At 65.2% G+C, this 55253-nt stretch carries 54 protein-coding genes and 2 riboswitches (2 of these 56 running past the window's edge); of the genes, 17 read left to right on the forward strand and 37 right to left on the reverse strand.

Annotation, left to right across the window (positions count from 1 at the left end):
* Positions 1-2783: the 3' portion of an efflux RND transporter permease subunit gene (locus tag F6X59_RS09710; protein WP_152956051.1), read on the forward strand. Its footprint begins 355 nt before the window's first position; the window shows 2783 of its 3138 coding nt (coding positions 356-3138); the start codon falls outside the window, past its left edge; the stop codon is at positions 2781-2783.
* Positions 2784-2816: 33 nt separating this feature from the next.
* Here F6X59_RS09710 and F6X59_RS09715 read toward each other — a convergent pair whose 3' ends face one another.
* Both F6X59_RS09715 and F6X59_RS09720 read right to left on the reverse strand, forming a co-directional pair.
* Positions 2817-4151 carry an MFS transporter gene (locus F6X59_RS09715; RefSeq protein WP_152956052.1) on the reverse strand — a complete coding sequence of 445 codons (1335 nt, stop codon included), beginning with the start codon at positions 4149-4151 and terminating at the stop codon, positions 2817-2819.
* 155 nt (positions 4152-4306) lie between these two features.
* A complete protein-coding gene (locus tag F6X59_RS09720) occupies positions 4307-4996 on the reverse strand; it encodes a FadR/GntR family transcriptional regulator (RefSeq protein WP_152956053.1) in 690 nt (229 codons plus the stop codon).
* Between the two features lie 277 nt (positions 4997-5273).
* On the opposite strand from F6X59_RS09720, the gene F6X59_RS09725 reads away from it, so the two are divergent.
* From F6X59_RS09725 to F6X59_RS09740, 4 genes are read left to right on the forward strand one after another with little or no spacing between them, the layout of a single operon-like run.
* On the forward strand, positions 5274-6059 hold the full coding sequence (locus F6X59_RS09725; protein WP_152956054.1) for a transporter substrate-binding domain-containing protein: 786 nt from the start codon (positions 5274-5276) through the stop codon (positions 6057-6059).
* Positions 6060-6081: 22 nt separating this feature from the next.
* Positions 6082-6747, forward strand: a complete 666-nt coding sequence (locus F6X59_RS09730) for an amino acid ABC transporter permease (RefSeq protein WP_152956055.1) — start codon at positions 6082-6084, stop codon at positions 6745-6747.
* The gene (locus tag F6X59_RS09735) at positions 6744-7394 is read left to right on the forward strand and encodes an amino acid ABC transporter permease (protein ID WP_178120065.1); all 651 of its coding nucleotides are present in this window, start codon (positions 6744-6746) and stop codon (positions 7392-7394) included. Before F6X59_RS09730 ends, F6X59_RS09735 begins: the two co-directional genes overlap by 4 nt.
* Entirely contained in the window at positions 7381-8115 is a 735-nt protein-coding gene (locus F6X59_RS09740; protein WP_054886390.1) for an amino acid ABC transporter ATP-binding protein, read from the forward strand. The genes F6X59_RS09735 and F6X59_RS09740 overlap by 14 nt, the downstream gene beginning before the upstream one ends.
* Before the next feature lie 28 nt (positions 8116-8143).
* Here F6X59_RS09740 and F6X59_RS09745 read toward each other — a convergent pair whose 3' ends face one another.
* From F6X59_RS09745 to lpxO, 13 genes are all read right to left on the reverse strand, one after another.
* Complete coding sequence (locus F6X59_RS09745; protein ID WP_152956057.1) at positions 8144-10294, reverse strand: TonB-dependent siderophore receptor; 2151 nt, start codon at positions 10292-10294, stop codon at positions 8144-8146.
* Between the two features lie 68 nt (positions 10295-10362).
* Positions 10363-10773, reverse strand: coding sequence for a DUF2946 domain-containing protein (locus F6X59_RS09750; protein ID WP_152956058.1), 411 nt, complete (start codon positions 10771-10773; stop codon positions 10363-10365).
* A 64-nt stretch (positions 10774-10837) separates the two neighbouring features.
* On the reverse strand, positions 10838-11614 hold the full coding sequence (locus F6X59_RS09755) for a ParA family protein (RefSeq protein ID WP_152956059.1): 777 nt from the start codon (positions 11612-11614) through the stop codon (positions 10838-10840).
* Positions 11615-11763: 149 nt separating this feature from the next.
* Entirely contained in the window at positions 11764-12243 is a 480-nt protein-coding gene (locus F6X59_RS09760; RefSeq protein WP_152956060.1) for a hypothetical protein, read from the reverse strand.
* A 139-nt stretch (positions 12244-12382) separates the two neighbouring features.
* Positions 12383-13732: an OprD family porin gene (locus F6X59_RS09765; protein ID WP_152956061.1), complete on the reverse strand. Its 1350-nt coding sequence runs from the start codon at positions 13730-13732 to the stop codon at positions 12383-12385.
* Positions 13733-13749: 17 nt separating this feature from the next.
* Entirely contained in the window at positions 13750-14538 is a 789-nt protein-coding gene (locus tag F6X59_RS09770; protein WP_152956062.1) for an ABC transporter ATP-binding protein, read from the reverse strand.
* Positions 14535-15548 (reverse strand): iron ABC transporter permease, encoded by a 1014-nt coding sequence (locus tag F6X59_RS09775; protein WP_152956063.1) that lies wholly within the window; start codon positions 15546-15548, stop codon positions 14535-14537. Before F6X59_RS09775 ends, F6X59_RS09770 begins: the two co-directional genes overlap by 4 nt.
* Positions 15548-16558 (reverse strand): ABC transporter substrate-binding protein, encoded by a 1011-nt coding sequence (locus tag F6X59_RS09780; protein WP_152956064.1) that lies wholly within the window; start codon positions 16556-16558, stop codon positions 15548-15550. Before F6X59_RS09780 ends, F6X59_RS09775 begins: the two co-directional genes overlap by 1 nt.
* A 108-nt stretch (positions 16559-16666) precedes the next feature.
* A riboswitch (cobalamin riboswitch) is annotated at positions 16667-16864 on the reverse strand.
* 28 nt (positions 16865-16892) lie between these two features.
* Entirely contained in the window at positions 16893-18059 is a 1167-nt protein-coding gene (locus F6X59_RS09785; protein ID WP_152956065.1) for a DUF1624 domain-containing protein, read from the reverse strand.
* A 134-nt stretch (positions 18060-18193) separates the two neighbouring features.
* Positions 18194-20311, reverse strand: coding sequence for a TonB-dependent siderophore receptor (locus F6X59_RS09790; protein ID WP_152956066.1), 2118 nt, complete (start codon positions 20309-20311; stop codon positions 18194-18196).
* A 106-nt stretch (positions 20312-20417) separates the two neighbouring features.
* A riboswitch (cobalamin riboswitch) is annotated at positions 20418-20624 on the reverse strand.
* 34 nt (positions 20625-20658) lie between these two features.
* The gene (locus F6X59_RS09795) at positions 20659-21228 is read right to left on the reverse strand and encodes a GNAT family N-acetyltransferase (RefSeq protein WP_152956067.1); all 570 of its coding nucleotides are present in this window, start codon (positions 21226-21228) and stop codon (positions 20659-20661) included.
* 78 nt (positions 21229-21306) lie between these two features.
* The gene (locus F6X59_RS09800; RefSeq protein ID WP_027919898.1) at positions 21307-21651 is read right to left on the reverse strand and encodes a carboxymuconolactone decarboxylase family protein; all 345 of its coding nucleotides are present in this window, start codon (positions 21649-21651) and stop codon (positions 21307-21309) included.
* Positions 21652-21744: 93 nt separating this feature from the next.
* Positions 21745-22644, reverse strand: a complete 900-nt coding sequence (gene lpxO, locus F6X59_RS09805; protein ID WP_152956068.1) for a lipid A hydroxylase LpxO — start codon at positions 22642-22644, stop codon at positions 21745-21747.
* A 156-nt stretch (positions 22645-22800) separates the two neighbouring features.
* On the opposite strand from lpxO, the gene thpR reads away from it, so the two are divergent.
* A complete protein-coding gene (thpR, locus tag F6X59_RS09810) occupies positions 22801-23346 on the forward strand; it encodes an RNA 2',3'-cyclic phosphodiesterase (protein WP_152956069.1) in 546 nt (181 codons plus the stop codon).
* A 6-nt stretch (positions 23347-23352) separates the two neighbouring features.
* On the opposite strand, the gene F6X59_RS09815 is transcribed toward thpR, so the two are convergent.
* Positions 23353-23952, reverse strand: coding sequence for an NAD(P)H-dependent oxidoreductase (locus F6X59_RS09815; RefSeq protein ID WP_152956070.1), 600 nt, complete (start codon positions 23950-23952; stop codon positions 23353-23355).
* Between the two features lie 93 nt (positions 23953-24045).
* On the opposite strand from F6X59_RS09815, the gene F6X59_RS09820 reads away from it, so the two are divergent.
* Positions 24046-24642 carry a TetR/AcrR family transcriptional regulator gene (locus F6X59_RS09820; protein WP_152956071.1) on the forward strand — a complete coding sequence of 199 codons (597 nt, stop codon included), beginning with the start codon at positions 24046-24048 and terminating at the stop codon, positions 24640-24642.
* Between the two features lie 12 nt (positions 24643-24654).
* On the opposite strand, the gene F6X59_RS09825 is transcribed toward F6X59_RS09820, so the two are convergent.
* Positions 24655-25560: an AraC family transcriptional regulator gene (locus F6X59_RS09825; RefSeq protein WP_152956072.1), complete on the reverse strand. Its 906-nt coding sequence runs from the start codon at positions 25558-25560 to the stop codon at positions 24655-24657.
* Between the two features lie 180 nt (positions 25561-25740).
* On the opposite strand from F6X59_RS09825, the gene calA reads away from it, so the two are divergent.
* Together calA and F6X59_RS09835 are read left to right on the forward strand one after the other, a co-directional pair.
* The gene (gene calA / locus F6X59_RS09830) at positions 25741-26793 is read left to right on the forward strand and encodes a vanillin reductase (protein ID WP_152956073.1); all 1053 of its coding nucleotides are present in this window, start codon (positions 25741-25743) and stop codon (positions 26791-26793) included.
* Positions 26794-26991: 198 nt separating this feature from the next.
* Complete coding sequence (locus tag F6X59_RS09835; protein ID WP_152956074.1) at positions 26992-28191, forward strand: sugar transporter; 1200 nt, start codon at positions 26992-26994, stop codon at positions 28189-28191.
* Between the two features lie 62 nt (positions 28192-28253).
* Here the strand turns inward: F6X59_RS09835 and F6X59_RS09840 are convergent, their stop codons facing one another.
* From F6X59_RS09840 to F6X59_RS09850, 3 genes are read right to left on the reverse strand one after another with little or no spacing between them, the layout of a single operon-like run.
* Complete coding sequence (locus F6X59_RS09840) at positions 28254-28838, reverse strand: LysE family translocator (RefSeq protein WP_152956075.1); 585 nt, start codon at positions 28836-28838, stop codon at positions 28254-28256.
* 49 nt (positions 28839-28887) lie between these two features.
* Positions 28888-29718, reverse strand: a complete 831-nt coding sequence (locus F6X59_RS09845) for an AraC family transcriptional regulator (RefSeq protein WP_152956076.1) — start codon at positions 29716-29718, stop codon at positions 28888-28890.
* A gap of 57 nt (positions 29719-29775) precedes the next feature.
* Entirely contained in the window at positions 29776-30675 is a 900-nt protein-coding gene (locus F6X59_RS09850; protein WP_152956077.1) for a LysR family transcriptional regulator, read from the reverse strand.
* Between the two features lie 104 nt (positions 30676-30779).
* On the opposite strand from F6X59_RS09850, the gene nfsB reads away from it, so the two are divergent.
* Positions 30780-31433, forward strand: coding sequence for an oxygen-insensitive NAD(P)H nitroreductase (nfsB, locus tag F6X59_RS09855; protein WP_152956078.1), 654 nt, complete (start codon positions 30780-30782; stop codon positions 31431-31433).
* 53 nt (positions 31434-31486) lie between these two features.
* Here the strand turns inward: nfsB and F6X59_RS09860 are convergent, their stop codons facing one another.
* Positions 31487-32641 carry a cysteine desulfurase family protein gene (locus F6X59_RS09860; protein ID WP_152956079.1) on the reverse strand — a complete coding sequence of 385 codons (1155 nt, stop codon included), beginning with the start codon at positions 32639-32641 and terminating at the stop codon, positions 31487-31489.
* A gap of 192 nt (positions 32642-32833) precedes the next feature.
* The gene (locus F6X59_RS09865; RefSeq protein ID WP_152956080.1) at positions 32834-33760 is read right to left on the reverse strand and encodes a LysR family transcriptional regulator; all 927 of its coding nucleotides are present in this window, start codon (positions 33758-33760) and stop codon (positions 32834-32836) included.
* 138 nt (positions 33761-33898) lie between these two features.
* Between F6X59_RS09865 and F6X59_RS09870 the strand changes: the two genes are divergently transcribed.
* Positions 33899-35128 (forward strand): acyl-CoA dehydrogenase, encoded by a 1230-nt coding sequence (locus tag F6X59_RS09870; RefSeq protein ID WP_152956081.1) that lies wholly within the window; start codon positions 33899-33901, stop codon positions 35126-35128.
* Between the two features lie 61 nt (positions 35129-35189).
* Here the strand turns inward: F6X59_RS09870 and F6X59_RS09875 are convergent, their stop codons facing one another.
* The 7 genes from F6X59_RS09875 to ribBA form a co-directional block, all read right to left on the reverse strand.
* Positions 35190-36233 (reverse strand): TerC family protein, encoded by a 1044-nt coding sequence (locus F6X59_RS09875; RefSeq protein ID WP_152956082.1) that lies wholly within the window; start codon positions 36231-36233, stop codon positions 35190-35192.
* Positions 36234-36391: 158 nt separating this feature from the next.
* On the reverse strand, positions 36392-37699 hold the full coding sequence (locus F6X59_RS09880; RefSeq protein WP_152956083.1) for a substrate-binding domain-containing protein: 1308 nt from the start codon (positions 37697-37699) through the stop codon (positions 36392-36394).
* A gap of 89 nt (positions 37700-37788) precedes the next feature.
* Positions 37789-38937 carry an ABC transporter ATP-binding protein gene (locus F6X59_RS09885; RefSeq protein ID WP_152956084.1) on the reverse strand — a complete coding sequence of 383 codons (1149 nt, stop codon included), beginning with the start codon at positions 38935-38937 and terminating at the stop codon, positions 37789-37791.
* A 19-nt stretch (positions 38938-38956) separates the two neighbouring features.
* Positions 38957-39766, reverse strand: coding sequence for an ABC transporter permease (locus F6X59_RS09890; protein WP_152956085.1), 810 nt, complete (start codon positions 39764-39766; stop codon positions 38957-38959).
* A 6-nt stretch (positions 39767-39772) separates the two neighbouring features.
* Positions 39773-40690, reverse strand: a complete 918-nt coding sequence (locus F6X59_RS09895) for an ABC transporter permease (protein ID WP_152956086.1) — start codon at positions 40688-40690, stop codon at positions 39773-39775.
* Complete coding sequence (locus F6X59_RS09900) at positions 40687-41712, reverse strand: polyamine ABC transporter substrate-binding protein (protein ID WP_152956087.1); 1026 nt, start codon at positions 41710-41712, stop codon at positions 40687-40689. Before F6X59_RS09900 ends, F6X59_RS09895 begins: the two co-directional genes overlap by 4 nt.
* A 289-nt stretch (positions 41713-42001) precedes the next feature.
* On the reverse strand, positions 42002-43123 hold the full coding sequence (ribBA, locus tag F6X59_RS09905; RefSeq protein WP_152956088.1) for a bifunctional 3,4-dihydroxy-2-butanone-4-phosphate synthase/GTP cyclohydrolase II: 1122 nt from the start codon (positions 43121-43123) through the stop codon (positions 42002-42004).
* A gap of 79 nt (positions 43124-43202) precedes the next feature.
* On the opposite strand from ribBA, the gene F6X59_RS09910 reads away from it, so the two are divergent.
* On the forward strand, positions 43203-43496 hold the full coding sequence (locus tag F6X59_RS09910) for a DUF1330 domain-containing protein (protein ID WP_152956089.1): 294 nt from the start codon (positions 43203-43205) through the stop codon (positions 43494-43496).
* 77 nt (positions 43497-43573) lie between these two features.
* Here the strand turns inward: F6X59_RS09910 and F6X59_RS09915 are convergent, their stop codons facing one another.
* Together F6X59_RS09915 and F6X59_RS09920 are read right to left on the reverse strand one after the other, a co-directional pair.
* Positions 43574-44296 carry a pirin family protein gene (locus F6X59_RS09915; protein WP_152956090.1) on the reverse strand — a complete coding sequence of 241 codons (723 nt, stop codon included), beginning with the start codon at positions 44294-44296 and terminating at the stop codon, positions 43574-43576.
* A 266-nt stretch (positions 44297-44562) separates the two neighbouring features.
* Positions 44563-45582: an alpha/beta hydrolase gene (locus tag F6X59_RS09920; RefSeq protein WP_152956091.1), complete on the reverse strand. Its 1020-nt coding sequence runs from the start codon at positions 45580-45582 to the stop codon at positions 44563-44565.
* Between the two features lie 146 nt (positions 45583-45728).
* Between F6X59_RS09920 and F6X59_RS09925 the strand changes: the two genes are divergently transcribed.
* Entirely contained in the window at positions 45729-46613 is an 885-nt protein-coding gene (locus tag F6X59_RS09925; RefSeq protein WP_152956092.1) for a LysR family transcriptional regulator, read from the forward strand.
* A 49-nt stretch (positions 46614-46662) separates the two neighbouring features.
* Here F6X59_RS09925 and F6X59_RS09930 read toward each other — a convergent pair whose 3' ends face one another.
* Genes F6X59_RS09930 through purU form a run of 6 tightly spaced genes read right to left on the reverse strand, consistent with a single transcriptional unit; the run spans position 46663 to position 53487 of the window.
* Positions 46663-47268, reverse strand: a complete 606-nt coding sequence (locus tag F6X59_RS09930; protein ID WP_152956093.1) for a sarcosine oxidase — start codon at positions 47266-47268, stop codon at positions 46663-46665.
* 3 nt (positions 47269-47271) lie between these two features.
* Positions 47272-50175 carry a 2Fe-2S iron-sulfur cluster-binding protein gene (locus F6X59_RS09935; RefSeq protein WP_152956094.1) on the reverse strand — a complete coding sequence of 968 codons (2904 nt, stop codon included), beginning with the start codon at positions 50173-50175 and terminating at the stop codon, positions 47272-47274.
* Positions 50172-50477, reverse strand: a complete 306-nt coding sequence (locus F6X59_RS09940; RefSeq protein ID WP_152956095.1) for a sarcosine oxidase subunit delta — start codon at positions 50475-50477, stop codon at positions 50172-50174. Before F6X59_RS09940 ends, F6X59_RS09935 begins: the two co-directional genes overlap by 4 nt.
* 12 nt (positions 50478-50489) lie before the next feature.
* A complete protein-coding gene (locus F6X59_RS09945; protein ID WP_152956096.1) occupies positions 50490-51731 on the reverse strand; it encodes an FAD-dependent oxidoreductase in 1242 nt (413 codons plus the stop codon).
* A complete protein-coding gene (folD, locus tag F6X59_RS09950; RefSeq protein WP_152956097.1) occupies positions 51713-52624 on the reverse strand; it encodes a bifunctional methylenetetrahydrofolate dehydrogenase/methenyltetrahydrofolate cyclohydrolase FolD in 912 nt (303 codons plus the stop codon). The genes F6X59_RS09945 and folD overlap by 19 nt, the downstream gene beginning before the upstream one ends.
* Positions 52621-53487, reverse strand: a complete 867-nt coding sequence (gene purU / locus F6X59_RS09955) for a formyltetrahydrofolate deformylase (RefSeq protein WP_152956098.1) — start codon at positions 53485-53487, stop codon at positions 52621-52623. The genes folD and purU overlap by 4 nt, the downstream gene beginning before the upstream one ends.
* 245 nt (positions 53488-53732) lie before the next feature.
* Between purU and F6X59_RS09960 the strand changes: the two genes are divergently transcribed.
* The 4 genes from F6X59_RS09960 to F6X59_RS09975 all read left to right on the forward strand — a co-directional run.
* Positions 53733-54134 (forward strand): hypothetical protein, encoded by a 402-nt coding sequence (locus F6X59_RS09960; protein WP_152956099.1) that lies wholly within the window; start codon positions 53733-53735, stop codon positions 54132-54134.
* 88 nt (positions 54135-54222) lie between these two features.
* Entirely contained in the window at positions 54223-54444 is a 222-nt protein-coding gene (locus F6X59_RS09965) for an MbtH family protein (RefSeq protein ID WP_054887100.1), read from the forward strand.
* Positions 54441-55160, forward strand: a complete 720-nt coding sequence (locus F6X59_RS09970; RefSeq protein ID WP_372240346.1) for a thioesterase II family protein — start codon at positions 54441-54443, stop codon at positions 55158-55160. Before F6X59_RS09965 ends, F6X59_RS09970 begins: the two co-directional genes overlap by 4 nt.
* 57 nt (positions 55161-55217) lie before the next feature.
* Positions 55218-55253, forward strand: partial view of a hydrolase gene (locus F6X59_RS09975; protein ID WP_152956100.1) — the 5' portion only. The gene runs 516 nt beyond the window's last position; only the first 36 of its 552 coding nucleotides appear in the window; the start codon lies at positions 55218-55220; the stop codon falls past the right edge of the window.

A 55253-nucleotide genomic window follows, 5' to 3' on the forward strand; every position in this document is an offset into this window, starting at 1 on the left:
AGCAGTTGCCCGAAGGCATCGAGGCCGGCATGGGGCCGATCTCCACGGGCCTGGGGGAAATCTTCCTGTGGACGGTGGAGGCCGAGCAGGGCGCGCTCAAGGACGATGGCACGCCTTTCACGGCGACCGACCTGCGGGTGATCCAGGACTGGATCATCAAGCCGCAGCTGCGCAATGTGCCCGGCGTCGCCGAGGTCAACAGCATCGGCGGCCACGCCAAGCAGTACCTGATCGCCCCCGAGCCCAAGCGCCTGGCGGCCTACAAGCTCACGCTCAACGACCTGATCGCAGCGCTTGAGCGCAACAACGCCAACGTCGGTGCCGGCTACATCGAGCGCAACGGCGAGCAACTGCTGATCCGCGCGCCGGGGCAGGTGGCCTCGGCCGAAGACATCGCCAACATCGTCATTTCCAGTGTCGATGGCACGCCGATCCGCGTCAGCCATGTTGCCCAGGTCGGTCTGGGTGAAGAGCTGCGCTCTGGCGCGGCCACCGAGAACGGCCGCGAGGTGGTGCTGGGCACGGTGTTCATGCTGATTGGCGAGAACAGCCGCACGGTGTCCCAGGCCGTGGCGGCCAAGCTCGCCGAGATCAACCGCAACCTGCCCAAGGGCGTGGTGGCGGTTACGGTCTATGACCGCACCAACCTGGTGGAAAAGGCCATCGCCACGGTGAAGAAGAACCTGGTCGAAGGCGCGGTCCTGGTGATTGCCGTGCTGTTCCTGTTCCTGGGCAACATCCGCGCCGCGCTGATCACGGCCATGGTCATCCCGCTGTCGATGCTGTTCACCTTCACTGGCATGTTCAGCAACAAGGTCAGCGCCAACCTGATGAGCCTCGGCGCCCTGGACTTCGGCATCATTGTCGATGGCGCGGTGGTGATCGTTGAAAACGCCATCCGTCGCCTGGCCCATGCCCAGCAGCGCCATGGCCGCATGCTGACCCGTGCCGAACGCTTCCATGAGGTGTTCGCCGCTTCCCGCGAGGCGCGCCGGCCGCTGATCTACGGGCAGTTGATCATCATGGTGGTGTACCTGCCGATCTTTGCCCTGACCGGGGTCGAGGGCAAGATGTTCCAGCCGATGGCCTTCACTGTGGTGATGGCACTGCTGGGCGCCATGATCCTTTCGGTGACCTTCGTGCCAGCGGCCATCGCGCTGTTCGTCACCGGCAAGGTCAAGGAGGAAGAGGGCGTGGTCATGCGCACCGCCCGCCTGCGCTATGCACCGGTGCTCGAGTGGGTGCTGGGCCGGCGCAAGCTGGCGTTCACCGCCGCCGCCGGGCTGGTGCTGCTGTCAGGGGTGATGGCCAGCCGCATGGGCAGCGAGTTCATCCCCAGCCTCAGCGAAGGCGACTTTGCCTTGCAGGCGTTGCGCGTGCCAGGCACCAGCCTGTCGCAGTCGGTGGACATGCAGCAGCGTCTGGAGCAGGCGATCATCGCCCAGGTGCCGGAGGTGGAGCGCGTGTTTGCCCGCACCGGCACCGCCGAGATTGCCTCCGACCCGATGCCGCCGAACATCTCCGATGCCTACGTGATGCTGCGCCCGCGCGAGCAGTGGGTCGACCCCGGCAAGCCCCGCGAGGAACTGATTGCCGAGGTGCAGCGCGCGGCTGCCAGCGTGCCGGGCAGCAACTACGAGCTGTCGCAGCCGATCCAGCTGCGTTTCAATGAATTGATTTCCGGTGTGCGCAGCGACGTGGCGGTGAAGGTGTTTGGTGATGACATGGACGTGCTCAACCGCACCGCCACGCAAATCGCCAGCAGCTTGCAACAGGTACCCGGCGCCTCGGAGGTGAAGGTCGAGCAGACCACCGGCCTGCCGGTGCTGACCATCGACATCGACCGCGACAAGGCTGCGCGTCATGGCCTGAATGTGGGCGACGTGCAGGATGCCATTGGCATTGCTGTCGGAGGGCGCACGGCGGGCACGCTGTACGAGGGCGATCGCCGCTTCGACATGGTGGTGCGCCTGTCCGAAACCCTGCGTACCGATGTCGATGGCCTGGGCAGCCTGCTGATTCCGGTACCGGCCAGCGCTGCAGCCGGTGCGGCACAGATCGGCTTCATCCCGCTGTCGCAGGTGGCCACGTTGAACCTGCAACTGGGGCCTAACCAGGTCAGCCGCGAGGATGGCAAGCGCGTGGTGGTGGTCAGCGCCAACGTGCGTGGGCGCGACCTGGGTTCGTTCGTCGAGCAGGCCGAGCAGACCTTGCTTGAGCAGGTGCAGATCCCGCCGGGTTACTGGACCCGTTGGGGCGGCCAGTTCGAGCAGTTGCAGTCGGCGGCCGAGCGCTTGCGGGTGGTGGTGCCGGTAGCGCTGCTGCTGGTGATGGCATTGCTGCTGATGATGTTCAACAACCTCAAGGACGGCTTGCTGGTGTTCACCGGGATTCCGTTTGCATTGACCGGCGGGGTGCTGGCGTTGTGGCTGCGGGACATTCCGCTGTCGATTTCCGCAGGCGTGGGCTTCATTGCCTTGTCGGGCGTGGCAGTGCTCAATGGCCTGGTGATGATTGCCTTCATCCGCAACCTGCGAGAGGAAGGGCGCGGTTTGCGCGCGGCGGTCGAGGAGGGGGCGTTGACGCGCCTGCGGCCGGTGTTGATGACCGCGTTGGTGGCGTCGTTGGGGTTCATTCCGATGGCCTTGGCTACCGGGACCGGGGCCGAGGTGCAGCGGCCGCTGGCGACGGTGGTGATTGGCGGGATTCTCTCGTCGACGGCGTTGACCTTGCTGGTGCTGCCGGCGCTGTATCAATGGGCGTACAGGCGCGAAGAGGATTGAGATCGCCGGGGCCGCTTTGCGGCCCCAAGTGCCTCAGGCCGAAGTGCGGACCTGAGGGCTCACATCATTTCCGGCTTCATCATGCAGCGAAATCCGCGATGTCTCCGGCAACGCCAACCCACCCACCAACGCCACCAGCGCGATCACCACCAGGTAGAACGCCGGCGCCAGGCTGCTGCCGGTCTGCCCGATCAGCCAGGTCGCCACCAGCGGCGCGGTACCGCCAAACAGGGTGTAGGCCACGTTGTAGGTGATCGCCGAAGCGGTATAGCGGGTCCGCGTCGGGAAGCTTTCCGACAGCAGCGCCGCCGTCACCACGCCACTGCACAACGCCCCCACCGCCAGCAGGATCACCCCCAGCAGCGCCCCCGACATCGAACCGGAACTGGCCAGCCAGTAAGCGGGGAACACGCAGACCATCACCCACAGGCAGGTGAAACCAATGGTTTTGCGCCGCCCGACCCGGTCCGAGAAGGCCCCAGCCAGCGGGCAACCGACGGCAGCGAACAGCAACGCCACGGTGGTCACCAGCAGCGACTGGGCGCGGGTCAGGTTACCGACCATTTGCAGGTAGGTGGCGAAGTAGGTGGTGAACATGTAGAACGACAGCGCCGTCAGCGAGATGAACATGCCCAGGTTGCGGATCGCCCGGCCGTGGTTGCGCAGGGTTTCCTTGAGCGGCGAGTGCTCATGCTCCTTTCCCTGGGCGACAGCCTCGCGAAACGCCGGGGTCTCCTCCATGCGCCAGCGCAGGTACAAGCCCACCAGCCCCAGCGGTGCGGCCACCAGGAACGGGATGCGCCAGCCCCAGGCGCTCATCGCCTCGGCCGACAGGCTGGCCTCCAGGCCATAGGCGATCACCGCCGCGCAGGCAAAGGCGGAGAAGGTCGACACCGGCACGAAGCTGCCATAGAACGCGCGCTTGTTGCGGGGTGCATGCTCCATCAGGTAGGCGCAGGCGCCGGCATATTCACCGCCGGCGGAGAACCCCTGCAGGCAGCGCGCCAAGGTCAGCAGCGCCGGTGCGGCAAGGCCGATGCTGGCGTAGGTCGGCAGCAGGCCGATCAAGGTGGTGGAGCCGGCCATCAGCAGGATGGTCAGCGACAGGATGCGCTTGCGCCCCAGGCGGTCGCCGAGTGCGCCGAACACGATACCGCCGAGCGGGCGCAAGGCGAAGGCCACGGCAAACACGGCGAAGGTCTTGAGCAGGGCGACGCTGCCATCTTCGCTGGCGAAGAACTGGCTGGCGATCAGTGTGGCGAGGAAGCCATAGACGGCGAAGTCGAACCATTCGACGAAGTTGCCGATGGCCGAGGCGGCGATGACCCTGCGCAGGGTGGCGGGGGATACCTCATGCGATGCAGACATACGGAAGCTCTCCGGTTTCCATAGGCAGCCTGGATGAATGTGGCGCGCTCAGGCGCGCCATCGTTGTTATCTAGGGCCAGTAGACCGGCCAGCGGGGACAGGCGCATCGTTGAGGGCGACATCGGGATATCTGTTTCGACCGCCACGGGCAGGCGCTACACCGAAAACACCACCCCGGTGCGCGAGGCCGCATTGCGGATGTGCTCCTGCATCGCCTTCTGCGCGGCCGCCTGCGAGCGGCGGCTCAGGGCGCGGAGGATCTTGCGGTGTTCCTGCCAGGTTTCCATGGCGCGTTCCGGGCGAATGAAGGGCAGCTTCTGGCTCTCCAGGAAGATCTCCTGGCTTGCGGTGATCACCTGCAGCATCGCGTGGTTGCCGCAGGCCTGCAGCAACCGTTGGTGGAACGCGAAGTCCAGTTGGGCTGCGGCTTCGAAGCGGCCCGCACGCAACTCCTGGTGCATCGCCTCGACATTTTCCTCCAGGCGATCGATGTCGTCTGCGGTCAAGGCCAGTGCCGCTTGCCCGGCGGCAAAGCCTTCCAGGGCGTAGCGCAACTGGAAGGTGTCAATGGCGGACACCTGTTCGGCATAAGGCCAGGCAAACGTCGAGGCCGCCGGTGCGGTCGCTTGCACGAACACGCCCTTGCCCGGCTGCACGCTGACCAGGCCCAGGGCACTGAGCGACGACAGCGCTTCACGCAGCGATGCCCGGCTCACCCCCAGTTGCTCGGCAAGGTCACGCTGCGAGGGCAGGGCATCGCCGGGTTGATAGGCGCCTTCGTCGATCAGCTTGCGGATGCCTTGCAGGGCCTGTTCGGGGACGGCGCGGGGGAGGGTATCGAGCATGCTGTTCAGACCGGTCGGAGGGCGATGACTTTGGCTTTTTACGGCGATTACCGTGCGCTGGCAAGTGTTGCTCCGCGCTGGCGCAGCGTATTGCCCGGCTGCACGAAAGCGGGGCGTGCCCCCTGCGGCGCAGGCGGCTGCCTGGCAACTGTTCAGACCAGTAAGACCGTTCAGTGCGCGCTTTCGACACGTTCGTGGCGGGCCGAGGCGCATTTTGGCATGGCCCGTGCACTGCCCAGCCAGCAGTCCATTTCCTGAATCTCCGCGAGGCCATCCGATGAAGACATTCCGCACCCTGTTCCTGGCCACTCTGTTTTGCAGCGGCGCCCTGGCGTTGCCAGGCGCGCAGGCCGATGCGCTGGCCGACATCAGCGCCCGTGGCGTGCTCAAAGTGGCGGTGCCGCAGGACTTCCCGCCCTTCGGTTCGGTCGGCCCCGACCTCAAGCCCCGTGGCCTGGACATCGATACCGCGCAGCTGCTGGCTGACAAGCTGGGGGTGAAACTGGCGCTGACGCCGGTCAATAGCACCAACCGCATTCCGTTTCTCACCACCGGCAAAGTCGACCTGGTGATCTCCAGCCTGGGCAAGAACCCCGAGCGTGCCGCTGTCATCGATTTTTCCCGCCCCTATGCACCGTTCTACCTGGCCGTGTTCGGCCCGACCGACGTGGACATCGCCGGGATCGACTCGATCGCCGGCAAAACCATCAGCGTCACCCGTGGCTCGATCGAAGACATGGAACTCAGCGCCGTGGCCCCCAAAGGTGCGGTGATCAAGCGCTTCGAGGACAACAACTCGACCATCGCCGCCTACCTCTCCGGGCAGGTCGAGCTGATCGCCAGCGGCAGCGTGGTGATGGCGGCCATCGCCGAGAAGAACCCGGCCAAGGTGCCAGTGGTCAAGGTCAAGCTCAAGGATTCGCCGGTCTACGTGGGGATGGCCAAGAACGAGCCTGCGCTGATGGCCAAGGTCAACGCCACGCTGGAGGCCGCCAAGGCGGACGGCAGCCTGAACCGCAATGCCGAAAAATGGTTGAAACAGCCGCTGCCGGCCGACCTCTGAGCGGCGCCCGGAGCCTGTCACCATGGCCTATGAATTCGACTTCGCCCCTGTGTTGGCCCAGGCCGACCTGCTGCTCAAGGGCGCCTGGTTCACCCTGCAACTGACGGCGGTCGGCACCTTGCTGGGCGTAGCCATCGGCGTGCTGGGTGCCGGTGTGCGCGCCTGGCACGTACGGCCCTTCGACGCGCTGTTTGGCCTGTACGTGGAGCTGGTCCGCAATACGCCTTTCATCGTCCAGCTGTTCTTCATTTTCTTCGGCCTGCCTGCGCTGGGTATTCGCTTGAGCGAATGGCAGGCGGCGGTGCTGGCCATGGTGGTCAACCTGGGCGCCTATTCCACGGAGATCATCCGTGCAGGTATCCAGGCCATCCCCAAGGGGCAGCTGGAAGCCGCCGCAGCCTTGGCCATGAACCGCTTCGAGGCGTTCCGCCATGTGGTGCTGCAGCCGGCGTTGGCCAAGGTCTGGCCGGCACTGTCCAGCCAGATCGTGATCGTCATGCTGGGCTCGGCGGTGTGTTCGCAGATTGCCACCGAGGAGCTGTCGTTCGCGGCCAACTTCATCCAGTCGCGCAACTTCCGTGCGTTCGAAACTTACCTGCTGACCACCGCGCTGTACCTGCTCATGGCCATTCTTTTGCGCCAGTCGCTGGCCTGGCTGGGGCAGCGCCTGCTGATGGGGAGACGCTGATGGACTTCACCTTCTGGGACATCCTGCGCAACTTGCTGGTCGGCTTGCAGTGGACCTTGCTGCTGTCATTGCTGGCCTTCGTCTGCGGTGGCCTGGCCGGGCTGCTGGTGCTGGTCGGGCGGCTATCGGAGCAACCGCTGTGGCGCGGGCTGGCGCGTGGCTATATCGAGCTGTTCCAGGGCACGCCGCTGTTGATGCAACTGTTCATGGTGTTTTTCGGCATTGCCCTGTTCGGCCTCGATGTGTCGGCCTGGATGGCAGCGGCCATTGCCTTGACCCTGTTCACCAGCGCCTTCCTCGCCGAAATCTGGCGCGGTTGTGTCGACGCCATCCCGCGTGGCCAGTGGGAGGCCTCCGGCAGCCTGGCGCTGAGCCGCCTGGAGCAATTGCGCCACGTCATCCTGCCGCAGGCTCTGCGCATTGCCGTCGCCCCGACCGTGGGCTTCTCGGTGCAGGTGGTCAAGGGCACGGCGGTGACCTCGATCATCGGCTTCACCGAGCTGACCAAGACCGGCGGCATGTTGGCCAACGCCACCTTCGAGCCGTTCATGGTCTACGGCCTGGTCGCGCTGGGTTATTTCATTCTCTGCTATCCGCTCTCGCTGAGCGCCCGTTACCTGGAAAGGAGGCTGCATGCCCCTGCTTAGAGTGTCTGCACTGCACAAGTACTATGGCGACAACCACGTGCTCAAGGGCGTCGACCTGAGCATCGAGGAGGGCGAGGTGGTGGCTATCATCGGCCGTAGCGGCTCGGGCAAGAGTACCTTGCTGCGCACCCTCAATGGCCTGGAGTCGATCAGCGACGGCGTGATCGAAGTCGATGGCGAATACCTCGACGCCAGCCGTGCCGACCTGCGCGCCTTGCGCCAGAAGGTGGGCATGGTGTTCCAGCAGTTCAACCTGTTTCCTCACCTGAGCGTGGGCGAGAATGTGATGCTTGCGCCGCAGGTGGTGAAGAAGGCCAGCCGCAGCGAAGCGCGCCAACTGGCCGAACAGATGCTGGCACGGGTGGGCCTGGCGGAGAAGTTCGATGCCTTCCCCGACCGGCTTTCCGGCGGCCAGCAGCAGCGCGTGGCCATTGCCCGGGCCCTGGCCATGTCACCCAAGGTACTGCTGTGCGACGAGATCACCTCGGCGCTCGACCCTGAACTGGTCAATGAGGTGCTGGGCGTGGTGCGTCAACTGGCCAGCGAGGGCATGACCCTGATCATGGTTACCCACGAAATGCGCTTCGCCCGTGAAGTGGGCGACAAGCTGGTGTTCATGCACCACGGCAAGGTGCATGAAGTGGGCAACCCTCGCGAGGTATTCGCCGCACCGCAAACGGCCGAACTGGCCAACTTCATTGGCGCGGTGGCGTCGGCTTAGGCCCGCGCGCCACGGCGCATACCCAGGGTCAGAAGCGCATGTCCACCGCCACCTCGAAGGTCCGCGGCGCCCCCATGTAGTACTGCAGCCCATAGGCCTGCTTGGCATACACCTCATCGGTCAGGTTGCGCACCCGCCCGGTGATGGTGGTGTGTTCATCCAGCCGATAGCGGGCAAAGGTGCCGAACAAGGTATAGGCCGGCGCCTTGAGAGTATTGGCGTTGTCGGCGTACACCGAACCGACATAGCGCGCATCCACCCCCGCCGACCAGGCCGAGGTGAAGCTGTAGGTCAGCCACAGGTTGGCGACATTGGCCGGCACGTTGACCGGGGCATTGCCCTTGCGCGAAACCGATACGCCGTTGACCGCTTCGTTGAACGCGTCGTACTGCGCGTCGACATAGGCGTAGTTGCCCTCGGCCAGCAGCTTCGGCGTGACCTGCAGCCGCCCGGACAGCTCGATGCCGCGCGAGGTCTGCTGCCCGGCCTGGACCGTCAGGTTGGGGTTGCTCGAATCGCGCACGGCAAAGTCCTTGCGCACGATCTGGTACAGGGCCACGGTCGCCGCGCCTCGCCCTTCGAGGAAGTCGAACTTGCTGCCCACTTCCCATTGCTCGCCCTTGGACAGGTCGAAGGTGCCGACGTTGGCGTAGGTGGCTGCCGCCAGCGAACCGGCCGGCAGGTCGGCGGCGGTGCTGTACTGGGCGTATAGGCTGGCCGACGGCGTCAGCTCGTAGGTCAGGCCAATGCGCCCGGACAGCGGTTCCCAGCGCCGCTCGAAGTACGCTGGCGAGGTCGGTGTCACCGCGCCGTAGTTGGTCACTTCCATGTCCAGGTAGTCGTAACGCAGGGCCGTGAGCAGGGCCAGGCGCTCGGTCAGTTGCAGGCGGTTCTCGGCGAACACGGCGCGGTTGCTGGTGACATGCCGGCGCTGCTTGGTCAGCCCGGCGTTCACCCCAGGGATGTCGTAGAAACTGCCGGGGTCGAAGTGGTCTGGGTCGACCACATCGGTCCAGCTTCCGGACGTCGGGTATACGCTCTGGCGCATGTGCGAGTAGTCCAGGCCCAGCGACCACTGGCTGGCCAGGCCGAACAGCTGGTGGTCGTGGCGCAGCTCGATGCGGTCGCCCAGCACGCTCTGTTGGTGGCGCTGCAGGTAAGGGCTGGCACGCTGCACATTGCCGTCGCGGGTGTAGCTGTAGCGCTCGACGTTGCGGTAATCGCGCTGGGCGCTGTAGTGGTAGAGGGTGTTGTGCACGCTGGTGCTGTCGCTGAGCTGGTAATCGAGCATCGAGCGCAGCCAGCGCACCCGCTGCTCGTAGCGGCCATCGCCGACGTTGTAGTTGTCGAAGCGGCGGCTGTTGTCGATCTTCATGGTGCTGCGCCCCGGCAGGATCGGCGCGCCCCAGTAGGGGCTGTCTTCGCGGTCTTCCTGATACTCCAGCGCCAGGGTGTGGGTCAGGTCGGGCGTCAGGTCGCTGAGCAGGGAAAACGCCAGGCTGTCAGTGTTGCGCTGGTTACGGTCGATGTAGCCATTGCTGCCGGTGTGGCTGAAGTCCAGGCGCATGAAATGGCGGGCATCGGCCGGGTTGCTGGCCAGTGCCTGGTTGATGCCGAAGGCCATTTCCGAGTCGTCGTAGCTGCCATAGCGCACGCGGCCATCGATGATCTGCTGGTCGCGGCTGGCGCTCTTGGTGATGTAGTTGATCGAGCCGCCCACGGCGCCTGCGCCATGCAGGAAGGACGACGGCCCGCCGAGCAGTTCGACGCGGTCCAGCACCCAGGCATCCACCGGCCGGGTGGCGCTGCTGTAGCCGAGGTTGATGCCATTGTAGAGCTGGGTCACCTGGTTCTGGGTGAAGCCGCGGTAGCTGACGAAACCGCCGTAGCCGGGGTTGGCCGACGCGTTGACGCCGGTCATGGCGTTGATCACGTCCTGGCTGTCCTTGGCGCCGCGTTCTTCAATGATGCGCCGGTCAGAGACGCTCACCGACGCAGGGGTTTGTCGCGCCGTGAGGCCCAGCCGCGAGCCGGTGCTGATCGGCTCGTCCAGTTGCACGCCGGAGGGCGCATCGCGCTCGCCGTCGATGGTGGTGGCGCTGAGTTCGACGGCGGCATCGTCCGCCCAGGCGAAGGTGCAGGTGCCCATCAGGAGCACCAGGGAGGTATTGCGAAGCATGTTGTTGGGTCTTCCACGCAAAGGTCATGGCTGACGGCGAGCGCGCAGGCAGGCGCGCCCGGCTCAAGTCAGGCGATCTGAGTAACGGCTGCGGGGAAGACGGCAGGGGGAGCGCGGGGGGTGAGGGCAGGGCGTTGGTAACGGGGCGGTGGCTGCGCCCAGCTGCGCACGACGATGGGCGAGGTGGCAGTGGCGTGTGCCAGGCTGAATGACCAGCCGCTGCTGGCAAGCGGTACGGCCAGGCCGAACGAGGAGCACATCGGGCAGTCGAGCTGGGCCATGTGCTGGTCGCTACCGGCGCCGTCGAGGTCGATGGCCACGCCGTGCTCGCTGTTGATCGAGCAGAAGCCACCCTCCAGGCCAGCCAGGCGCAGGCCGCCCATCTGGCCGTGGTGCAGGCCACACAGCAGCAGGCTGAACAGGACGCTGGCATAGAGCGTCCAGGCAGTCAGCGTGCGGGTGTGCCGGGTGATTTTCATGGCGGCGAATCTATCACCCGGACGAACGGCAGGGTAGTGCCTGGCCGTGGCAAGTTGTCGCAGTTCAGGCAGCGCGTTCGAGCACGTCCAGCAGCTCGACGAACTCCTGCGCCAGTTTGTGGCGTGGCGCCATGTGCACCAGCGGCACCGAAACCTGGTGCGATTCGCGCATCTTGATCGAGCTGCTCAGGTACACCGGCAACACCGGCATGCCTTCGGCGCGCAACTGATCGACCAGGGTCTGGTGCAGCGCGGTGCGCCCGGCGAACTGGTTGACCACCACGCCTTCCACCTGCAGCGCCGGGTTGTGGTCCTGGCGCAGTTCCTCGACCTCGGCCATGACGCTGAGCAGCGCCTGGCGCGAGAAGCTGTCGCAGTCGAACGGGATCAGCAGGCGCTCGGCGGCCACCAGGGCGCTGAAGGTGTAGAAGTTCAGTGCGGGCGGAGTGTCGATGTAGATCCGCTCATAATCCTCGCCCAGCTCCACCAGCAGCTTGCGCAGCTTGTTGATCTTGAACTTGCTTTCCAGCTTGCTCTGCAGGCCGCTGAGGTCGGGGCTGGCGGTCACCAGGTGCAGGTTGTCGTAGCGGGTTTCGGTGATCGCCACGCGGTGCTTCTTGCCGGCGGCGGTGACCGGCGAGAGGGTCTGGCGGAAGAAGTCGGCGATGCCGGCGGGGATGGCGTCGTCGGTCAGCCCGGTGAGGTAGTAAGTGGCGTTGGCCTGCGGGTCGAGGTCGACCAGCAATGTGCGATAGCCTTCGGCGGCACTGGCCGCGGCGAGGTTGCAGGCGATACTCGATTTGCCCACGCCACCTTTCTGATTGAAAACCACACGACGCATGAGACGCTCATCCATGAAAAGAGAAAATGTCAGGTTGGGGTCAATCCTATGACTGAAACACGACAGATTTATGACAAGTATTGAAACACTAGTTAAGTTCATCTTGCCCCAACCGCAAGCGCTCTGTTGCGGTGTTTTCGCCATGCCAGTCAGGCGCCTGGTTTCTCCAGTTTCTCCAGCTCCTGCTCGACCTGTTGCATGCGCTGCTCGGCCAATGCCTGGACCTTTTTATCCCGCGCCGTCTCGCGCATCAGGCCGGTGAGCTTGTCGCTCAGGCGCTTGCCTTCCTCGGTCTGCTCCAGCGCCTTGGCCTTGGCCGGGTCGTGGGTGGCGGCGACGATGGTGGCGAATTCGGCGTCGCTGAAGTTCTTCTCGCTGTAGAGCTTGTACAGGTCCTGGCGCTGGTCCTCGACGGTGAGGTGCTTGCGCAGGACGTTGCTGATGGTGGCGGCATCCAGCTGCGGGTGGGTGCGGGTGAGCAGTGCGGCCATACGCTCGATGTTGTGGTCGTAGGCTTCCTGCAGCGGCAGGTTGGCCAGGATCTGCTCCTCGCGGGTGGGCTTCTGGTCGCAGGCGGCGAGGGCGGCAGTGAACAGCAGGGGCAGCAGCAACTTCTGGATGCGGGGCATGGGGTGGCCTTGGGCGGGTATTTCCGAGAGCGGGATTATAGCGGTGTCGGCGGTGCACTGGCTCGCCAGGTAGGACCGTTCCTACTTGCTGCGGCTGACCGTCACACTGACCGAGCTGGAGAAACAGGTATGGGGGCTGTCAGAAACTGCCTGACAATGGCCATTCCACTGCCAGGCGGATCTGGTCGCCATCGAGCTCCGCCTGCGCCGTGTTGCCACGGTGCATGTTGTGCCGCAGCGAGAACGTGGTGCCCTTGGCCTTGCCACTTTGCACCACGTAGCGCGCTTCGAGGTCCCGCTCCCAGTGCTTGCCACCCTTGCCATAACCCAGGTACGCATAGCCGCCGTTGGGGTCGACGTGGCTGCCATCGATAGCAAAACCGCGCACATACAGGGCGGTCAGGTTCAACCCCGGCATGCCGTAGCCACCCATGTTCAGGTCGTAACGCGCCTGCCATGACTTTTCGTTCGGTGCGTTGAAGTCGGACATCTGCACGGCGTTGGCGATATAGATTGCCCCGCGGGTGACGTAGTCGAACGGCGTGTTGCCATCCACCTGCTGCCAGCCGAGGCTGACGCTGTGCGGGCCTTGGTTATAGCGCGAGACCAGGCTCCAGGTGGTGTTGTCGATACGCCCGGACAGCGCTTTGCCGGTGTCGGTGGTGCGGTACAGGTTGAGGTCCAGGCTCAGGCTGCGGCGGTCGTCCAGCGCATGGGTGAGGGTGCTGCCGAGGTAGTGCTGGTTCCAGCTGTCCTCGTAGCGCGAGGTGTACAGGCTACCGCTGAAGGCGGCGCCGGGGTTCCACACCAGGCCGGCGAGGTCGAAACGGTTGCCCTGGCGGCCGTCGGAGTAGTTCACCACGAAGCCTTGGTCGTGGCTGGAGGCGTTGCGGTCGGTGCTTTCGTTGAAGTGGCCAGCGACCAGCTTGAGGGTGTCGATCTCGCTGCTGGTAAGGAAGAAACCCGTGGCCGTTTCGGGCAGCAAGCGGCTGTCCGAGGAGCTGAACACTGGCGTCTTCACTCGCTGGTCGCCCCAGGACAGCACGGTGTTGGAAACCCGCAGTTTCAGCGCCGCGCCGCCACGGCTGTAGTCGTTCTTTGGGTGGCCGTCGTTGTCCACACTCAGCAGGCGCGCCTTGCCCGCACGGCCGCCGCCGCTGTCCAGCTGCACGCCCTGATAGGCGTGGGCATCGACACCGACGCCGATCAGGCCCTGGGTGAAACCGGACTGCAACGTGCCCATCAGGCCGTAGGCCCATTCCTCGGCCAGGCCATTGCGTTCGCGGCGAGGCTTGTAGGCATTGCGCGCGCCGCTGTTGCGTCCGCCGTGCTTGTAGTCACGCTGGTCGTAGACGGTACGGTTGAGGAGGTTCCAGCTGCTGTCTTCGACGAAGCCGTTGCTTTGCGATTGCGCCGAGTCCGCGAAGGCGAATGGCGCCAGGCCTGCCAGTGGCAGGGACAAAAGGACAGCGGCGGGGCGCAACAACATGGCGGGAAGGTCCTGCTTCAGGGGGCGCGAAAACGCAAGATGCACGCGCCGTCGAAAGGGTCGGTGAGGTAGTGGGCGTGCACGCCGAAGGTACTCAGCAGGCGCTCGGGGGTGAGCACGTCCAGCGGCTTGCCGAGGGCCACCAGGTGGCCTTTGTCGAGCACCGCCACACGGTCGCAGGTCAGCGCCTGGTTGAGGTCGTGCAGGGCCACCAGGGTGGTCACCGGCAGTGCCTGCACCTGTTGCAGCAGGCTCAGCTGATGCTGGATGTCGAGGTGGTTGGTCGGCTCGTCGAGCAGCAGCACCTGCGGGCGCTGGGCCAGGGCGCGGGCGATGTGCACGCGTTGGCGCTCGCCGCCGGACAGCGAACTCCAGACCCGCTCACGCAGGTGCGTGGCGTCGAGGTCGGCCAGGGCCTGTTCGACGATGGCACGGTCTTCCCGGGAGAACGGCGCCAGCGCCGACAGCCAGGGCGTGCGGCCCAGGGCGACGGCATCGAACACGCTGATTGCATCGAGGGTGTCGGCCTGCTGCTCGACCAGCGCCAGCGCCTGGGCGATACGCCGGCGCGGCAGGCGCGCCAGGGGCTCGCCGAGCAGTTGCACACTGCCGGTGCCCGGCGTGCGCAGCCCAGCCAGCAACTTGAGCAGGGACGATTTGCCCGAGCCGTTGGGGCCGACGATGCCCAGGGTTTCACCGGCCACCACGTTCAGGTCGATGTTGCACAGCACGGTGTTGCCCGACAGTTGCAGGCCCAGCCCGTGGCAGGTGAGTGGAGCGAGTTGCGCGCTATTCATGACGGTCATGGGCGCCCCCGGCGGCTGACCAGGATCAGCGCGAACACGGGCGCGCCGATCAAGGCGGTGACCACGCCGACCGGGATCACCTGGCCACTGATCAGCGTGCGCGACAGCACATCGGCGGCAATCAGGAACAGCGCCCCGCCCAGGGCGCTGGCCGGCAGCAGGCGGCTGTGGCCGGGGCCAAGCAGCAGGCGCAGGGCGTGGGGGATGACCAGGCCGACGAAACCGATGGCGCCGACGATCGACACCATCACGGCCGTTACCAGTGCCGCGCAACTGATCAGCAGCAACTGCGTGCGGCGCACAGCAATGCCCAGCGAGGCCGCCGAGTCGGCACCAAAGGTAAAGGCGTCCAGCGCCCGGCGGTACCACAGGCACACCAGCAGGCCGAACAGCGCCACGGGCAATGCTTGCCACACCGATGGCCAGCGCACGCCGCTGAGGTTGCCCAGCAGCCAGAACAGGATGCCGCGCGCCTGCTCTGCGCTGGCCGACTTGGTAATGAGGAAGGCGGTGACGGCCGTGAACAGCTGCGAGCCGGCGATCCCGGCGAGGATCACCTGGGCGTTGTTGCTGCTCGGCCCGGCCGCACGTGCCAGCACCAGCACCAGGGCAAACGCCGCCAGGGCGCCGATGAAGGCACCGCCAGACATGCTCAGGGCTGCGCTGCCCAGGCCCAGCAGGCCAACCAGCACCGCACCGGTCGAAGCGCCGGCGGACAGCCCGAGCAGGTAGGGCTCGGCCAGCGGGTTGCGCAGCAGCGCCTGGAGGATCACCCCGCAAGTCGCCAGCCCCGCGCCGCAGGCGGCGGCGACCAGGGCGCGGGTCAGGCGGTAGTTCCAGACGATGCCGGCGTCGATCGGATCGACCGGGTAGCCGGCCTGCCACAGGTGGTTGGCCAGCACCTGGTAGACCACCTGCGGCGACAGGTTGGTTTCGCCGATGGCGGTGCCGGCCAACACCGCCGCGATCAGGGCCAGCAAGGCCAGGGCGCTGTAGAGCAGGGCTTTCATCACTGCGCCGCTTTACCGCTGGCGAAGGCCGCAGACAAGGTCTGCAGGCCGCGGAACAGGCGAATGCCGGCCTGCATGGCGTCGGCATCGAGGATGATGATGCGCTGGTTCCTTACTGCGTCCATGTTCTTCGTCACCGGGTCGTTGCGCAGGAATTGGAGCTTCTTCTGGTAATCGTCGGCGGGGTAGCGGCGGCGGTCCATGCGCGCGATGATCAGCCAGGTCGGGTTGGCCTTGGCCAGGGTTTCCCAGCCCACCGTCGGCCATTCCTCGGTCGACTCGACCACGTTGCGCACGCCCAGGGTCCGCAGCATGAAGTCGGCCACGCCCTGGCGACCGGCAACGTAGGGGTCGATGGCGAGGTCAGCGCTGGAGAACCAGAACAATGCCGACGTATTGGTCAGGTCCTTGCCGCTCAGCCGCTGTTTCGCGCTGTCCAGGCGTGCCTTGAGGTCGGCATTGAGTGCGGCACCGCGGTCCTGCACATCGAAGATCTGGGCCAGCTGGCTGACACTCTTGTAGATGCTATCGACCTGGAACGCCTGCAGGCGGGTGCCGTCGGCGCCGACCAGATTGTCCTTGCCTTCGCAGTCCGAGGGCAGCAGGTAGGTTGGAATGTTCAGCTCGCTGAACTGTTCACGGGTAGCGACCGCGCCCTGGGCGCCGACCATCCACTCGAACTGCACCGCCACCAGTTGCGGGCGCTTGCCGACCACGGCTTCGAAGCTGGGTTCGTTGTCGGCCAGGCGCGGCACCTTGGCGTTCAGCGCCTGGTATTCGGGCAGCACGTTGTTGAACCACAGCGAGGTGCCGGCCAGCTTGTCACCCAGGCCCAGGGCGTAAAGCATCTCGGTGCCGGCCTGGCCGATGGTGACTGCACGCTCGGGTGCCTGGGCAAAGGTCAGCGGTGCGCCGCAGTTGTCGACAGTCAGCGGGTAGTGGCTGGCGGCGGCCTGGGCCAGGCCAGTGAGGCTCAGGCTGGCGAGCAAGGTGGCGATACGGGGCAGCATGCTGGGCGATCTCCTATCGGACAGTTCGGGTGAGGAACGCACGGACAGGCATCGCCAAACCCCTGCGCGTGCAGGGGCAACACGGATGGCCATCCCGGACACCCCGCCGGTTGGTGAATGTTTGCCGGCAGGTCTCCTGACTGGTGCGTCCTCGCCCGGCTCCGGCCTTCCCGGATCAGGGTCCAGTGGCATTGATGGAGCAGGCTCGGCACCTACAGTTGCGGGGGCAGTTCCGATTGGCACGCCTTGGCGGGCCCGGGATTCCCTATTATTTCCGTGGTGGAAACCGGCGGGCCGCATGGTAGACCATCAGGCCGCCGGGCAAAAGGTCAAATCAGAAGTACTTCAGCCAGCGGATGTCGCGCCGGCGCGCCTTGAGCCGGGCAAACCAGCGCACCGGCAGGTACAGCGCGGTCGCCAGCAGCAGCGCGCCCAGCCACACCGCGCCAATGCCGTCGAAGCCGAAGTAGTCGCCGTGGTTGAGGCCCAACAGCGCCACGCAGGCCAGGTACAGCAGCTTGAGCACGTACAGGTGCAGCAGGTAGAAGAACATCGGCGCGGCGCCGAACACCGCCAGGGCGCTGATCCAGCGGGCCCGCCCTGCACGCTCGAAGGCGCGCAGCAACAGCAGGCCGCAACCCAGGGTCAGTGCCAGGAACAGCAGCGAAGGTGGGTACTTGGTGATGTTGAAGAAGCTCATCAATGTCTGGATGACGGTCGGGTAGCCGCTCCATGGCGCCTCGCCGTAGCCGTTGTAGAGGCGCAGCACCATGAAGCCGAGCAGGGCGATGACGCCGGCCAGCAGCAGGCGGTGCTGGCGCTCGCCGGCGTCACTGCCACGGGCGAACCACGGGCCGAGGCCGTAGCCCAGGGTGATCACGCCGATCCACGGCAGTACCGGGTAGGAGGTGCGCAGGCGCAGGCTGTCCGAGACTTCCAGCCAGCCACGGTCATGCAGAATCGCCCACGGCACGTGCAGGGCCGATTCCACGCCGAAGTGCAGGCCATCGAGCAGGTTGTGGCCGGCGATGATCAGCGCACCCAGGGCGAGCAGGGCAGGGCGCGGCAGCCACACCAGCAGCGACAGGGCGATCATGCTCACGCCGATGGCCCAGATCACCTGCATGTAGACCACGCTCGGCGGCAGCTGAAAGGTCCAGGCGAAGTTGACCAGGGTGAACTCCAGCAGCACCAGGAACAGCCCACGTTTGAACAGGAACGCCGAAACATCGCTGCGGCCCTGGTACTTCTCGCCATACAGCCAGGCCGACAGGCCGGTGAGCAGGACGAACACCGGCGCGCACAAATGGGCCAGGGTGCGGCTGGCGAACAGTGACGGGTCGGTGGCATCGATGGCCATCGGGTCGCTGACCTGGCGGTGCAGGAAGAAGGTTTCACGCACGTGGTCGAGGAGCATGAACAGGATCACCAGGCCGCGCAGGGCATCGATGCTCTGCAGGCGCTGGGTGAGCAGGGTGGGGGTGGCTGAGGCGCTGGTCATGGAAGGCGGTCGCAGGCAGGAATGAATGTCAAATGAAACGTTATCTTATAACTATTTCATTTGCTTCTGAAAGCGGTTTTTTGTGTTGCCTGTACCGGCCTCTTCGCGGGTTTACCCGCGAAGAGGCCCTCAAATCAGAAGGTGTAATCCACGGTAGCGAAATACGACCGCGGCGCGCCCATCACCCACTGCTCGCCACTGAACACCGACGCCACATATTCCCGGTCGAACAGGTTGTTAACCTGCAACCCCAGCCGCACATCCGGCAGCACCTGCCAGGCGATGTTGGCATCGACCACGGTGTACCCCGGCGCATGCTGGCGATTGGCCGAATCGGCATAACGCTCATCCACATACCGCGCGCCAATCCCGGCTTCCACCTGCTGGCCAAAGCCCTTGGTCAACCACAGGTTGGCCGTGCGCCGCGGCACATTGGCCGGGTGGTTGCCGGCACGGTCCTGGGCCACACCATCGACCACTTCGTCGAAATCATCGTACTCGGCCCGTACCAGTGAAGCATTGGCCGACACTCGCCACTGGTGCCCCAAGGCCAGTTCCAGCGATGCCTCCAAGCCATCGGAAGTCTGTTGCCCGGCCTGCTGCGCCTCGTGGGTGACCGGGTCGTCCACCAGCAGCTTGCGCTTGACGACATGGAACGCCGCCAGCGTCCATTCGCCACGGCCTTCCCAGAAGCGCTGCTTGAGGCCCAGTTCGGTCTGTTTCGCTTCTGTCAGGTCGTAGTGCATCTGCGTCGGGCTGAGGCTGACCAGGTTGTCCACCCCGTCCTCGCTGGTGGAGTACTGGCCATACAGCGACAGGTTGTCGGTGACTGCGAACACCAGCCCGGCCCGCCAGTTGCCGCCGTGCAGGCTGCGGTCGCTGCGGCTGCCATCGACCAGGTTGTCGCGGTCGATGTGGTTCTGGTCGCGGCGCACGCCGGTCACCAGCGACAGGCGCTCGGTCAGCTGCAGGCGATTTTCGGCGAACAGGGCGAAGGTGTGGGTGGTGGACAGCGTCTGCGGGCGGGTTGGCGAGTCGCTGTGGAACCAGCCCGGGGTCGGCTGCCACGGGTCGATGTAGTCGCCGCCCACGTCGTTGTACGGCCGGTTGCTGTCGACGTTGAAGCGCACCTTGTTGTACTCGACACCGACCAGCGTCTTGCTGGCCAGGCCGAACAGGCTGTGATCGAAGGTGAAGGTCTGGCGGTCGCCGATCTGCTCCTGGTTGTGCCTGATCTGCAGGTAGCTCTGGCGCTCCAGCTGCTCGCGGTCGGCGTCCCAGCTGTAGTTCTCGGCATTGCGCCAGTGGCGGCGGCTCTTGATGTAGTAGAGCTGGTTGCTGGCGCTGAGCTGGTCGTTGATCGCCCAGTCGGTGGTGAAACGGGTCCACTCGTCGTGGTAGCGCTGCACATCGTTCTGAACGTTGTAGTTCTTCTTGCGCAGGCTGCTGCGGTAATGGCCGTCGATCAGTGGCGTGCCGTAGTAGTTGGCCGGCTGGGCGTCGCCACGCTCGTGGGCGAGGGTGAAGCTCAGGTCGTCGTTGGCATCGAAGCGCAGCGCGGCACTGAGGGCCAGGCTGCGCGAGTCGGTGCGGTCGACCCAACCATTGCCGGCCTGCTGGTTCAGGGTCAGGCGGTAGCTCAGGCGTTCGCTGAGGCTGCCGCCGCTGTCCAGGCCCAGTTGCTGGCGGTCCCAGGAACCGTAGCCCAGGCGCAGGCGGTTGTGGATGTTGCCAGCGAAGGGTTTTTTCGGGATCACGTTGATCACCGCGCCGGTCGCACCTTCGCCATACAGCACCGAAGCCGGGCCGCGGATCACGTTGATCTGCTCGACCATCCACGGGTCGACCGGGAAGGTCTGGGTGCCGGCCCCGGTGTACAGGCGCGCACCGTCGAACAGGGTCATCACCGAGCCATGGCCGGTGAAGCCGCGCGCCGACAGGCCGGTGCCGCCATCGCCCGGGTTGGCGATGAAGGTGATGCCGGGGGAGCGGGTCACGGCGTCCTGCACGGTAAGGTTGTTGCGTTGCTCGATCTGTTCGGCGGTGATGCTGCTGGTGCTGGCCGGGGTTTCCAGGGCGCTGAGGTTCAGCCGTGAACCGGCCTCGGTCGGCGTGGCCAGGTCGACCTGCCGTGGGTCACAGGTATCGGTGATGGCCGTGGAGGGGAGGTTCAGCACCGGTTGCTCGGCCAGGGCTGGCAGGGTAACGGCCAGGCAGGCCGCCAGGGGGTGAAGCTTGAAGAATCGGGACATGTCGTTCCACTGCTGCAGGAATGAATGGATCCCGGTGGAAAACACGCAAAGGCGCACCCCGTACGCAGGCGCACGCGGATACCGGCCTGCGCCCGCCCACCGCGGGTTGCCAAGTGAAGCTTCAGGCCGGTCTCCGGGCTTGCGAGGGTCGTGAGGCCTTCACCTTCCCATGCTGGCGCACAGTGGTGTGTCGAAGGCATCGCTCGCTTACCGTTGCGGGGGCAGCGCCGGACTTGTCGTGAACCACGACGCACCGGCTTCCCGTTTCACCCTGCGCACGGCGGCGCAGGACACCTGAAACTGGCGCGCATCTGACCATCGAATGGCCAGCGCGTCAAATGCGTGTGTCAGCGCCCGCGGCGGCGCGACACCCGTGCCTCGATGTTCTTGCGGCCGATCAGCAGCGCTGGCTTTTCCACCACCGGCTCATCGGCCAGCCACTTGTACATCACCAGGCAGTCGACCAAACCCAGGCGGGCATGGCGATAGGCCTTGGGCAGGCGGCCAACGGTCTCGAAGCCCAGCCTGGTCCACAGCGCCACCGCCACTGCGTTGCTCGCCACCACGGAATTGAACTGCAACGCCAGAAAGCCCTCCTGGCGCGCCAGCTTCTGCGAGTGCTCGCACATCAGCCGGGCCACGCCACGGCCACGGGCGGCTTCGCAGACCATGTAGCCGCAGTTGCCGACATGCGCGCCGGGGCCTGCGGCGTTGGCCTTGAGGTAGTAGGAACCGAGCAGCTCGCCATCCGCTTCGGCCACCAGCGTGTGCAGTGGCAGTTGCAGCCACAGCTGGCGGGCCTGCTCGACGTTCAGTTCGGGGTCGAAGGCGTAGGTTTCGCGGGCCTGGACGATGGCCTGGAAGGTCGGCCAGAAACGCTCGAAGTCGTCGGGCGTCATGGGGCGGATGTGGATCATGGCGGTTCCTGCAATGGCTAAGCCGCCAAGTCTGGGTGGCGCGGCGCCGTCGCGCAAGGGCGGCGACGCCGTTGGCCTTCAGCCGTTGGCCTTGCCCACCGCATCCATGGCGCGGGCCGAGTAAACCAGCGCGGCCCCGGCATTCATCGCCACGGCCACACCCAGCGCCTCGGCGATTTCCTCACGGGTAGCGCCGTGCTTGACGGCCTGTTGCGAGTGCACGGCGATGCAGCCGTCGCAGCGGGTGGTGACGGCCACGGCCAGGGAGATCAGTTCGCGGGTCTTGGCGTCGAGGTGGTTGGTCTTGGCACCCGCGCCGCTGGCGGTCATGTAGCCGGCCACGGTGTCGGGTGACAATTGCTTGAGATCGCCGATGCCGGCCATCAACTGCTTACGGTAGGCGTCCCAGTCCATCATGCTCATCATCTTCACCTTGGGAAGGTTGCGGGAGGAGCTTTCAGGCTAGTCGAATTTGCGCGTATCGCCGGTTGCCGGCGATAGGTTGCAGGCAGGGCCTCAGATATAGACGAACACCAGTACCAAGGCCGCGACCACCAGCCACTTCTCCAGGTAGTAGCGCATGCGGTTGCGCTTCTTCAGCGCCTTGCCACGCTCGCGGATCTTGTAGATGCGGGTGAACAGGCGGTTGATGCCACCGGTCTTGTCGCCAGCGTCGTTGGGCGCTGCGGCGGCGGCCATGACGTTGCGGCTGAACCAGCGGTTGAAGGCGGTGGCCCAGCGGTATTTCAGCGGGCGTTCGATGTCGCAGAACAGGATGATGCGGTTGTGCTCGGTGGTATTGGCCGCGTAGTGGATGTAGGTTTCGTCGAAGACCACGCCCTCGCCATCGCGCCAGGAATATTTCTCGCCATCCACATCGATGTAGCAACCGTCATCGTTCGGCGTGTCCAGGCCGAGGTGAAAGCGGTACGAGCCGGCATACGGGTCACGGTGACGGACCAGCTTGGCACCTGGCGGCAAGGTGGCGAACATCGCCGCCTTGACCGTGCCGATGCCTTGCAGCAGCTCGGTGGTGCGTGGGCACAGGGTCATGGCCGACGGGTGGCTTTCGCCGTACCACTTCAGGTAGAAGCGCTTCCAGCCGGTCTTGAAGAACGAATTGAAACCGACGTCGTCATAATTCTCGGACTTCTTGATCTCGCCCACGTGCAGCAGCTGCTGGGCTTCGGCACGGATCTCCTGCCAGTGGTCCTTCAGCGGCTGCAGCTCGGGGAACGCCTCGACTGGCAGGTAGGGCTTGGCCGGGTGCTTGGAGAACAGGTACAGGAAGCTGTTGACCGGCGCCAGGAAGCTGGAGTGGTCGCCCAGCTGGCGGGTCAGCTTGTGGCGTACCCGACCGCGCAGGTGAACATAGGCGATCGAGAGGACGAAGATCAGTACGAGTGCAATTTTCATGGACGATTACTTGTCGAAAAATGGCCATGCGCCATGGCATAAGCTCGCCAGCATAAACAATCATGGGGGTAGTTTGTACTTATTGTTACGTTAAGGCGGGTCGACATTGGTGTAAGGCCTATAGCGTGCAAAAACGCTTCACGTGATGGAGTTCACATGGTCCAGGACATTCGCCCGAGTGGCGCACCCTTCAAACGGCTGTTCTTCGCCTTGCCTGTCAGCGACACCCAACGCCGTGCGATAAGCCAGTGGCGGCGCGGCCTGAACCTGCGCAGCGGCAAGCCGGTGCCCAGCGACAACTTCCACCTGACCCTGTTGTTTCTCGGTGATGTGGATGCGGCCCAGGTGCCAGCCCTGTGCGCGGCGGTGGACAACCTGGCGCGGCCGGGCGCGCCCTTGCGCCTGCTGCTGAACCAGCTGAAAACCTGGCAGCGCGCCAATGTGCTGGTGCTGGAGGCGCAGGAAACACCCACCGCCTTGCGTCAGCTGGTTTACGCCTTGCAGCAGGCGTTGTTGCCAATGGGGTTCGAAGAACAGGCCCGTGAGTACCGCCCGCACCTGACCCTGTCACGGGACTTTCGCGGCCAGGCCCCGGAGGCGGCCGAGGCGCCTGAGTTTCATCTCAGCGCCAGGCACTTCACCCTGTACGAGTCGCGCAAAGGTCGATACTGGCCGCTGGCGCAGTGGCCTCTGACGGATTAGCGCGGCTCAGGCGATCTGGCTGCGTGCCGCGGTGAACAGTTGCTCACCCAAGAGGCGGGCGGTACGCAGGTGCAATGCGGCATCCGGCCCCTCGCTGTCATACAGCACGCTCGAACTGAGCACCTCGGCGCCGCAATAGTCGAAGATGCCGTGCTCTATCTGCACGCGCATGGCCTCGCTGTAGCCATGCCGCTCGAATGTACCGGTATCTGCGCCAGCGACACCGACCAGATGGACCTTCATGCCACGCAGCTTCTTGATCAAGACGCCGCTCCCGTAGTCGAACGCCCAGCCATTGCTGAACACCCGCTCGACCCAGCCCTTGAGCAGAGCTGGCAGCGACCACCAGTAGATCGGGTAGACCAGCACCAGGGCATCGGCGCGGTCGATGCGGGCCTGCTCCAGCAGCACGTCGGCCGGAGGTTCGGCCAGGCCGCGGTGCACCGCGTGGTCAGCCAGGCCAAAGCGTGGGTCGAAGCCCTCGCGGGCCAGGTCGGCGATTTCACTTCCGTGGCCGGCGCTGGCCAGGCCTTCGGCAATCTGCCGGGCGAGAGCGTGGGTGAGTGATTCGGGGTCGTGATGGCCGATGACGATCAACGCTTGCATGGGGGTGTCTCCAGTGGGAAAGTGCGCTGCTGCCTTGAGCGCTATATACTCAAGGTAAGTTACTTTTGGTAAGTTACGTTTAGTAGGTAAGCAATGTCAAGCGATGACAAGGCACCGCCACGCAAGCGTCTTTCCCGCGATGAGCGGCGCCGCCAACTGCTCGATGTGGCTTGGCAGCTGGTCCGCGAGGAAGGCACTGAAGCCCTGAGCCTCGGCCGCCTGGCCGAGCAGGCCGGGGTCACCAAGCCGGTGGTGTATGACCATTTCGAGACCCGCACCGGGCTGCTGGCGGCGTTGTTCCAGGATTACGATGCGCGCCAGTCGGTGATGCTTGCGCGGGCGCTGGAAGGGTGTGCGGCGACCTTGGCAGGGCGCGCCGGGGTGATTGCGGCTGCGTATGTGGATTGCGTGATCAGCCAGGGGCGCGAGATGCCCGGTGTGTCAGCTGCGCTTGCAGGGTCGCCGGAACTGGAAGCCCTGAAACGCGCGTATGAACAGCCATTTCTCGACATGTGCCGCGCGGTACTGGATGAATTTGCGCCCAGTGGTGCGATTGGTGCGGCGGGCATGCGCCTGCTGGTGGGGGCGGCCGAGGCGCTGTCGCAGGCAGCAGCGGCAGGGGAGCTTGAAGCGGTGCAGGCCAAGGCCGAGTTGCAGGCGGCCATCGTTGCCATGGTCGAGCGCCAGTGATGCGTGTTGGGGTCAGACTGGCAGGCTCTGGTAAGGCAGTTCATCGCCTGGGCTGCGGGCAAACTGGCGCTTGTACTCGCGGCTGAACTGCGAGGTGCTCTGGTAGCCTACCCGGTGCGCCGTCTGCGCCACCCCTAGCCCTTCACCGATCAGCATCTGCTGCGCCTTGAGCAGGCGCAGGCGCTTGAGGTACTGCATCGGCGCCATGTCGGTGCAGCGTTTGAAGTGCTCGTGGAAGGTCGACACGCTCATGTTGGCGCAGGCGGCCAGGGCCTCGACACTCAGCGGCTCGGTGTAATGCTCGCGCAAGTGCATCAGCGCCGCACCGATGCGGGCGAAGTGCCCCTGCTGCTCCACCAGCGCCCGCAGCACACCGGCTTGAGGCCCGCGCAGCGCGGTATACAACACCTCGCGGATGCGCGCAGGGCCCAACACCTTGGCGTCCAGCGGGTCCTGCAGGCAGCGCAGCAGGCGCTCCACCGACTCACGCATCGGGGCATCGAGCGCCGCCGAGGTCATCGACTGTGGCGTTTGCGCCTGTACGGCCGGGTCCGGCGCCAGGGCCATGCTCTGCACCAGTTCACCGAGCACGCCGCGGTCGATGTCCACCGCCACGCCCAGCAGCGGCTCGTCGCGGGTGGCAAAGGTTTCGCACATGAACGGCACCGACAGCGCCTGCACCAGGTAATGCCCGGCACCGTATTCCAGGGTGCGCGGGCCGAGGCGCGCCAGTTTGCTGCCCTGGGCCAGGATCATCAGGCTCGGCTCGTAGATCTGCGGGCTGCTGGCCACATAGTGGTCCCAGCTCAGCACCTGCACCTGGGGCAGGTGCGTGGGCACGAAGCCCGGGCGGGTGGCCAGGCTGCGGATCAGCGAACACAGCGGGGCGTTGGCGTCGACGTGGCGGGTCAGTTGCATGATGAACCAGGGCAGAGAATCAGACAGTTGCATCATCGCAGATTGGCAGGCCAGCGCCAGATGGCCGCTGGCAGGTTCGGAGGATCAGGCATGGATGCCGGAGAATCAGCCGTGGGCGGGCAGGGCGAGGGCGAGCAGAATGCGCGGCCTGAATCGTTTCACTTCCTTGTGAGGTCCCGCATGTACACCGCCATCGGTTACGCCGCCCAAACCCCGACCAGCCCCTTGGCCCCCATGACCTTCGAACGCCGCGCCCCGCGCCCGGACGACGTCGCCATCGAGATCCTCTACTGTGGCGTGTGCCACTCCGACATCCACCAGGCGCGCAACGAGTGGGGCATCGCCGTGTACCCGCTGATGCCTGGCCACGAGATCATCGGCCGGGTCACCGCCGTGGGTGCCCAGGTCACCTCGCACAAGGTCGGCGACCTGGTCGGCGTCGGCTGCATGGTCGACTCCTGCCGCCACTGCGAGGCCTGCGCCAAGGACCTGGAGCAGTACTGCCTGGAAGGCCCGACCATGACCTACGCCACCCCGGACCGGGTTGACGGCAGCAACACCATGGGCGGCTACTCCAGCAGCATCGTGGTCAGCGAGCACTTCGTGGTGCGCATCCCGGCCGGTATGGACCTGCCCAGCGCGGCGCCGATCCTCTGCGCGGGCATCACCACCTACTCGCCGCTCAAGCACCATGGCGTCGGCCCCGGCCACAAGATCGGCATCCTCGGCATGGGTGGCCTGGGCCACATGGGCATCAAGCTGGCCAAGGCGCTGGGCGCCGAAGTGACGCTGTTCACCCGCTCCCAGGCCAAGGCCGAGGAAGCCCGCCGCCAGGGCGCCGACCACGTGATCGTGTCCACCGATGCCGAGCAGATGCGTGCCGCCGCTGGCCGTTTCGACTTCCTCCTCGACACCATTCCGGTGCAGCACGACCTCAACCCGTACCTGGAGACCTTGAAGTTCGATGGCGTGCACATCCTGGTCGGCCTGATCGAGCCGATCGACCCGGCCGTGCATGCCGCCAACCTGGTGATGAAGCGTCGGGTGTTGGCCGGTTCGCTGATCGGCGGCATCGCCGAGACCCAGGAAGTGCTGGATTTCTGCGCCGCGCATGACATCCGTTGCGACATCGAGATGCTCGACATTCGCAACATCAACCAGGCCTATGAGCGCATGATCGCCGGCGATGTGAAGTACCGCTTCGTGATCGACATGGCAACCCTGCAGGGCTGATGGCTGCCTGAAACGGCGCTGGGGCCCTGCACCCTCGACAGCCATGGTTTGCCCAAGGCTGCCATGGTTGTGAGGCTCCGGCGTGACGCGTACCATGCAGGCATTCCTTCCAATAACAAACCCGTGCCTCAGCGCGGCCGATACTTGGCCCCTGACGCGCGTCCTTTCGCCTTGCCTGCGGAGAACAGATTCCTGCCCATGAACGGACCCATCCCCACCCACCTGCCGCCCACTGCCGGTGGCGGTAGCTGGCTGAGCGTGATCGCCCTGGCCCTGGCGGCCTTCATCTTCAACACCACCGAGTTCGTGCCGGTGGCGCTGCTCAGTGACATCGGCAGCAGCTTCGACATGACCACCGCGCAGGTCGGCCTGATGCTGACCATCTATGCCTGGGTGGTGGCGCTGGCCTCGCTGCCGATGATGCTGCTCACCCGCAACATCGAGCGCCGGCGCCTGCTGCTGTTGGTGTTCCTGGTGTTCATCTTCAGCCACCTGCTGTCGTGGTTGTCGCAAAGCTTTGCCATGCTGCTGGTCAGCCGCATCGGCATCGCCCTGGCCCACGCCGTGTTCTGGGCCATCACCGCGTCGCTGGCCGTGCGCGTGGCACCGCCAGGCCAGCAGGCCAAGGCGCTGGGGTTGCTGGCGACAGGCACGACCCTGGCGATGGTGCTGGGCATCCCGTTGGGGCGCGTGGTGGGCGAGGCGCTGGGCTGGCGCATCACCTTCCTCAGCATTGCCGGCGTGGCGCTGGTGACCATGCTGTGCCTGATGAAGTCGCTGCCGTTGCTGCCGAGCCAGAACTCCGGTTCGCTGCGCAGCCTGCCGATCCTGTTCAAGCGCCCGGCGCTGGTGATGACCTACCTGCTGGTGACCCTGGTGATCACCGCGCAATTCACCGCCTACAGCTACATCGAGCCGTTTGCCCTGCACGTGGCGCAGATCGGTGGCGAGCGCACCACGCTGTTGCTGCTGTTGTTCGGTGGCGCTGGCGTGTTCGGTTCGCTGTTGTTCAGCCGTTACAGCGAGCGTTTCCCGCATGGCTTTCTGGTGGGCTCGATCGGCGTGTTGGCGGCCTGCCTGCTGTTGCTGCTGCCGTTGTCCGGCAACTTCTATGTGTTTGCGGCGTTGAGCATGTTCTGGGGCGTGGCGATTCTCAGTTTCAGCCTGGCGCTGCAATCCAAGACCCTCAAGCTGGCGTCCGATGCCACCGACGTGGCCATGGCGCTGTTCTCCGGTATCTACAACATCGGCATCGGTGGCGGGGCGTTGCTGGGCAGTATCGTCAGCAGCCAGCTGGGCGTGGCCGATATCGGTATGGTTGGCGGGAGTGTGGCGGTGGTCGGGTTGCTGCTGGCGGTGGCCAGTACCCGGCGGTTCCGTGAGGCCTTGAGCCACTGATTACCTGCACCGGCCTCTTCGCGGGTGAACCCGCGAAGGGGCCAGCACAGACAGCTTCAATTTCAGCTCAGTAAGGCAGCCCAGGCCGATACCAACAGCAACCCCGCCAACCCCCGGTTGAACCACAGCAACCGCCCCGGTGCCTGCAACCAGCGCGCGCTGCCTGCCCCCAACACCGCCCACACCGCCATGCACGGCATGGCAATCAGCAGAAACACCAACGCCAATTGCCACACCGGCAGCGTCGGCGCCGCAAACACGCCAATCACCGCCACCGCCATCATCCACACCTTCGGGTTGACCACCTGCAACGACGCCGCGCTGACTGCGCCGAACGGCTTGCCGCCTGCGCTATCCAGCGGCTCGCCAGCGCTGCGCAGCATGCGCCAGGCCAGCCAGCTCAACCACAGCACCCCGGCCCAGCTCATCGCCTGCTGGGCCAGCGGATGACGCACCAGCGCCTCGCCCAGCCCCAGGCCGACCAGCAACACGATTGCCGCCGCTGCACCGCAGGCCACCAGCATTGGCGCCAGGCTTGCGCGCAGGCCTTGCCGGGCGCCGTGGGCGAGGATCAGCAGGTTGGTCGGCCCCGGGCTGATGCTCGAGACCAGGGCGAAGAGAATGAAGGGCAGCAACGAGTGCGACATGGGAACGGCTCCGAATGATCAGGGCCCCATGGTCGCCATTGGCAGCTTGTCAGTCTGGAAGGTTTGAGCAGCGGCGCCGGTAGTCGGCGGGGGTCAGCCTGTAGGCACGCCGGAACCAGCGCCCCAGGTGGCTCTGGTCGGCAAAGCCCAGGGCCATGGCCACTTCGGCTGGTGTCTGGCCCTGGGCCAGCAGGCGCCGGGCGCGGGCCAACCGCAGCTGGATCAGGTAGGCATGCGGCGCCAGGCCGAAAGCGGCCTTGAAGGCGCGGGTCAGGCGGAAGCGGTCGACCCCGCAGGCCTGGGCAACCTGCTCCAGGCTGATGTCCTGGTCGAAGTGGGCGTGCAGATAATCACGCGCCCGCTGTGCTGTCAGTGGCAGGCGCGGGTCGGGGTTGAGGCGCTTGCGCCAGTGCAGGTGGCCGGTCAAGGCGGCCAGCAACGTGTCCATGGCCGTCTGGCGCACGATGCGCAGCTCTTGGCCATGCACCGCCTGGAACGCCAGGGCGATGGCGCGGGCCAGGCGCTCGTCGTGGCACAAGGTGTCGGCGAAGCGCGGCAGGCTGTCGCCGGGCGCCTGCTCGAACAGCGCCCGCAGCTCGGTGTCCAGCCAGTTCGGCTCAAGGTACAGGGTCGAGTAGGTGAAGCCTTCGGCGGTCGGGGCGTGGCCGTCGTGAAGGTCGCCGGGTTCGAGCAGGAAAACCTGGCCGGCGGTGCTCTGGTGGCGCACCCGGCGGCAGTTGAACTGCTGCACACCCTGTTCGGTAAAGCCGACCAGGAAACTGTCGTGCCAGTGTGGGTCGTAGGCATGGCCGACAAAATGCGCGCGGACCGACTCGATGCCGGTGTCGGCGTCTTGCTTGAGGTCAATCCAATTGCTCATGGCGCTGTGCTGCTGACGGGTAGGGCAGTTCACCTTAGCGCAGATGCGCCAGCGGGTTTAGAACAATTGTGCAGGCTGCAGCGCGGCAAAGCGCTCGCGCAGCCACAGGTGCAGTTGCGTCACCGCAGGCGACAGCTGCTTGCGGTGTGGGCACACCAGCGTCACCGGCGTGGCTTCGCCCTGGTGGTCCGGCAGCAGGATTTCCAGCTCGCCGGCGGCAATGTTGGTGCTGACGTCCAGCCACGACTTGTACACGATACCTTCACCCTCCAGCGCCCAGCGCCGCACCACGTCGGCATCGTCGCTGACCAGCGGCCCGCGCACCTGCACGGTGCGGTTGCCAAGCTGCCATTTGTCGTACACGCGGTTGTGCTGCAGGTACAGCAGGCAGTCATGTTGCTGCAGTTCATCGGGTGTGCGGGGGCGGCCGTGGCGGGCCAGGTAGGCGGGGGAGGCCACCACCACGCGGCGGTTCCACGGCGCCAGGGGCAGGGCGATGTAGTTGGCGTCCTGGTTGAGGCCATAGCGGATGGCGATGTCCACCGGGTCACGGCTGAAATCGGCCATCTGGTCCGAAAGGAACAAACGCAGGCCCAGTGCCGGGTGTTCGCGGCGAAACGCGCTGAGCCAGGGCAGCAACAGGTTGCGGCCGATGTCGGAAGGCGCAGACACCTGCAACACCCCGCGCAGGGTGCTGTGGCTGCCGTGCAGCTGTTCGTGGCCCTGGCGCAGGGTATCCAGCACGCGCTGGGCGGTGGGCAGGTACAGCTCGCCCTCGGCGGTCAGGCGCAGGCTACGGGTGGTGCGGGCGAACAGGCGCACGTCGAGGTCGCGTTCCAGGCGTTTGATCGCGGCGGCCACTTGCCCGGGCAGCAGGTCGGCCTCATGGGCGGCGGCGGTGAAGCTGCCCAGTGCGCTGCTGCGCACGAACAGTTCGAGGTCGGTGAAACGGAGCATTTTCACACCAGAAGGGAAAGTGTTGATGCATTCTGCTGCTTTTTCGGGTTTTCAGGAAAGATAAGATGCGCGACAAATCCCGTTTCGTTGATTGGAGTTGCAGCATGGATACTGTTTCCCTGGCCAAGCGCCGTTACACCACCAAGGCCTACGATGCCTCCCGCAAGATTCCCCAGGCCACGGTCGATGCGTTGCTCGAACAGTTGCGCCACAGCCCGTCCTCGGTCAACTCGCAGCCTTGGCATTTCATCGTCGCCGACAGCGCCGAAGGCAAGGCCCGCCTGGCCAAGGCCACCAACGACCGCTTTGCCTATAATTCGCCGAAGATTCTCGATGCGTCGCACGTGATCGTGTTCTGCACCCGCACCGAGATGACCGAGGCGCACTTGAATGCGGTCCTTGACCAGGAACAGGCCGATGGCCGCTTCCGCGACGAGCAGGCACGGGCAGGGCAGAACCAGAGCCGTCGCGGCTATGTGGACCTGCACCGGTTTGATCAGAAGGACCTGCAGCACTGGATGGAGAAGCAGACCTATCTGGCCTTGGGTACCGCGCTGCTCGGTGCAGCGGCTCATGGCCTGGATGCCACGCCGATCGAAGGGTTTGACAGCAAGGTGCTGGATGCTGAGCTCGGGTTGCGCGAGCAAGGTTACACCAGCGTGGTGATCTTGAGCCTGGGGTATCGCAGCGAGGCTGACTTCAATGCCGGGTTGAACAAGTCGCGCCTGCCGGCTTCGACGGTGTTTACCTTCCTTTGAGGTAGGGGGGCGTTGGGGGGGGCGCCGCAGCCCTTGCAGCGCCCCCCAACCCCCTACCACAATGCCGCAGAAGCCGCAGTCAAAGCCCGCCCAAACACCGCGATCGCCGTGTCCACCTCGGCCTCGGTGGTAAACCGCCCGATACTCACCCGCACGCTCTTGCGTGCCCGCGCTTCATCCAGCCCCAGCGCCAACAGCACATGCGAAGCCGCGTTGCTCGCCGAGTTGCAGGCGGAGGTCGTCGACAGTGCCAGTTCACTGGCCAAGGCCATGCTGTTGAAACCATTGGCCTCGATGCACAGGTTCAGGGTGTGAGGAATCCGCTGCAGGGCACAGCCATTGAGACTGACCCCCGGCAAAGCCAGCAAACCTTCACGCAGGCGCCTGGCCAAGTGCTCGATACGCTGGTGCTCGCTGTCACCCGGCTCGCCGGCCAGGGCGAAGGCACTGCCCATGCCGACGATCTGGTGCGTCGCCAAGGTACCCGAACGCAGCCCTTGCTCATGCCCACCGCCGTGGATCTGCGCGCACATCAGCTCACGGGCGCGAGGCCCGACATACAGCGCGCCAATGCCTTTTGGCCCATACACCTTGTGCGCCGAGAACGACATCAGGTCCACCGCCATCGCCTGCAGGTCGATGGCCAGCTTGCCGACCGCCTGGGCCGCGTCCACATGCAGCAGGGCGCCATGGGCGCGCACCCGTTCGCCGATGGCGGCGAAATCGGTGACAGTTCCCAATTCATTGTTGACGGCCATCAGCGACACCAGGCGGGTGTCCGCGCGCAGGGCTGCCTGCACGCTATAAGGCTGGATCAGGCCGCTGGCGTCCGGCGCCAGGCGCGTGATGGCCCAGCCCTGGCGCTCCAGTTCTTTCACCGTGTCGAGCACGGCTTTGTGCTCCAGCTGGCTGGTGATCAGGTGTCCCGGCTGGGCCAAACCCTGGGCGATGCCCTTGAGCGCCAGGTTGTTGGACTCGGTGGCGCCCGATGTCCAGACGATGTCGTCGGCGCGGGCGCCAACCCGTTCGGCCACTTGCCGGCGGGCCTGCTCGACCACTTCGCGTGCGGCCTGGCCGTAGGCATGGCCACTGGAGGCGGGGTTGCCGAAGTTAACCTGGCGGCCGAGGCAAGTGAGCATGGTTTCGATGACCCGGTCATCGACCGGAGTGGTGGCGGCATAGTCGAAATACAGTGGGGCGCTAGGCATGGGGCGGGTCCGTGCAATGTTGCCGTGGTGTCAGCAATCGTTGCATTTAGCCTAAGCGCTGGGGAGAAAATGATTTTGCCTTTTATGCTGCAGATGGCCAGTTTGCGAAGAATATTTTTCTCTATGGTTAGATCAAGTGGAAATGTTTTTCTATCTGTGGGCCCCTGGCGAGCCCATAGGGGCATGCGCGCTTCAGGCAGGCTCCAGTGCACGCTCTTCTTCGGCCACCACACGCTCGCACAACTCGATGATCTGCTCGCGCATCCAGCGGTTGGCCGGGTCCTGGTCGGTGCTTTCGTGCCAGTACAGGTGCGTCTCCAGCGGTGGCACCTCCACCGGCAGTGGCTGGAAACGCAGCTGGTGGCGGCGGGCAAAGCGCTCGGGCACGGTCATGGCCATGTCGGTCTGCTGCAGCACCTGCGAAGCCATCAGGTAATGCTGCGAGCGCAGCGCGACCTTGCGTTGCACGCCCATCTTGCCCAGTGCCAGGTCGACGTAGCCCAGGCCGTTGCGGCGGCTGGAGATATGGATGTGCGTCATGCCCAGGTAGTTGTCGAGGGTCAGCTTGGTATCGGCCAGCGGGTGGCCCTGGCGCAGCGCGCAGACATAACGGTCCTGCATCAGCTTGACGTGGCGCACCTGCGGGTCGGTGTTCAGCGGCGCGTCGACGGCGAAGTCCAGGCGCCCGGCGGCCAGTTCCTTGGTGGTTTCGCGGCGCTTGCACAGGAAGCTTTCGATCAGCACCGCCGGGGCCAGGCGCCGCAGGCGCTGGAACAGCGGTGGCAGGATCACCGCCTCGGTGAGGTCGGTCATGCTGATGCGGAACGTCTTGTTGGCCTGCTGCGGGTTGAAGATGCGGCTTTCCTGCACCGACGTGCGCAGTAGCGCCAGGGCATTGCGCACCGGGCCGATGATGTTCTGCGCCATGGGCGTTGGCACCATGCCCTGGGCGGTACGCACGAACAGCGGGTCGTTGAAGGTTTCGCGCAGCCGCGACAGGGCATTGGACACGGCCGGCTGGGTGATACCGACGATCTGCCCGGCGCGAGTCAGGTTGGCTTCGGTGTAGATCGCGTCGAAGACGATGAACAGGTTGAGGTCGACCTTGCTGAGGTTCATGGCGCCGCTCTTTGTTGGAATTATGGCTCGATCATATATCGGTTATGAATGTTTATACACGCTGAAAATAGACTAGGTAGATCGAGGCCCGCTGCTCTAGGCTCTGCCCATGTACTTCGAACCGTGAAGGTAACCCCGATGGATTTCGCCTATTCGCCCAAGGTCCAGGCACTGCGTGAGCGCGTCAGCGCCTTCATGGAGGCCTACGTCTATCCCGCCGAACCGGTGTTCGAGCGCCAGGTCGCCGAGGGCGACCGCTGGCAGCCAACGGCGATCATGGAGGAGCTCAAGGCCAAAGCTCGCGCCGAGGGCTTATGGAACCTGTTCCTGCCCGAGTCGGAGTACGGCGCCGGCCTGAGCAATCTCGAATACGCACCGCTGGCCGAGATCATGGGCCGTTCGTTGCTGGGGCCGGAGCCGTTCAACTGCTCGGCGCCGGACACCGGCAACATGGAAGTGCTGGTGCGCTATGGCAGCGAGGCACAGAAGCGCCAGTGGCTGGAGCCGCTGCTGCGCGGCGAGATCCGCTCGGCATTCGCCATGACCGAACCGGACGTGGCGTCCTCGGACGCGACCAACATGGCCGCTACCGCCGTGCGTGATGGCGACGAGTGGGTGATCAATGGCCGCAAGTGGTGGACCTCTGGTGCCTGCGACCCGCGCTGCAAGGTGATGATCTTCATGGGCCTGTCCAACCCCGACGGGCCGCGCCATCAGCAGCACTCGATGGTGCTGGTGCCGACCGATGCCGCGGGGGTGAAGATCGTCCGACCCTTGCCGGTGTTCGGTTATGACGATGCGCCGCACGGCCATGCCGAAGTGCTGTTCGAGAACGTGCGGGTGCCTTATGAGAATGTGGTCCTTGGGGAAGGGCGTGGTTTCGAGATCGCCCAGGGCCGCCTCGGCCCAGGCCGTATCCACCACTGCATGCGCTCGGTCGGCATGGCCGAACGCGCGCTGGAACTGATGTGCAAACGCTCGGTCGAGCGCACGGCCTTTGGCCGACCCTTGGCGCGCCTGGGCGGCAACGTCGACAAGATCGCCGACTCGCGCATGGAAATCGACATGGCGCGGCTGCTGACGCTGAAGGCGGCCTACATGATGGACACCGTCGGCAACAAGGTCGCGCGCAGCGAGATCGCGCAGATCAAGGTGGTGGCGCCGAACGTGGCATTGAAGGTGATCGACCGGGCGATCCAGATGCATGGCGGGGCAGGGGTGAGTGGTGATTTCCCGCTGGCCTACATGTATGCCATGCAACGCACCCTGCGCCTGGCGGATGGGCCGGATGAGGTGCATCGGGCGGCGATCGGCAAGTACGAGATCGGCAAGTATGTGCCGGTGGAGATGTTGCGCGGCGCAAGGTGATGCAAGCCTGTACCGGCCTCTTCGCGGCGAACGGCCGCGAAGAGGCCGGTACAGGTAAACCTCACACTTTCAGCTGTGGGTCGTTTTCCTTCTTGCCGGTCGCTACAGGTTCGCTGGCGCTCGGTGGCTGTTTCTCCCCCCGCGTCTTGATCAGCGAAACCACCACCCCACCCAGCAACAACCCGAACGTCACTCCCAACGACAGCAACGCCGGCACCTTGCCGACCATGCCGTGGTAGAAGATCTTGCAGCCAATGAAGATCAGCACCAGCGCCAGCGCATATTTGAGGTAGACGAACCGGTGCATCAGCGCCGACAGGGCAAAGTACAGCGAGCGCAGGCCGAGGATGGCGAAGATGTTCGAGGTGTAGACGATGAACGGGTCCTGGGTGATGGCGAAAATCGCCGGGACGCTGTCGACGGCGAACACCAGGTCGGCCAGCTCGATCAGCACCAGCGCCAGGAACAGCGGCGTTGCGTAACGCAGGGCCTGGCTTTCGCCGGGTGGCGTCAGGCGTACGAAGAAGTGCGAGCCGTGGATCTGGTCGGTCACGCGCATATGCCGGCGGACGAATTTCAAGATCGGGTTGTTGGCCAGGTCCGGGTGGCTGTCTTCCTTTGACAGGGCCATCTTCACCCCGGTGAACAGCAGGAAGGCGCCGAAGAGGTAGAGCACCCAGGCAAAGTTCTGCACCAGCGCCGCACCCACGCCGATCATGATCGCACGTAGCAACACCACCCCGAGAATGCCCCAGAACAGTACCCGGTGCTGGTAGCGGCGGGGGATGGCGAAGAAGCCGAAGATCATCGCCATGACGAACACGTTGTCCATCGACAGCGACTGTTCGACCAGGAAACCGGTGTAGAACTCCAGCGCCGACTGCGCGCCCAGTTCATGCCAGACCCACAGGCCGAACAGCACACCGACACTGAAATAGCCCGAATACAACAGCAGGCTTTCACGCATTTCGATCTCGCGGTCCTGGCGGTGCAGCACGCCCAGGTCGAGCACCAGCAAACCGATGACGATGGCCATGAACACCAGCCACAACCAGGTACTGGTACCGAGAAACGGGGTGGTGAGGAATGTCTGCAGAGCTGCCATGAGCCCCTCCTTGAATGTCGACGTTGCCAGTTAAGATCGCAACAGTGATCCGACATCACGGCTTGGCAGCCGTCAGAGGGGCCCGGTATCACATGGGCTTGAGCCTAGACCCGTTTCCCGGTGATGCCGAGTGCCGAGCTGTTACATTTCTTTGCCCGTCAGTAGACCCAGACTTCCACCCGGCGATTTCGCAAGCGGCCTTGTTCCCGGTCGTTGCCGGCGATCGGCAACTCATCGCCCATGCCGGTCACCTCCAGCACCTCGACGCCACCGCGCGCCAGTTCGCGACGCACGGCCTGGGCCCTCAGGCGCGACAGCAAGGCTGCACGGCCGGGCGTTTCCTTGGGGTCGCCGAAACCTACCAGCACCGCCTTGTTTTGCAACTTGCCGGCCTGGCGCAGGTATTCGCTGACCCGCTGCACATCGCGCAGTGCCTTGTTATCGAGGCTGGCGCTGCCTTCCTGGAAGCGGAAGTTGACGCTCAAGCGTTGCGCCTGCTGGGCCAGGCTGCGGTAGCGCGGCGGCAGGTCGGCCTGCGCCGGTACCGTTTGTGCGATCACCTGCTGCGAGACGAAGCCCTGTTCGGCGACGATGGCCTGGCCGGCCGGGCTCTGGGCGAAGTCTGCCAGCGCTCGCGCCTGGGGCTTGGCGTTGGCTGGCAGGTAGAAGTACAAGCGTCGTGACAACGGGTAGTCTTCACTGGCCACCAACTGACGATCCGGCAGCATGGCCGGCGCATCGCCCTCGGCCACCGCCAGTACCTTGGCCCCGTGCACGGCTGCCAGGCTGCTGAAGCCGATGGCCTGGCGGTCAGCGCCGACCCGCCCGGCCAGTGCTTCGCTGGACTCGAACCGCTGAGCCTGCCGGGCCAGTTCGTCATGCTGCGGCTCCAGCACCAGCGCCTTGAACGTTTCATAGGTCCCGGAGCGGTCATCGCGGGCATACAGGTGAATGTCCCCGCCGCTCACGCCCAGTTGCTCCCAGCGCAGGATCTGCCCGGAGAAGATCTGCGCCAGTTGCGCAGTGGTCAGTTGCGGCAGCGGGTTGTCGGGGTGGACGATGACGGCCACGCCATCCAGGCCGATGACCTGCTCGGCACTGGCCGAGCGCAGGTCGCCCAAGGCCTTGAGCTGGCGCATCTCGGCGTCGCTGATGGGGCGCGAGGCCGCGGCCAGGTCGGCGTTGCCCTGGCCCAGCGCGGTGAAACCAGTGCTGGAGCCATGCGCGGCGATGTCGATGCGCAGCGCCTGGCCCTGGGCATCGCGCGCGGTGATCACGGTTTCGTTCGCAACTGTGCCAGCTGACTGCCTTACCTCCGTCGCCTTTTGCGCCCACAGTTGCCCCTGCACCAGCGCCGGCAGCAGTGCCGCGCCAATGGTGTTGGAACCTTGCACACGCAGGTGGCCAGCTTCGGCCAGGGCCGTCAGCGGGAGCAGGGGAAGCAGCAGGAGCAGCAGGCGGAACATGCCGGGCGACCTTGTGGCATAGCGTTGCCCGGCAGATTACGACGCGGGGGTGACCGAAATGTGACAGCCAGGCCACCCACGCACCGGCATCAATGCGCCCCGGCCGACTTGCTCAGGTCGCTCTCTGCCCACTCGGTATAGATGCAGGCATCGGCCACCGCCCAGCGCACTTTCACGGTATCCCCCGGCTGCATCGGCATCCCGGCGGCAGACAGCGCTTTCACCGTCAGCTCGGTACCGCCTGCGGTCACCACATGGCAGGTCTGGCTCTCACCCAGGAACAGCACTTCGCCGACCTTGGCACTGACCTCGTTCCAGCCCGCAGGCAATGGCTCGCGCGCGGCCTGCTCGGCAGTCAGCGCCAAGGCTTTCTCCGGCCGCACCATGATCAGTGCATCTTGCTGTGCGCTGAGGCCTGGGGTCAGGCGAATCGCCACCGGTTGGCCTTCGAAACTGCCCGCACCGTTGCTGCTGGCCTTGATGCGCAGGAAGTTGGAGTTGCCCAGGAACGATGCGACAAAGGCATTCGGCGGGTTCTGATAGAGGTCGTAACCGGTACCCAGGCCGACGATCTTGCCATGGCTGAAGATGGCGATGCGCTGGGACAGGCGCATGGCTTCTTCCTGGTCATGGGTCACGTAGACGATGGTGATGCCCAGCCGGCGGTGCAGCTGGCGCAGTTCGTCCTGCAGGTCTTCACGCAGCTTCTTGTCCAGCGCACCAAGCGGTTCGTCCATCAGCAGGATGCGTGGCTCGTACACCAGCGCCCGGGCAATCGCCACGCGCTGCTGCTGGCCACCGGACATCTGCGACGGCTTGCGGTGGGCGAATTTCTCCAGCTGCACCAGCTTGAGCATGGCGTCGACGCGCTTGGTGATTTCGGCGGCGCCGAGCTTGCGGATGGCCAGCGGGAAGCCGATGTTGTCACGCACGTTCAGGTGCGGGAACAGTGAGTAGCGCTGGAACACCATGCCGATGTCGCGCTTGTGCGGCGGCACGTTGACCAGCGACTGGCCTTCGACCAGGATCTCGCCGCTGCTCGGCGTTTCGAAGCCGGCCAGCATCGATAGCGTGGTGGACTTGCCCGAGCCGCTGGAGCCGAGGAAGGTCAGGAACTCGCCGTCCTGGATCTCCAGGTCGAGGTTGTCCACGGCGGTGAAATCGCCGTAGTGCTTGTTCAGGCCACGCAGGCTGACCAGAGCCTTGCCGTGGGCGTTGTCTTTGATGACTGCACTCATTGTTGTTTTCTCCGCACGCTCAGGCGTTGACTTCGGTGCGCCGGCGCAAGGCGGCGGCAATGATCATGACAAGCAGCGACAGGCCGATCAGCAGGGTCGAGGCCACGGCGATCACCGGGCTCAGGTCCTGACGCAGGGTGGTCCACATCTTCACCGGCAGGGTCTGCAGGTCGGGGCTGGCCATCATCACGCTCAGCACCACTTCATCCCACGACACCAGGAAGGCGAACAGGCCACCGGCGATCATGCCCGGGCGAATCGCCGGGAAGGTCACCTTGAAGATTGCCTGCAGGCGCGAGGCGCCGCAGATCACCGCGGCATCCTCGATCGACTGGTCGAACAGCTTCAGCGAGTTGATGATCGAGATGATGGTGAAGGGCAGGGCGACGATCACATGGCTGACCACGAAGGCGAACAGCGTGCCGGTGTAGCCGAGCTTGAGGAACAGCGCGTAGACCGCCACGGCGATGATCACCAGCGGCACGATCATCGGCATGGTGAACAGCCCGTAGAGCATTTCGCGGCCAGGGAAGCGGCCGCGCACCAGGGCGAAGGCGGTGGGCAGGCCCAGCAGCACCGCGGCAATGGTGGTCAGTACGGCGACCTTGAGGCTGGCCAGGGCGGCGTCCATCCACTCCGGGTTGGAGAAGAACTGGCCGTACCACTTGAAGGTCCAGCCCGGTGGCGGGAACACCAGCCACTGGGACGAGCCGAACGACAGCAACACGATGAACACCACCGGCAGCAGCAGGAAGGCCGCGATGACCCCGGTGGTCAGGTACAGGCCCGTACGCAGCGGGCGGCCCATGGCATTGGGAGACAGGAGCATGGCGGTTTACCTCGCGTTGCCAACCGGGGATTCCGGCTGCAGCTTCAGGTACAGGTAGAAGAGCACCAGGGTGATCACCACCAGCAGTGCGGCGGCAGCGCTGGCCAGGCCCCAGTTGAGGAACGACTGCACCTGCTGAATGATGAATTCAGGCAGCATCATGTTCTGCGCCCCGCCGAGCAGGGCCGGGGTGACGTAGTAACCGAGCGACATCACGAACACCATCAGCGCCCCGGAGAACAGCCCCGAGCGGCACAGCGGCAGGAACACCTTCCAGAAGTTGGTCCACGGGCTGGCCCCGCAGATGGAGCCTGCCTGCAGCACCATCGGGTCGATGGCGTGCATGGTCGCCTGCAGTGGCAGCACGATGAACGGGATCATGATGTAGCTCATGCCGATCACCACGCCGGTGAGGTTGTGCACCATTTCCAGCGGGGTATCGATGATGCCCATGGCCATCAACGCCTTGTTGATCACTCCCGAGCTCTGCAGCAGCACCAGCCACGAGTAGGTGCGTGCCAGCAGGCTGGTCCACATCGACAGCAGCACGATGTTCAACAACCAGCGGCCCCAGCCCTTGGGCACCAGGGTGATCGCCCAGGCCAGCGGGAAGCCCAGCAGCACACTGATCAGGGTGACCACGCCGGCCACCGAGAAGGTGTTGAACAGCACCCGTGCATAGGCCGAGTTGGCGAACAGCTGCTCGTAGTTGCCCAACCCCGGCGTTGGCTCCAGCACCCCGCGCAGCAACAGGCCGACCAGCGGGGCGAAGAAGAACAGGCCGAGGAACAGCAGGGCCGGCAGCAGGTTGCGGCTGCCTTTCCAGCGCTGGCTCAGGCTCACGCGGCGTGGGGCCGTTCCCGGGGCGCCGGTGCCCGTGGGGGCACCTTGCGCGTTATGCAGGGCGTTGATGGCGACTTTCATTTGACCAACCACTCATTCCAGCGGGCGGCGATGGCCTGGCCGTTTTTCGCCCAGTAGGCGAAGTCCAGGGTGACCTGATCCTGGGCATAGGCGGTCGGCAGGTTTGGCGCGAGTTTCTCGTCCAGCTTGGCCACGCTGTCGACGTTCACCGGGGCGTAGGCGGTCTTGTTGGCGAACGCGGCCTGGCCTTCGGCGCTGCTGGCATTGGCCAGGAACTTCATGGCCGCGTCCTTGTTCTTCGAGCCTTTCGGGATGACCAGGAAGTCGGCCATGACCAGGTTCTGCTTCCAGCTCACGCCCACCGGTGCACCGTCTTGCTGCAGGGCATAGACGCGGCCGTTCCAGAACTGGCCGAGCGACGCTTCACCCGAGGCCAGCAGCTGTTGCGACTGGGCACCGCCGCCCCACCAGACGATGTCTTTCTTGATGGTGTCGAGTTTCTTGAAGGCGCGGTCCAGGTCCAGCGGGTAGAGGTCCTTGGGCGCTACGCCGTCGGCCAGCAGGGCCAGTTCCAGTACGCCGGGGCTTGGCCATTTGTACAGCGCGCGTTTGCCGGGGTAGGTCTTGGTATCGAACAGCGCGGTCCAGTCGACTGGCTTGTTGGCACCGAGCTTGCCTTCGTTGTAACCGAGCACGAAGGAGAAGAAGAACGAGCCGACGCCGTGGTCGGAGACGAAGCGCGGGTCGATCTTGTCGCGTTTGATCTGGTTGAAATCGAGGGGTTCGAGCAGGCCTTCGCTGGCGGCGCGCAGGGCGAAGTCGGCTTCGACATCGACCACGTCCCATTGCACGTTGCCGCTCTCGACCATGGCCTTGAGTTTACCGTAGTCGGTGGGGCCGTCCTGGACGACTTTGATGTCGGTGTTTTTGCTGAAGGGGACGGCCCATGCTTCTTTCTGGGCGTCCTGGGTGGTACCGCCCCAGCTGACGAAATTCAGGCTGTCAGCGGCCTGGGCGGCCTGACATGCCAGGGTCAGCAGGCTGGCGGACAGCACTGCGGTTACACGTTTGCTCAACAGCATGGTTACGCCCTCGTTGCTTTTGTTATTCGAGGCGGGGCTTCTGGTGCGCCCGCCAACAGTATTCGGGGAGCAGCTAAAACAAAGTGTCTGGTGGCCGTTTGTAATTGTAGGTGCCGGCCTGCAGATTCAAGGTCTACGGGATATCATATTATGGTATTCCAAACTTTTGGCAAGAGGTATGAGGCTACCGGCCATCACTCCGTCCTGAGCGGCAAGCTTCAAGCCGCGAGGTGCAAGCAAAAAAAAGCGGATCGCGCATTTACGCAGATCCGCTTTTCACTTGAGGCTTTCAGCTTGAAACTTGTGGCTCAAAGGGAATGCTCTGCACGACCTCCAGCTCATAACCCGCCAACCCTGCATACTTCAGCGGCGGGCCCAGATGGCGCAGCTTGCCCACGCCCAGGTCCTGCAGTATCTGCGCCCCGGTACCGACCTCCGAATACACCTTCGACTGCCCGCGCTGATAAGGCCGCACCGGCTGGGTCAGCTGCGGCACGCGTTCGAGCAGGGCCTGGGAGGATTCGTGGTTGGCCAGGATCACCACCACCCCGCAACCTTCCTCGGCCACCTTTTGCAGCGCCGCCCACAGCGTCCAGTTGGCGGGGCCTGCGTACTCGGCACCGACCAGGTCGCGCAGCGGGTCGATCACGTGCACCCGCACCAGGGTCGGCTGCTCACGGCGGATATCGCCCATGACCATGGCCATGTGCACGCCGCCTTCAATGCGGTCCTCGTAGGTCACCAGGCGGAACGTACCGTGCACCGTCGGCAGTTCACGCTCGCCGATGCGCTTGATGGTCTGTTCGGTGCTCAGGCGGTAGTGGATCAGGTCGGCGATGGTGCCGATCTTGATACCGTGCTGCGCGGCGAACACTTCCAGGTCCGGGCGGCGGGCCATGGTGCCGTCATCGTTGAGCACTTCGACGATTACCGAGGCCGGGGCGAAACCGGCCAGGCGGGCCAGGTCGCAACCGGCTTCGGTGTGCCCGGCACGGGTCAGCACGCCGCCTTCGCGGGCGCGCAGGGGGAAGATGTGGCCAGGCTGCACCAGGTCTTCGGGGCGGGCATCGGCTGCCATCGCGGCGGCCACGGTACGCGCCCGGTCGGCGGCGGAAATGCCGGTGGTGACACCGCTGGCGGCTTCGATCGACACGGTGAAGGCGGTGCTGAACACGCTGCCGTTGGCCGGTACCATCTGCTCCAGGCCCAGGCGCTGGCAGTGCTCGTCGGTCAGGGTCAGGCAGATCAGGCCACGCGCTTCGCGGGCCATGAAGTTGATGGCCTGGGCGTCACAGCGCTCGGCGGCGATCAGCAGGTCGCCTTCGTTTTCCCGGTCCTCGTCGTCCACCAGCAGGACCATCTTGCCTTGCCGGTAATCCTCGAGAAGTTCCTCGATGGTGTTGAAAGCCATGTTGCACGCTCACTGTGGTGGGGTGATTATTATGGTATACCATCATACACAAATAGCGTTACTACAGGAGAACCCGCGGATGAAGGCCTACTGGATCGCCCACGTCGACGTCACCGACCCCGAGCAGTATCAGCAGTACACCCAGCGCGCCCCCGCTGCCTTCAAGGCATACGGTGGCCGCTTCCTGGCCCGCGGCGGGCGCAGCGAGGCAATGGAGGGGCGGCCCACTCCACAGCGTAGCGTGGTGATCGAGTTCGATTCGTATGAGCAGGCGGTGGCGTGCTACCGGTCGGAGCTTTACCAGGAGGCCTGCAGCCATCGCCAAGGGGTGGCGATGGCTGAGGTGATCATCGTCGAAGGGTTCGAACCTTAAGAACGAGCGCCGCTCGCTCCACAGGATTGCGCTGTACCTGTAGCAGCGAGCGTAGCGCGCGATGAGGCCGATCCTGCTTACGGCATGCCAGGCAATTCATGCGGCCGCAGGTCGAACACCAGCACCTCGGCATCCACCCCATTGCCCAGCTCCAGCAGCTGTTCCTGGCGCACCCGCACGCCGTCCCCTTCCTTGAGCACCTGGCCATTGAGCTCGATGCTGCCGCGAGCCACATGCACATAGGCATGGCGGTTGTCCGGCAGGGCCAGCGTCGCGTGTTCTGCGCCATCGAAGAGCCCGGCATACACCCGTGCGTTCTGCTGAACCTGCAATGACCCCTCGGCACCGTCTGGCGAGATGATCAGGCGCAACTTGCCGCGTTTCTCCTCGGCACTGAAGTGCTGCTGCTGATAGCGCGGCGTCGCCCCTTTGACGTTGGGCACGATCCAGATCTGCAGGAAGTGCACCGGCTGCGTCTGGCTGTGGTTGAACTCGCTGTGTGCCACACCATGGCCGGCGCTCATCAGTTGCACATCGCCCGGGCGGATCACCGAGCCGGTGCCCAGGGTGTCCTTGTGCTCCAGCGCGCCTTCGAGCACGTAGGAGAAAATCTCCATATCGCGGTGCGGGTGCTCGCCAAAGCCCTCGCCAGGGATGACGCGGTCGTCGTTGATCACCAGCAGGTCGGAAAAACCTTGCTCGTCCGGGTTGCGGTAATGGCCGAAGGAGAAGGTGTGGAAGGATTTCAGCCAGCCATGGAAGGCCAGGCCGCGGTCTTGGGCGTTACGGACGGTGAGCATGGGGAATTCTCCTTGAAATGCCGGAGCTGAAAGGGCTGTCGGCTGTTGATGGGAGAAGCTTACTGTCAGTTTTTATGCTGAAAAATAGGGTTTGTTTGGTTTCAGTGTCTCCTTTTCGGTGACAATTTGGTCGTGCTTGGGGGTGTTCACCTTGAGGGTTTCGGCGCTCGATCTGATGGGCGCTGTAAATCTTGGGCAGGCACCTCTATGCCCAAACGCGAAAAGCAAAAATACCCGCCTAAGCGGGTATTTTCGTATCTCTCAGATCACTGCAGATGCACTTTCAACTCCCCAGCCGCCTGACGCATCGCTGCTTTCACAGCCGGCACCTGGCTCAGCGGATTGAGCAAGCCATAGTCATGAATCATGCCGTTGTAGCGCACCGAGGTCACCGTCACGCCTGCCGCATTCAGCTTGCGGGCATACGCTTCACCCTCATCGCGCAGCACATCGAACTCGGCGGTTTGCACCAGCGCTGGCGGCAAGCCTTTCAACTGTTCACTGCTAGCCCGCAGCGGCGAGGCGTAGATCTCTGCCCGTGCCTTGGCATCAAGGGTGTAGTTGTCCCAGAACCATTTCATCATCCCGGTGGTGAGGAAATGCCCCTCGGCAAACTGCTGGTAAGACGCAGTCTCGAAGCTGGCATCGGTCACCGGCCACAGCAGCAACTGGAAGCGCAGGGCTGGCGTGCCGGCCTCTTTGGCCTTGAGCGCAACTACCGCTGCCATGTTACCGCCGACGCTGTTGCCGGCCACGGCCAGGCGCTTGCCGTCGACACCGATCTCCTTGCCGTGCTCGGCCACCCATTGGGTTGCGGCGTAAGCCTGGTTGATTGCCGTCGGGTAGTGCGATTCAGGCGATGGGGTGTAGTCCACATAGACCGCCACCGCGCCCGAGCCGACCACCAGGTCGCGGATCAGCCGCTGGTGGGTCGGGAAGTCGCCAAGCACCCAGCCACCGCCGTGGAAGAACATGAACACCGGCAGCTCACCTTTGACATGGGCCGGGCGCACCACCTGCAGTTTGATCGACTGGCCGTTGGCCTGAATGGTGCGTTGCGTGACCTCGATACCGGACAGGTCGACCTTCACCGAAGCCTGGGCACCGGTCAGCACGGCGCGGGCGTCTTTCGGGCTGAGCTGTTCAAGCGGCTTGCCGCCACCTTGCTCCAGCGCTTCGAGGAAGGCCTGGGTGTGCTGTTCGACGCCTGGGCTGCCAGCGGCGAAGGCGCTGGACACGGACAGGGCGAGGAGCGAAGCGGTAAGAGCTTTGTGGACAATGTTCATGAGCGAATCCTTTTCTATGTAAGTGCTGGTAATGGGCGTCTTGCCTGGCCTTCAGGGCCATCGCTGCGACCTGTGTGTAGAGTAAGAAGATGCATTGGCGGGAAAAAGCCGCTATAAAGCGTTTGACTGTCATCAAGAGCGAGACAATGAACCCCTACGAAGACATGCGCATCTTTGCCCAGGTCATGGAGGCCGGCAGTTTCACCGCCGCTGCCGACCGCCTGGGCATGTCCAAGCAATCGGTCAGCCGCCGCCTGATGCAGCTCGAAGAGCGCCTCGGCGTGCGCCTGCTCAACCGCTCCACCCGCCGCCTGGACGCCACGCCGCTGGGCCAGCACTACTACCAGTCGGCGCTGCGCCTGCTGGGCGAGGTGCAACAGGTGGAACACGACATCAGCGGCCAGGCCCAGGCCCTGCGCGGCACCTTGCGCGTGAGTGCGCCGCTGTCGTTCGCCATGGCCCACCTGGGCTGCGTGCTGACCGAGTTTCTGCAGTTGCATCCGCAGGTGGATGTGGAGGTGGACCTGAGCGACCGCCCGGTGGACCTGATCGGCGAGGGCTATGACCTGGCGCTGCGTATCGGTGCGCTGGAGGACTCCAGCCTGATTGCCCGGCGCATTGCCGATGTCGAGCGGGTGTATTGCGCGAGCCCGGGGTACCTCGAAGCTCGTGGCGTGCCAGCGAAACCGGAAGACCTGGCCGGGCATGATTGCCTGCCCTATGGGCATTCGCGGCAAGTGCAGTGGCAGTTCCGCCAGGGCGGCAAGACCCAGGCGATTCAGGTGAGCGGGCGGATGCGGGCGAATAACGGCGAGTTGCTGCGGGACGCGGCGATTGCCGGGATGGGGGTGACCTATCTGCCGACTTTCATCGTCGGGCAGGCGCTGGCGGATGGGCGCTTGGTGACAGTGCTGGATGAGTGGGTGCCGCCAGCGTTGCAGTTGTCGGCGGTGTACCCGCAGCACCGACAGGTGGCGCGGCCGGTACAGGGGTTTGTCAGTTTCCTGCGCGAGCGGCTGACTCAACTCTGAAACCGCGTTGGCTTCTTCGCGGGTGAACCCGCGAAGAAGCCAGTGCAGGTCAAATCATCAACTGATCCACCCCCACCCACCCGCCATCGAACTCATCCATGGCATCCAGCATCGCCTCCTGAAAATAGGCTAGCGATGCCCGGTCGAACAGCAACTGCAACGCCGGCAATTCATCACTGCCGACATTCACCACGATCACATTGATCCGCGCCGCCGAGGTCTGCGCCACGGCACCGACGGGAAACGCCTGCAGACGCAAATCGACCCCGCACAACTTGGCCATCACCGCACTGCAATACTCCCCCGACAACTGCAACCAGGCATGGCTGTCCTGTCGCGGCAGCAGATAGTTGCGCCGGGCATCCTGCACCCATGTCTGTTCTTCTTCAGCTACCCGTGCGCCCTGGTCGGCAAAGCTGCCCAGCAACAGGTACTCGCTGGCCGACAGGCGTGCGACCCAGCCGCCGTCATCCTGGCGCAAGGCCTGGTTGGGCAGCGTTGGCAAACGGTAGCCACGCTCTTCCAGGTACACCGCACTGTCCCCCCCGCGAAACCCGACCCGCGCCAGTTCGGTCAGGTCGGTCAGCGCACAGCTGTGTAACAGCTCGGCCCGCGGGCTGCGTGGGATGAAGGCTTCAGCTTTCAGGCTGGTCATGGTTCAGAGCTCCTGGCGCAGGTTGTCGGGGTCATGGAAGGGCAGTTGCACCACCTTGGCATTGACCATCACGCCGCCTTCCACGCGGATCGGGAGGTGCATGCCAGGCGTCGCCTGATGGGCGCCGGCGTAGGCCAGGCCGATGATCTGCCCCAGGGTCTGCGAGTACTCGCAGGAGGTGACGTTGCCGCTGATGTCCGGGCCGTCCAGCACCAGGTGGCCCTCCAGCGGCTGCGGGCTGCCCTTGGGCAGGGTGAAGCCGACCAGCTTGCGCTTGAGCGGCTGCGCTTCGAGGATTTCGATCGAGCGCTTGCCGACGAAGAACGGCTTCTTGCGGCCAATCGCCCACTGCATGTCGATCTCTGCCGGGTGGGTCATGCCGTCGGTGTCCTGGCTGATGATCACGTGGCCTTTTTCCAGGCGCAGCAGGCGCTGGGTCTCGACACCGAACGCGCGGATGCCCAGCCCGGCACCGGCCTGCATCAGCGCGTCCCACAGGCGCTCGGCATGGCGCGCCGGCACGTGCACTTCATAACCCAGTTCGCCGACAAAGCCGACCCGCAGGATGCGCGCCGGGATGCCCGCCACCGTGCCCAGGCGCACGCCCAGGTAGGGGAAGGCTGCGGCCGACAGCTCGACATCGTCACAGACCTTGGCCAGCACCTGGCGCGACAGCGGCCCTGCCAGGTTGACCGCAGCCAGGGCGGCGGTGACGTTGGTGATGTCCACGTCCAGCCGCCACTGCGCGTTCCACTTGAGCATCTGCTGGTAGATACGATCAACACCGCTGGTGGTGGCGGTGACGTAGAAATGCTGCTCGGCCAGGCGCGCGCAGACGCCGTCGTCGATCACCACGCCGTGCTCGTTGGTCATCAGCGCATAGCGGGTGCGGCCGATGGCCAGCTTGGCGAAGCCGAAGGTATACAGGCGCTCCAGCAGTTCGGCGGCGTCGGGGCCGCGCACGTCCAGGCCGCCGAGGGTGGAAACGTCGATCAGGCCGACTTTCTCACGCACATGGCGGGCCTCTTCCTGCATGCAGCGCTCGCGTTCCTCGGGCTTGCCGTAAAAGGCCGGGCGCTGCCAGATGCCGGCCGGCATCATCTTCGCACCGGCTTGCAGGTGGCGGCGGTGCATCGGCGTCTGCCGGTACGGGTCGAACGCCCGGCCGGCGACATGCGCCAGCTTTTCTGCCTGGAACGGCGGACGGGCGGTGGTCACGCCGGTTTCGCTGATGCTGCGGCCAGTGGCCTGGGCCACCAGGCGTGCGGTGGGCAGTGCCGAGTGGCGGCCTTGGGACGGGCCCATGCCGACCGTGGAGAAGCGCTTGACCAGTTGCACATCGCGGTAGCCGCTGCGGGTGGCGTTGACGATATCGCGCACTTGCAAATCCTCGTCGAAGTCGACGAAGTCCTTGCCCTTGGGGTGCGGGAAAATCGGCCAGGGGAAGTTGACCTTGGCCTCGGCAACGTAGGCCGCTGGCGTGGGTGCTTGCAGGCCCAGTGCAGCAAGGGCTTCGGCGGCGCCGCGGCTGGCGTCGGTGAGCACGTTGTCCAGGCAGTGGCGGCCGTTCACCGAGCCGGCGATATCCAGGCCGATGGGCAGGTTGCTGATGGCGAACTCGTCACGGTTGACGTCATAAGCCAGCTTGCCACCGGCCTGGCACAGCAACTGATAGACCGGCATGTAACCGGCAGACATGCACAACAGGTCGCAGGCCACGCGCAGGCCATGCTCGCCCACCTTGCCCTGGCCCGTGATCGGGCGGATGTCCGCGCCCGTGACATGGCGCATGCCCGCTTCGTGCAGGGCTTCATAGACGGTGCTGCCCAGGTGCAGGGGAATGTCGCGACGTTTCAGCTCGCTGGCCAGCGCAGCATCGGCAGGCGCGGCGCGCATGTCGACCACGGCGGCGACCGCCACGCCTTGCTCCTGCAGGTCGAGCGCCGCCAGGTAGCCGTCATCGTGGCCGGTGAGGATCACCGCACGTTGCCCCGGCTTGACTGCATACCACTTCATCAGCCGCTGCGCGGCGCTGGTCAGCATTACTCCGGGCAGGTCGTTGTTGCGGAACACCACCGGCTGATCGAACGACCCGGCGGCCACCAGGCAGCGGCTGGCGCGTACCTTGTACAGGCGCTTGTGCTGGATCACCGGCAGGTAGTTGTCAGTGAACCAGCCGTTGCAGGTGGCCTCACACAGCACCTGGATGTTCGGGTGGCCTTCGACGGCGGCCAGCAGCTCCTGGCGCAGGCTGGCGGCGCGGGTACCGGCGATGTCGAAGCGGGCGTAGGTCAGCGAGCCGCCGAGCACTGGTTGTTGCTCGATCAGCAGCACCTTGGCCCCGGCATTGGCGGCATCCAGCGCGGCGCGCAGGCCGGCAGGGCCGGCACCGATCACGGCCAGGTCCACAAACAGGTACGCCTTGTCGTAGTACTGCGGCTTGAAGCCGAGGTCGAGCACGCCGAGGCCGGCCTTCTTGCGAATCAGCGGCTCCCAGACCTTCCACATGCCCTTGGGTTTGTAGAACGAGCGGTAGTAGAAGCCCACCGGCATGAAGCGCGAAAACTTGCCAAGATAGGCATCGCGGTCGTGCTCCAGGCTGCCGTTGAAGTTTTGCCCGGTGACCACCAGGCCGTCGCGAGCGACCGCCATGTCGGCCAGCACGTTGGGCTCCTCGGGGAGCTGCACCAGGGTGTTGGCGTCCTGCCCGGCCATGCTCAGCGGGCCACGCGGGCGGTGGTACTTGAACGAGCGTGACAGCAGCCAGCGGCCGCTGCCGAGCAGGGCACTGGCAATGGTGTCACCGGCATAGCCCGGGCAGGCCTGGCCGTCGAATTCGAATCGCAGGGGCCGCTCGCGGTCGATCAGCAGGCCCATGGGCGCGGGGAGGCGAGTGAGGCTGTTCATCCGGCGATCTCCGGGGTGGCGGCGGGGGTGAAGTCGACGCGGCGGTCGAACAGGGCTTTCGGGTCGAAGGTGCGCAGCACCTGGTCGCTGACGGTGTGGCGCTCGGCCAGGAACCAGTAGCTCGAGGCGTTGTGCAGCCACCATTCGATGACCACGCCGGCCATGTTGTCGCTGTTGAACACGTAGTCGGCCCACTCGGCGTCACTGCAGCTGGCCGGGTCGGGCATGTGCTTGAATTCGCCGCCGTAGGTGAACTCGCTGATGTTGCGCGGGCCGTTCAAGGGGCAGGTCAGGATCTTCATCGTCGTGTGCTCCTAGTGGCTGGCCGCGGTGGCGCCCATTTCGTTGACTTGCTGGAAGCGGCTGAAGCGCTCCAGGGCGAACGGCGCGATCATCGCCGGCACCTTGCCGCCGCTGGCGACCAGCTCGGCCATGGTCTTGCCGCAGATCGGCGTGGCCTTGAAGCCCCAGGTGCCCCAGCCAGCGTCCAGGTAGTAGTTGTCGACCGGCGACAGGCCCATGATCGGGCTGTAGTCCGGGGTCATGTCGGTCATCCCGGCCCACTGGCGCATCAGCTTGGCGTTGGCCATGAACGGGAACATCTCGATGGCATGGGCCAGCAGGCTTTCCTTGAGGTCGAGGGTGGAGCGGGTGTTGTACAGCGGGTAGGGGTCGGAACCGCCGCCGAAGACGATTTCGCCACGGCTGGTCTGCTGCACGTAGCAGTGCAGCGCCGAAGAGCTCACCAACGGGTCGAGGAACGGCTTGAACGGCTGGGTGACCATGGCCTGCAGCGGGTAGGTGTGGATCGGTGCGCGGATGCCGGCCTTGGCCATCAGCAGCGAACTGGCACCGGCCACCGCCTGCACCACGCAACCGCACTGCACGGTGCCGCGGTTGGTCTTGACCGCTTCGATGCGGCCGTTGCGGATCAGCAGGTCCTGCACTTCGGTCAGTTGGTGGATTTCCACGCCGCGTTTGGCGGCCTGCTTGGCGTAGCCCCAGGCCACCGCGTCATGGCGCGCGGTGGCGCCGTCAATGTGCCAAAGGCCGGCCAGCACCGGCAGGTGGCCGGGGTCGAGGTTCAGGCTCGGCACCAGCTCACGGATCTGCTGGCGGTCGATCATTTCGGTGCGCCCGCCGAAGTGCTTGTTGACCTCGGCGCGCTGGCGGAAGGCGCGCACGGTGGCGTCGGTGTGCGCCAGGGTCAGCTGGCCACGCTCGGAGTACATGATGTTGAAGTCGAACTCGTTGGACAGGTTCTGGAACATCCGCACCGATTCTGCGTAGAAGCGCACGCCCTCGGAGGTGAGGTAGTTGGAGCGGATCACCGCGGTGTTGCGCGCCGTGTTGCCGCCGCCCAGGTAGGCCTTTTCCAGCACGGCAACGTTGGTCACGCCGTGGTACTTGGCCAGGTAATAGGCGATGGCCAGGCCGTGGCCACCGCCGCCGATGATCACCACGTCATAGCGCGGCTTGAGTTCGCAGGGTGGCGGCAGGTCGACCTCCACCGGGTAGTCGGCGCTCAGGCCGTATTTCAGCAGGGCGAAAGGCATGCGGTGCGCTCCTGGTGGGCGGCCTGTTGCTGCAGGTCGAGGGCGAGCAGGGTGTTTTTCATCAGGTAGGCGATGGTCATCGGGCCGACGCCGCCGGGCACCGGGGTGATGGCGGCGACCCGGGGCAGGGCGGCAGCGAAATCGACATCGCCGACCAGGCGGCTATGGCCGCCTTCCTCGATGCGGTTGATACCGACATCGATTACCACCGCGCCAGGCTTGAGCCACTCGGCGCCGATCAGCCGCGGCTTGCCGACCGCCGCGACGACGATGTCGGCCTGGCGGCACAGCGCCGGCAGGTCGCGGCTGCGCGAGTGGACGACGGTCACCGTACAGTCGGCCTGCAGCAGCAGCGCGGCCATGGGCTTGCCGACGATGTTCGAGCGGCCAACCACCACCGCGTGCTTGCCGCGCAGCTCGCCGCAGGCATCGCGCAGCAGGCGCATGCAGCCGCTGGGGGTGCAGGGCGTGAGCACATCGCGCCCCTGGGCCAGGCCGCCGACGTTGGCACTGTGGAAGCCATCCACGTCCTTCAGCGGGTCGATGGCCTGGAGAATGCGGTGCTCATCGACATGTTTGGGCAACGGTAGTTGCACAAGGATGCCGTTGACCTCGGAGTCACGGTTGAGCCGGTCGATCAGGGTCAGCAGTTGCGCCTGAGTGGTGTCGGCCGGCAGGCGATGTTCCAGCGAGCGGATGCCCACTTCCTCGGCGCGCAGCACCTTGTTGCGCACGTACACCTGGCTGGCCGCGTCGGCGCCGACCAGGACCACTGCCAGGCCCGGCTGCACGCCGCCTTTGCGCAGGGTCTGCACCTGCTCACGGACCTCGGCCAGCACCCGTGCCGCGGTGGCCTTGCCGTCGATCAGCTTGATGCTGGGGATGGCGTTCATTTGAAGATCACCGTGCGGGCGTGGTTGAGGAACACCCGGTGTTCGAGGTGGTATTTGACTGCGCGGGACAGGGCGATGGTCTCGGTGTCGCGGCCGATCGCCACCAGGTCGTCGGGGGCGTAGGCGTGGTCCACGCGCTGCACTTCCTGTTCGATGATCGGGCCCTCGTCGAGGTCGCTGGTGACATAGTGGGCGGTGGCACCGATCAGCTTGACCCCGCGCTGGTAGGCCTGGTGATAAGGCTTGGCGCCCTTGAAACCGGGCAGGAACGAGTGGTGGATGTTGATCGCCCGGCCCGACAGCTGGCGGCACAGGTCGTCAGAGAGGATCTGCATGTAGCGCGCCAGCACCACCAGTTCGGTGGCGGTGTCCTCGACGATGCGCATCAGCGCGGCTTCCTGCTCGGCCTTGGTGTCCTTGGTTACCGGCAGGTAGACGAAGCGGATGCCCTGGCGCTCGGCCATGGGCCGCAGGTCGAGGTGGTTGGAGACCACAGCGGTGATCTGCATGTCCAGCTCGCCCTTGGCGTGGCGGTAGAGCAGGTCGGCCAGGCAGTGGTCGAACTTGCTCACCATCAGCAGCACGCGCAGCGGCCGGGCGCTGCTGTGCAGGCTCCAGTCCATGTCGAAACGCTGGGCCACATCGGCGAAGCCCGCCTGCAGTTGCGGCGTGTCACCGCTGACACCGGTGTTGTAGCGGAATACGGCGCGCATGAAGAAGCGGCCATTGTCCTCGTCGTCGAACTGCGCCATCTCGCTGATGTAGCAACCGTGCTCGGCCAGGTAGGTGGTCACCGCAGCGACGATGCCGGACACGGCCGGGCAGCTGACGCGCAGGATGAAGTGATCGGGAGCGGGGTGCATGTCGGATAGGCCTCGTGATGGAGTGGGGCAGGTCGGGCACAAGGGCAAAAGCGGCTTCGCGGGCGGCGAACGAATGTTTCTTCATGGGAATATAAATTTCCCTTGGGCGATTTATAGGCGAAGCGAGGGGCACGGGTCCAGTGTTTTATGAAATTTTTTATCCTGACAGGAAACTTCTAGGCGCCGGCTGACCCTCTGCGAGCGGGTTCACCCGCGAACAGGCCATCGCAGGCTATGCTTGATCCATGACCACACCCACCCCTGTACGCCAACCGTGCCCCCCTGGCGCCTGTGACTGCGGCCGTGAGCACCTGGCCGAACACCCGCCGGCGGCCCAGCGCATCCTCCTGCTCACTCGCCAGGAAGAAAAGCGCCTGCTTGAACGCCTGGAAAACCTCAAGGACCTCGAAGACCTGCAGCGCCTGCAACGGCGTCTATACGAAAACCTCGGCATCCGCGTGCACATCAGCCCCGGTTTCAACGAGGTGCGCACCATGCGCGGCATCGTCATCGAACTCGACGACCAGCCCGGCCTGTGCCGCAGGACCCGCCAATCGATCCCGGCGGCGATCCGCCGGGGCCTGGAGCGCAACCCGCAGGTGGCGTTCCGCCTGCTTGATGCGCATGACTTGCTGAGAGACGCCTGAGGCTAATTTTTCCGCAGTGCCCTACGTCTACCTGAGAACCTCCCTGCGCCAGGCGCGCAGCGGCATCCATCACTCAAGGAGACAGGCAATGACTTCTGTATTCGATCGCGACGATATCCAGTTCCAGGTAGTGGTCAACCACGAAGAGCAATACTCCATCTGGCCGGACTACAAGGCCATCCCCGAAGGCTGGCGCGCCGTGGGCAAGAGCGGCCTGAAGAAGGACTGCCTGGCCTACATCGACGAAGTCTGGACCGACATGCGCCCCTTGAGCCTGCGCCAGCAGATGGCCGCAGCTGCCGCCCAGTGACCCCGCTCAACCTGCTGTGCCTGCCGTACTCCGGGGCCAGTGCCATGGTCTACAGCCGCTGGCGGCGCAAGCTGCCGGCCTGGCTGCAGGTGCGCCCGGTCGAGCTGCCTGGGCGTGGTGCGCGCATGGCCGAGCCGCTGCAGACCGACATGCAAGCGCTGGCCCGGCAGTTGGCCAACGAGCAACGCCTGGCCGCCAACGCACCTTATGCCTTGCTCGGCCATAGCCTGGGGGCACTGCTGGCCTTCGAACTGGCCCACGAACTGCGCGCGCTGGGCTGTGCGCCGCCGCTGGCGCTGTTCGCCTGCGGCACTGCGGCGCCCACCCGGCGCGAAGACTACGACGGCCACAACTGGCGCGACGCCAAGACCGATGAACAGCTCAAGTGCGAACTGCGCGAGCTCAATGGCACGCCGGAGGAAGTGCTGGCCAATGCCGAGCTGATGAGCCTGACCTTGCCGACCCTGCGCGCCGACTTCCTGCTTTGTGGGCGCTACCTCTACCGCCAGCGGCCGGCCCTGCAGTGCCCGCTGCATGTGTTCGGTGGCGAAGCGGACCGGGCCAGTGCAGAGCAACTGCACGCCTGGCGCCAGGAAACCCTCGGCGCGTTCTCGCTACAGATGTTCCCCGGTGGCCACTTCTTCATTCACGAACACGAAGACCGCGTGCTGGGTGCGCTGACGCAGGCCCTTGAAGCGCATCGGCTTTCTGCCTGATTGACGGCGCCGCCTGCCTGGGGGAGGCTAGGTCTTTTCCCAGGCAAGGGGCAGACAATGCTGATCGAACATCACAAGGCCACGCTGCTGGTC

This window comes from Pseudomonas sp. MN1F (assembly GCF_009391885.1).
Taxonomy (GTDB): Bacteria; Pseudomonadota; Gammaproteobacteria; order Pseudomonadales; family Pseudomonadaceae; genus Aquipseudomonas.

What these genes read in the sequence shown, in the direction of transcription:
- F6X59_RS09925 (WP_152956092.1), top strand. Translation starts at nt 45,729, where the DNA reads ATGAACCCCTACGAAGACATGCGCATCTTTGCCCAGGTCATGGAGGCC.
- F6X59_RS09760 (WP_152956060.1), bottom strand. Translation starts at nt 12,243, where the DNA reads ATGCCCCGCATCCAGAAGTTGCTGCTGCCCCTGCTGTTCACTGCCGCC.
- F6X59_RS09865 (WP_152956080.1), bottom strand. Translation starts at nt 33,760, where the DNA reads ATGAACCTCAGCAAGGTCGACCTCAACCTGTTCATCGTCTTCGACGCG.
- F6X59_RS09815 (WP_152956070.1), bottom strand. Translation starts at nt 23,952, where the DNA reads ATGCAAGCGTTGATCGTCATCGGCCATCACGACCCCGAATCACTCACC.
- F6X59_RS09875 (WP_152956082.1), bottom strand. Translation starts at nt 36,233, where the DNA reads ATGGCAGCTCTGCAGACATTCCTCACCACCCCGTTTCTCGGTACCAGT.
- F6X59_RS09945 (WP_152956096.1), bottom strand. Translation starts at nt 51,731, where the DNA reads ATGCCTTTCGCCCTGCTGAAATACGGCCTGAGCGCCGACTACCCGGTG.
- F6X59_RS09755 (WP_152956059.1), bottom strand. Translation starts at nt 11,614, where the DNA reads ATGCGTCGTGTGGTTTTCAATCAGAAAGGTGGCGTGGGCAAATCGAGT.
- F6X59_RS09720 (WP_152956053.1), bottom strand. Translation starts at nt 4,996, where the DNA reads ATGCTCGATACCCTCCCCCGCGCCGTCCCCGAACAGGCCCTGCAAGGC.
- F6X59_RS09940 (WP_152956095.1), bottom strand. Translation starts at nt 50,477, where the DNA reads ATGAAGATCCTGACCTGCCCCTTGAACGGCCCGCGCAACATCAGCGAG.
- F6X59_RS09965 (WP_054887100.1), top strand. Translation starts at nt 54,223, where the DNA reads ATGACTTCTGTATTCGATCGCGACGATATCCAGTTCCAGGTAGTGGTC.
- F6X59_RS09895 (WP_152956086.1), bottom strand. Translation starts at nt 40,690, where the DNA reads ATGAAAGTCGCCATCAACGCCCTGCATAACGCGCAAGGTGCCCCCACG.
- F6X59_RS09800 (WP_027919898.1), bottom strand. Translation starts at nt 21,651, where the DNA reads ATGAGCATGATGGACTGGGACGCCTACCGTAAGCAGTTGATGGCCGGC.
- F6X59_RS09910 (WP_152956089.1), top strand. Translation starts at nt 43,203, where the DNA reads ATGAAGGCCTACTGGATCGCCCACGTCGACGTCACCGACCCCGAGCAG.
- F6X59_RS09890 (WP_152956085.1), bottom strand. Translation starts at nt 39,766, where the DNA reads ATGCTCCTGTCTCCCAATGCCATGGGCCGCCCGCTGCGTACGGGCCTG.
- F6X59_RS09920 (WP_152956091.1), bottom strand. Translation starts at nt 45,582, where the DNA reads ATGAACATTGTCCACAAAGCTCTTACCGCTTCGCTCCTCGCCCTGTCC.
- calA (WP_152956073.1), top strand. Translation starts at nt 25,741, where the DNA reads ATGTACACCGCCATCGGTTACGCCGCCCAAACCCCGACCAGCCCCTTG.
- F6X59_RS09785 (WP_152956065.1), bottom strand. Translation starts at nt 18,059, where the DNA reads ATGACCAGCGCCTCAGCCACCCCCACCCTGCTCACCCAGCGCCTGCAG.
- F6X59_RS09745 (WP_152956057.1), bottom strand. Translation starts at nt 10,294, where the DNA reads ATGCTTCGCAATACCTCCCTGGTGCTCCTGATGGGCACCTGCACCTTC.
- F6X59_RS09885 (WP_152956084.1), bottom strand. Translation starts at nt 38,937, where the DNA reads ATGAGTGCAGTCATCAAAGACAACGCCCACGGCAAGGCTCTGGTCAGC.
- F6X59_RS09715 (WP_152956052.1), bottom strand. Translation starts at nt 4,151, where the DNA reads ATGTCTGCATCGCATGAGGTATCCCCCGCCACCCTGCGCAGGGTCATC.
- F6X59_RS09870 (WP_152956081.1), top strand. Translation starts at nt 33,899, where the DNA reads ATGGATTTCGCCTATTCGCCCAAGGTCCAGGCACTGCGTGAGCGCGTC.
- nfsB (WP_152956078.1), top strand. Translation starts at nt 30,780, where the DNA reads ATGGATACTGTTTCCCTGGCCAAGCGCCGTTACACCACCAAGGCCTAC.
- F6X59_RS09900 (WP_152956087.1), bottom strand. Translation starts at nt 41,712, where the DNA reads ATGCTGTTGAGCAAACGTGTAACCGCAGTGCTGTCCGCCAGCCTGCTG.
- F6X59_RS09930 (WP_152956093.1), bottom strand. Translation starts at nt 47,268, where the DNA reads ATGACCAGCCTGAAAGCTGAAGCCTTCATCCCACGCAGCCCGCGGGCC.
- lpxO (WP_152956068.1), bottom strand. Translation starts at nt 22,644, where the DNA reads ATGAAAATTGCACTCGTACTGATCTTCGTCCTCTCGATCGCCTATGTT.
- F6X59_RS09840 (WP_152956075.1), bottom strand. Translation starts at nt 28,838, where the DNA reads ATGTCGCACTCGTTGCTGCCCTTCATTCTCTTCGCCCTGGTCTCGAGC.
- F6X59_RS09765 (WP_152956061.1), bottom strand. Translation starts at nt 13,732, where the DNA reads ATGTTGTTGCGCCCCGCCGCTGTCCTTTTGTCCCTGCCACTGGCAGGC.
- F6X59_RS09935 (WP_152956094.1), bottom strand. Translation starts at nt 50,175, where the DNA reads ATGAACAGCCTCACTCGCCTCCCCGCGCCCATGGGCCTGCTGATCGAC.
- F6X59_RS09835 (WP_152956074.1), top strand. Translation starts at nt 26,992, where the DNA reads ATGAACGGACCCATCCCCACCCACCTGCCGCCCACTGCCGGTGGCGGT.
- F6X59_RS09820 (WP_152956071.1), top strand. Translation starts at nt 24,046, where the DNA reads ATGTCAAGCGATGACAAGGCACCGCCACGCAAGCGTCTTTCCCGCGAT.
- thpR (WP_152956069.1), top strand. Translation starts at nt 22,801, where the DNA reads ATGGTCCAGGACATTCGCCCGAGTGGCGCACCCTTCAAACGGCTGTTC.
- F6X59_RS09770 (WP_152956062.1), bottom strand. Translation starts at nt 14,538, where the DNA reads ATGACCGTCATGAATAGCGCGCAACTCGCTCCACTCACCTGCCACGGG.
- F6X59_RS09790 (WP_152956066.1), bottom strand. Translation starts at nt 20,311, where the DNA reads ATGTCCCGATTCTTCAAGCTTCACCCCCTGGCGGCCTGCCTGGCCGTT.
- F6X59_RS09850 (WP_152956077.1), bottom strand. Translation starts at nt 30,675, where the DNA reads ATGCTCCGTTTCACCGACCTCGAACTGTTCGTGCGCAGCAGCGCACTG.
- F6X59_RS09960 (WP_152956099.1), top strand. Translation starts at nt 53,733, where the DNA reads ATGACCACACCCACCCCTGTACGCCAACCGTGCCCCCCTGGCGCCTGT.
- F6X59_RS09915 (WP_152956090.1), bottom strand. Translation starts at nt 44,296, where the DNA reads ATGCTCACCGTCCGTAACGCCCAAGACCGCGGCCTGGCCTTCCATGGC.
- F6X59_RS09845 (WP_152956076.1), bottom strand. Translation starts at nt 29,718, where the DNA reads ATGAGCAATTGGATTGACCTCAAGCAAGACGCCGACACCGGCATCGAG.
- F6X59_RS09880 (WP_152956083.1), bottom strand. Translation starts at nt 37,699, where the DNA reads ATGTTCCGCCTGCTGCTCCTGCTGCTTCCCCTGCTCCCGCTGACGGCC.
- F6X59_RS09750 (WP_152956058.1), bottom strand. Translation starts at nt 10,773, where the DNA reads ATGAAAATCACCCGGCACACCCGCACGCTGACTGCCTGGACGCTCTAT.
- ribBA (WP_152956088.1), bottom strand. Translation starts at nt 43,123, where the DNA reads ATGGCTTTCAACACCATCGAGGAACTTCTCGAGGATTACCGGCAAGGC.
- F6X59_RS09795 (WP_152956067.1), bottom strand. Translation starts at nt 21,228, where the DNA reads ATGATCCACATCCGCCCCATGACGCCCGACGACTTCGAGCGTTTCTGG.
- folD (WP_152956097.1), bottom strand. Translation starts at nt 52,624, where the DNA reads ATGAACGCCATCCCCAGCATCAAGCTGATCGACGGCAAGGCCACCGCG.
- F6X59_RS09730 (WP_152956055.1), top strand. Translation starts at nt 6,082, where the DNA reads ATGGCCTATGAATTCGACTTCGCCCCTGTGTTGGCCCAGGCCGACCTG.
- purU (WP_152956098.1), bottom strand. Translation starts at nt 53,487, where the DNA reads ATGCACCCCGCTCCCGATCACTTCATCCTGCGCGTCAGCTGCCCGGCC.
- F6X59_RS09860 (WP_152956079.1), bottom strand. Translation starts at nt 32,641, where the DNA reads ATGCCTAGCGCCCCACTGTATTTCGACTATGCCGCCACCACTCCGGTC.
- F6X59_RS09780 (WP_152956064.1), bottom strand. Translation starts at nt 16,558, where the DNA reads ATGCTGCCCCGTATCGCCACCTTGCTCGCCAGCCTGAGCCTCACTGGC.
- F6X59_RS09725 (WP_152956054.1), top strand. Translation starts at nt 5,274, where the DNA reads ATGAAGACATTCCGCACCCTGTTCCTGGCCACTCTGTTTTGCAGCGGC.
- F6X59_RS09775 (WP_152956063.1), bottom strand. Translation starts at nt 15,548, where the DNA reads ATGAAAGCCCTGCTCTACAGCGCCCTGGCCTTGCTGGCCCTGATCGCG.
- F6X59_RS09825 (WP_152956072.1), bottom strand. Translation starts at nt 25,560, where the DNA reads ATGCAACTGACCCGCCACGTCGACGCCAACGCCCCGCTGTGTTCGCTG.
- F6X59_RS09740 (WP_054886390.1), top strand. Translation starts at nt 7,381, where the DNA reads ATGCCCCTGCTTAGAGTGTCTGCACTGCACAAGTACTATGGCGACAAC.